Below are 55,798 nucleotides of genomic sequence, written 5' to 3'. Positions count from 1 at the left end.
CGTACGGCGTTTGACGGGCTGCGCAAGCACTACCCGATGCGCCGGGAAATCGACGGTTTGCAGGTCGACGTGAAGGGGCATGCGCCAGGGCTGGTGAGCCTGGTGCAGGCGTTGGGTGCGAGGTTGAATCAGCTTTAGCGAAGGGCAGCGAATGCTGCCCTGGCAGAAAACTTACTTACGTTTGGCGGCTTGCTTTTGAGCTTTTTCCAGCGCGTTGCAGGCCTGTTGGATCATCTCTTCGGTGATCGGGATTTCGCGGCCCTGGGCGTCGATGACAAAGCCGCCAATCGGCATGGTTGTGGCTTTTTGCGAATTCTGTTGTTGGCTATGCATGGCGGGTCTCCTCATCGGTTAGCGCGATTTTATGAGTGTTAGATGAAGGCGCTATGACAACTGCGACGGCAGAAAACCGCCGCAAGACACAGGGCAAGTCAGCCGTTGCAGGCACTGTGCCAGGCCCGGCAGGTATTGAGCGGGCAGGTATTGAATTAGAGGGTGTTATGGGGCTTTTCCATATTGGCTTAATCATCAACCCATTGGCCGGGCTGGGCGGCCCTGCGGGTTTCAAGGGCAGTGACGGCATGGCCGAGCAGGCCTTGGCTTTGGGGGTTGAAGCCAAAGCAGCAGTGCGCACGCAAACGGCGCTTGAGGTGCTGCTGCCGCTACGTGAGCGTCTGGAGTTCGTCACCTTTCCCGGCGCCATGGGCGCCGATTTGCTGGCCGAGATGGGCTTTGCCCACCGCGAGGTTGGCGAGCTGGGCGAGGGGCCGAGCAGCGCCGCCGATACCCGTTTGGCGGTTGGGTTGTTGCAGGATGCTGGCGTGGCGCTGATTCTGTTTGCTGGTGGCGATGGCACGGCGCGGGATATCTGCGCGGCGGTACGCGAAGGCCAGCCGGTGCTGGGGATTCCGGCTGGGGTGAAGATTCAGTCCGGGGTCTACGCCATCAGCCCGCGCGCCGCCGGCGAGTTGACCGCACGGCTGATCGAGGGCGGCCTGGTGCGCCTGAGCAGTGGCGAGGTGCGCGATATCGATGAAAGCGCTCTGCGCGACGGCCGCGTGACCGCGCGCTGGTACGGCGAGCTGACCGTACCGCAGGAAGGCGGCTATGTGCAGCAGGTCAAGCAGGGCGGGGTGGAGTCCGAAGAGCTGGTGCTGAATGATCTGGCCGACTGGCTGCAGGACAGCTGGGAAGCCGATGTGCGCTATGTCTTCGGTCCCGGCTCGACCCTGCATGGCCTGGCGCAGAACCTCGGCGTGCAGACCACGCTGCTGGGCGTTGATGTAATCGAGAATGGCCAGCTGCTGGCCAGCGATGTAAGCGAAGCGCAGCTGTTCGAGCTGATTGATGGCCATCCAGCGCGGCTGCTGGTCACTGCGATTGGCGGCCAGGGCCATATCATCGGCCGCGGCAATCAGCAGATCAGTCCGCGAGTGTTGCGCGCCATTGGCCTGGATAACCTGCGGGTGGTCGCCACCAAGCGCAAGCTCGGCACGCTGGAAGGCCGGCCGTTGCTGGTCGACAGCGGCGATATCGCGCTGGACGATGCCTTTCCCGATGCCGTGCGCGTGTGGGCCGGTTATAAGGAAGAGCTGCTGTATCCCGTGGGCAAGTAGCAGCTGGGCGATTAAGGAGGCGTTATGCGGGCGATTCTGCTGTTTGCATTGACTATTATGTTGCTAAGCGACCAGGCCTGGGCGCTGCAGGCCGACGCCCTGGTCTCGGCTGCCCGCGAGCAGGTCGGCGTGACCCTGAGTTATGACCCGGCCTACCGCCGCCTGAGTTACCCCAATGGCGATGTGCCCCTGAATACCGGCGTGTGTACCGATGTGGTGATCCGCGCGCTGCGCCAGCAGGGGCTGGATTTGCAGCAAGCGGTGCATCAGGACATGCGCGCGAATTTTCGCCTGTACCCGAAGAACTGGGGGCTAAACCGGCCCGACAGCAATATTGACCACCGCCGTGTGCCTAACTTGATGACCTGGTTTAAGCGTCAGGGCTGGGCGCTGCCGCTTGGCCAGGATGCTGAGCGCTATCGGCCTGGTGATATCGTCACCTGGGATCTGGGAGGCGGCCTGACCCATATCGGCATTATCAGCGACCGCCAGGCCGGTAGCGGCGTACCCCTGGTGCTGCACAATATTGGCCGCGGCACCCAGGAAGAGGACATTCTCTTCGGCTTTAAGATTACCGGCCATTACCGTATCCCGGCCGCCTAGCAGTGCGTTGAAAAACGTAGGCGAGGCAGGCAAAACAAGGCGCTACGTAGTAACAGCCGAAGGCTGGTCAAAGCGCCGAGGAAGCTGAGTTTACGGCTGTAAATGAGCATTCCGAGGCCGTTTTTAACGCAGTATTGCCAACGTAGGTAGTTTTTCAAAGGAGTTGGGCATGCAGGAGCAAACACAAACACCTCCACCCCTTATCCAGCCCGGCGAGCGCGTGGTGCTGTTTGATGGGGTGTGCAAGCTGTGTAACGGCTGGGCGAAGTTTCTGATTCGCCATGACCCTGAGCAGCGCTTTTGCCTGGCCTCGGTGCAATCGGCCGAGGGCCAGGCGCTATTGGAATGGGGCGGTTTGCCGACCGATCATTTCGACAGCATGGCGCTGATCGATAACGGTCAGATGCTGTTGCGCTCGGACGCGGTGCTGCGCATTGTCGCCCAGCTGCCGCAGCCATGGCGCTGGCTGGCCTGGCTGCGGCTGATTCCACGGCCCATACGTGACTGGTGCTATGACCGTATTGCGCTGAATCGCTACCGGCTATTTGGTCGCTACGACAGTTGCCTGATACCAAACGCCGATCATGCCCGGCGCTTCTTGCATGACTGATCCCCGTTTACAGCAGATCGCCTGGGTCGCGCGTATCGCCCTGGCGCTGATGTTTATCTGGCACGGCCTGGTGCCGAAGATTCTCTGGCTGAGCCCGGATGAGCTGGCGATGATCCAGGCCCATAACCTGCCGGCTCCCGAATGGGTAGCGCGTATCGCCGGGCTGGCGGAAATTACTCTGGGTTTGTTGCTGCTGTGGCGGCGTCAGCGCTGGCCTTTGCTATTGGCCGGTGTTCTGTTGATTGGCTTGCTGCTTGATGTGGCGTTATTCAGTCCCCATCTACTGCTGCAGGCGTTCAATCCGCTGTCGACCAATCTCGCTGCTTTGGCGCTGTGTTGGCTGGCCTGGCGGGCGGAAACGCCGCAATCGCCTCCTCATTAATGGGCGTCAGCGCCCCAGCGAGCCTGCATGCTTTCGATTCTGTCTTCCCGTCAGCGCAATGCCCTGCGTATGGCCTGGCGCTTTATCGCGCCGTATCGCGGTCGCGTGTTTGGGGCCTTGCTGGCGCTGATGTTTACCGCCGCCATCACCCTGTCGATGGGACAGGGTATCAAGCTGTTGGTCGATCAAGGCTTGGCGACTCAATCGCCGGCGGCCTTGCAGCAGTCTATCGGGCTGTTTTTTGTGCTGGTGCTGGCGCTGGCCATCGGCACCTTTACCCGTTTCTACTTGGTGTCGTGGATTGGCGAACGCTTTGTTGCCGATATCCGCAAGCGCGTATTCAACCACCTGATTGAACTGCATCCGGGCTTTTATGAGAGCAACCGCAGCTCGGAGATTCAGTCGCGGCTGACCGCCGATACCACGCTGCTGCAGTCGGTGATCGGCTCGTCACTGTCGATGGCGCTGCGCAACCTGATCATGCTGGTCGGCGGCAGCATGCTGCTGGTGGTGACCAACGGCAAGCTCAGCGGCATCGTGCTGATGGCGCTGCCACTGGTGGTGGTGCCGATTCTGATCTTCGGCCGCCGCGTACGCACGTTGTCGCGGCAGAGCCAGGACCGCGTCGCCGATGTCGGCAGCTATGTTGGTGAGGTGCTGGGGCAGATCAAGACCGTACAAGCCTACAACCACCAGAATGAGGACAAGCGCCGCTTTGGCCTGTCCGCCGAGGCGGCCTTCGACACCGCGCGCCAACGCATTGCCCAGCGTGCCTGGCTGATTACTGTGGTGATCGTGCTGGTGCTCGGTGCGGTGGGGGTGATGCTCTGGGTCGGCGGTATGGACGTGATCGCTGGGCGGATTTCCGGCGGTGAGCTGGCGGCGTTCGTGTTCTACAGCCTGATCGTAGGCTCGGCCTTTGGCACCCTGAGCGAGGTCATTGGTGAGCTGCAACGGGCTGCCGGTGCCGCCGAGCGCATCGCCGAGCTGTTGCAGGCGCGCAATGAAATTACCCCGCCGGCGTCAGCTGCGTTGTATCTGCCGCAGTCGGTGCAGGGCCGTATCGAGCTGCAAGGGCTGCGCTTCGCCTATCCGTCGCGCCCTGGCAGCTTTGCCGTGGACGGCATTGATCTGCAGGTTGCAGCAGGGGAAACCCTGGCGCTGGTCGGGCCGTCCGGCGCAGGTAAATCCACGCTGTTTGATCTGCTGCTGCGTTTTTTCGACCCGCAGCAGGGCCGTATCCTGATTGATGGCGTGCCGATTCAGCAGCTTGATCCGCGCGAGCTGCGCAGCAGCTTTGCCCTGGTATCGCAGAATCCGGCGCTGTTCTTCGGCTCGGTGGAGGACAACATTCGCTATGGGCGTACCGATGCCAGCCTGGCTGAGGTCGAAGTGGCAGCGAAGGCCGCGTATGCCCATGAATTCATCATGAAACTGCCGAATGGCTACCAGACTCACCTGGGGGATGCCGGGTTGGGGCTTTCCGGCGGGCAGCGTCAGCGCCTGGCAATCGCCCGCGCGCTGTTGGTGGATGCGCCGATTCTGCTGCTCGATGAGGCGACCAGTGCGCTGGACGCCGAGAGCGAGCACTTGATTCAGCAAGCCTTGCCGCCACTGATGGAAGGCCGAACCACCCTGGTGATCGCCCATCGCCTGGCCACGGTCAAAAGCGCTGATCGCATCGCCGTGATCGAGCACGGCAAGCTGGCGGCTATCGGCAGTCACAGCGAGTTGGTCAGCAGTAGTCCGCTGTATGCGCGCCTGGCCGAGTTGCAGTTCAATAGCGACAGCGTAGAAACCGCCTGAGAAAGGAAATCGCACAGTGTCAGATAAGAACTTCAAGGTTGTGGTGCTGGGCGGTTATGGCAATTTCGGCACGGTTATCGTCAATCGTCTGTGCAGCATCACTGGCATTAGTGTGTGGGTTGCCGGCCGCGATCAGGCCAAGGCCGAGCGGTTGGCGGCCCAGGCGGGTTGCCAAGCCGTGCGTCTGGATGGCAATCAGGCAGATCTGGCCGAGCGACTGAGCGAATTGGGTACCGATTTGCTGATTTCCACCGCTGGCCCGTTTCAGGGCCAGGATTATCGCGTGGCCCAGGCCGCCATTGCTGCCGGCGTGCATTACCTTGACCTAGCCGATGCCCGCAAATTCGCCTGCGGCATAGGCGAACTCGATCATGCGGCGCGCCAGGCCAATGTGCTGATCAGCAGCGGTGCCAGTTCGGTGCCGGCTCTGAGCGCTGCGGTGATCGATCACTTGCTGCCGCGCTTCAGTCGCCTGGACAGCATCTGGCACGGCATCAGCTCCTCGGAGAAAACCCCAGGGGTATCGACCCTGGCGGCGGTACTCAACTATTGCGGCAAGCCGTTTCGCCAGTGGCGCGAGGGTCAGTGGCGTGAGGTCTATGGCTGGCAGGAGCTGACGGCTCATGACTTTCCCGCACCGCTGGGCCGGCGCTGGCTGGGCAACTGCGATATTCCCGATCTGGAGCTGTTTCCCGCGCGCTATGCGGGCGTGCGCAATGTGCGTTTTTCGGCAGGGGTAGGTTTGCGCGTGACCCAGTTCGGCACCTGGTTGCTGTCTTGGTTGGTGCGCGGCGGCTTGTTGCGCAGCGGCGTGCCCTTGGCCGGCTTGCTGCATCGCGGCGCGGTGCTGGTGGAGCCCTTCGGCGACCGCCTGAGCGGCATGTTCGTCAAGCTGCAGGGGCAGGGCGCGGATGGCCAGCCCTTGGGCCTGTGCTGGGAACTGATCGCCCGTGACAACCATGGGCCGAATATCCCCTGCATGGCGGCGGTGGCGCTGGCGCGCAAACTGGCCGCCGGCAACCTCGAACAACGCGGCGCCATGCCCTGTATGGGATTGCTTAGCGTCGACGAATATCTGGCCGAACTGGAGGGTCTGCAGATCGAAGCAGGCCTACGCCCATGCTCTACCTAAGCCTTAAATGGCTACATATCCTCAGTGCCACCGTGCTGGTGGGCGTGGGGTTCGGTACTGCCTTCTACAAATGGATGATCGACCGCAGCGGAGATGTGCGGGCCATCGTCTATACCAGTCGACTGGTGGTGCTGGCCGATTGGCTGTTCACCACCCCGGCGATCATCCTGCAACCGCTGACTGGTTTGTGGATGCTGCATATCGCCGGCTATTCGCTGAGCAGCACCTGGATCGCCTGGACTCTGCTGCTATATGTTCTGGCCGGGGTCTGTTGGCTGCCGGTGGTCTGGCTGCAGTACCGCATGCGAGCCCTAGCAGCGGCGGCGCTGGCGACCGATCAGGCGCTACCGGCGAGCTATTGGCGCTGTGCGCGTATCTGGTTCTGGCTTGGTATCCCGGCTTTTTTCGCCATGTTGGCGATCTATGCACTTATGGTGTTCAAGCCACAGTAAGCACCGATTGCGGGTCTCACACCTGCCAGGCTACTGCTCGCCTGCATGTCACAGTAGCGACTCAGAAGGTCTTGGTTTTCGGCCTGATCGTTGCCGCCGCACCGGCCGAGGCAAGGATGATGGCGCTGATCGCCAGCCATTGACTGAGGGTCAAGCGCTCGCTGAGGAACAGTAGGCCGGAAAGCGCGGCAATCGCCGGCTCCATGCTCATCAGGATGCTGAAGGTGCGCGCGGGCAGGCGGGTCAGGGCGACCATTTCCAGGCTGTAGGGCAGGGCTGAGGACAGCACGGCGACACCGAGGGCGATAGGCAGCAGGTCCAGTGAAAACAGGCCGCTGCCGGCTTGCCACAGGCCAATCGGGAACACCAGCAGGGCTGCGACTATGGTGCCAAGGGTCACCGTTTGTTTGCCATGTTCAGCCCCGGCTTTCTGCCCGAAAATGATATACAGCGCCCAGCACAGCCCTGCTGCCAACGCCAGGCCCATGCCGACCGGGTCCAGCGGTACATCGCTTTGCCCGGTGGGTAACAGCAGCCAGAGGCCGAAAACCGCCAGGGCAATCCAGATGAAATCCACCAGACGGCGTGACGATAACAGCGCAAGGCCCAGTGGCCCGGTAAATTCCAGGGCTACGGCAATGCCCAGTGGAATGGTTTTCAACGAGAGGTAGAACAGCAGGTTCATACCGCCCAGCGACAACCCGTAGGCCAGCAGCGAACGGCAGGACTTCAGCGTCAGCTTGGCCTGCCAGGGCCGCATCAGGATGCACAGGATCAGCGCGCCAAGGCTCAGGCGCAGGGCCGTGGTGCCGCTGGCACCAATCTCCGGGAAAAGTCCTTTGGCCAGGGACGCGCCGCTCTGGATCGAGGTCATGGCGATCAATAGCAACAGGATCGGCAGGATCACCAGAGAGAATTGCGTTGAGCGCGGCATGGCTGTTCCTTTGAGTGATCTATCCAGTAATAAAAAAACCGGCCACTGAGGCCGGCTTTTATGCACCACGGCTAAGGCTTAGCGGTATTCACACAGGTAGGCAGTATCAGCTGCCACCTTGAGCTGAAACTTGCTGTCGGCCGGTACGGTGAACTTGCTGCCGCTGGTGAAGGTTTCCCAGTTGTCGCTGCCTGGCAGTTTCACGGTCAGGGCGCCGGCGACCACGTGCATGATTTCCAGCTGGTTGGTGCCGAATTCGTACTCGCCTGCAGCCATTACGCCAATGGTGGCCGGGCCTTCAGCCATGCCGAAGGCGATGGATTTGACGGTGCCGTCGAAGTATTCATTGACCTTGAACATCTGCAGTTCCTCGAGAAGGGGATTAATAAGGCTGACCGCCAGTAGCGGCTGGCCATGGAAAAAAGGCCCGCCAGTATGCCCAAGCGGTTTTTCTTCGTCATCTGCTTTGCGCAGGCAAAACCAGTGGCAGCAGCCGGGCGGTATTGCGCGCATCGGTGAGGGCGCGGTGTTGCTGGCCCTGGAACTGTAAACCCGCCAGATTCAGCGCCATTTTCAAGCCAATCGGGCTGGGCAGCTGGCGGGCTTCGGCAAAGCGTTTTTTCAGGTTGATATGCGGGATCTGGCTCAGGTAACTGTTCAGCCCATGGGCATGCCATTCCTGTTCAAACTGACGGCGGTCGTAGTCGCCCCAACTGGCCCAGCCCACCAGTTGCGCTTGATGGGCCAGTAGCCAGCGTTCGAATTGCGCCCACACCGTACTCAGCGGCGCCGCGGCATCGACATCGGCCTGGCTGATCTGCGTGAGCTGACGGCAGAAGTGGGTCAGGTGCGGGCGCCGAGTGGGCCGCACAAAGCGTTGGAAATGCTCAATTTCATGGCCGCCAGCATTGACCAGGCTGGCGCCGATTTCGATGATTTCCATATCTGTGACCGGCCAACCGCCTTCTTCGGTGGTGGCTTCCAGGTCGATTACCAGCCAATGCTGCATAGGCCCTCCTTAGCGTGCCGCGAGTATGGAAGCAGTTTTAACTCTGGGTAAAGCCTGTTGGTCGGGTGCATCCATACAGTTTTGCCCTATGGCTGTACTGGCGCTGACCCCATGTGGCGGGCATGCTTGCAGCCGGGTTCGTATCTGCCGGGCAATGCGGATATGAGGTTAAGCAAAAACGCGTTGTGAATGGCGCTAGAAGGTAGAGGTGGATATGGCAAAGCTGGCGTTTATCGGGCTGGGCGTAATGGGTTACCCGATGGCCGGGCATCTGGCGCGCGCTGGGCATCAGGTGTGTGTGTACAACCGCACTGCTGCCAAGGCTGTGCAGTGGGCCGCCGAGTATGCCGGTAGCCACGCGCCGACCCCGCGTGAAGCGGCTGCGGGCGCTGAGTTTGTGATGGTCTGCGTGGGCAATGATGATGATCTGCGTGGTGTGGTGTTGGGTGAGCAGGGCGCCTTTGCCGGCATGCAACCCGGTGCGGTGTTGGTCGATCACACCACCGCCTCGGCGCAGGTCGCGCGTGAGCTGGCCGAGCAGGCCGCTGCCCACCAACTGGGCTTTCTCGATGCGCCGGTATCCGGCGGTCAGGCCGGTGCGCAGAACGGTGCGCTGACCATCATGGTCGGTGGCGAGGCTGCGACCTACGCCAAGGCTGAGCCGATCATTCAGGCCTATGCACGCATGACCCGCTTGATGGGCGCAGCCGGTAGCGGTCAGCTGACCAAAATGGTCAACCAGATCTGCATCGCCGGCCTGGTGCAGGGTTTATCCGAGGCCCTGCATTTTGCGGAGTGCGCCGGGCTCGATGCACATGGCGCGATGGACGTGATCAGCAAGGGCGCGGCGCAGTCCTGGCAGCTGGAAAATCGCCACAAGACCATGTTGGCTGGCGAGTTCGAGCACGGCTTTGCCGTGGACTGGATGCGCAAGGACCTGTCGATTCTGCTGGCCGAGGCACGCAGCAATGGCGCGCAGTTGCCGGTAACCGCGTTGGTCGATCAGTTTTACGCCGATGTGCAGGGCATGGGCGGCGGCCGTTGGGACACGTCCAGTCTGTTTGCCCGCCTGAACAAGCGCTAGCTGGCAGCTGAGGACAGCCGTCTATACTGGGTTCAAAGCCAGTATGGATTCGGCGCTGTTCTCACTTTTCAGGCAGGCGGGCACTGTTCATGGATGATCAATTTGCATTCAGTGACGACCTTCCCAGCACCACCAACCAGCCCGTGTGGCGCGTGCTGGCAGTTGATGATGACGCCGACTTCCAGCGTGCCACCGCCTTTGCCCTGAGCGAGCTGGAGCTACTGGGCGGACGTATTGAGTTGATCCAGGCGTTCAGCTGCCGCGAAGCCTCGATGCTGCTGGCCAAGCACCATGACATTGCCCTGGTGTTGCTCGATGTGGTGATGGAAACCGAAGACGCCGGCTTGCGCCTGATCAAGGCGCTGCGTGAGGTGATCGGCAATCGCGAAACCCGCGTGGTGATGCTCACCGGTGAGCCAGGCCTGGCGCCGGCCCATGAAGTGATGCGCGATTACGACATCAATGACTATTGGACCAAGAGTGAACTCAGTGCCGAGCGCTTGCTGACGGTGCTCACCGCAGCGGTGCGCGGTTATGCCCAGCTCAGGGCTGTAGCCAGCGCGCGGCGCGGTTTGCAGATGATCGTCGAGTCGAGCAATGCACTGTTCTGTTCGAAGAATACCCGCGAGCTATCGGCCAAGATTCTGTCGGAGATCACCTCGCTGCTTGACCTGCAGACCGAGGGCATTGTCTGCGTGCGCGCCGATGAGGGGGACGCCACGACTGAACCCAATGCGCGAATTGTCAGCGCCAGCGGTCGTTTTTTCGACTGTGTCGACGCCAATCTGGACGTGTTGCAGCCACAGGTCGCAGCGGCGGTGCGCCAATGCCTGCAGGCGCAGCAGACCCTGTGTCTGAGCGATTGCACGGTGTTGTTCTTTCCGCGCTTTCAGGCTGGCTCGGATTACGTTTGCTATATCGACAGTGCGCGGACTCTGGATGACACCGAGTTGGAGCTGCTCAAGGTGTTCAGTGTCAGTATCAGTCGTGGCCTGTACAACGTCGCGCTGTTCAGCCGCCTGGAGGAGATGGCCTATCAGGACGACCTGCTGAAGATCCCCAACCGCAATGCGCTGATTCGCATGCTGGATATGACCCTGAAGTCCGAGGCCAAGGATCAGCGCGTGCTGGTGCTTATCGATATCGATAATTTCTCCGGTGCCAACACCGCCTTTGGCACCGGTTATGGAGACTTTATTCTCGGCCTGGTGGCGAAGAAACTACGTGACGCTTTCACCCATGAGGTGCTGATTGCCCGGGTACGTGATGACCTGTTTGCCATCCTCGGCCCGCAAACCCAGGTTAATGCCGCGGACGTGGTGGCACTGTTCCGCCGGCATAAACGCCCTTATGAGCTGGGCCAGGTGCACAGTCTGAGCAGCGTGACCATGCACCTGGCTGATTTTACCGGCAGCGCCAGTGTGGCCCTGCAAGATGCGTTGTTGACCCTGAAACAGGCCAAGCGCCTGGGTCACGACCAGCATGGTGTCTATGATCCGCGCCTGCAGAGTGCGCATGCCGAGTCATACCGCATGCTGCTGGCTTTGCGCGATGCGGTGGAGGCCGGGCAGATCAGTGTCGAGTTACAGCCGCAGATCGACCTGCAAACCCGTCGTATTACCGGTGTGGAAGCGCTGGCGCGCTGGCGCAAGGCCGACGGCAAGATGGTTCCGCCGCTGAGTTTTATCCCCCTGGCCGAGGCCACCGGTTACATCCTGCCGCTCGGTGATCTGTTGATGCGCTTGGCCCTGCAGGCGGCGAAACAGCTGGCTGATGCCGGTTATCCGCATATTCGCGTGGCCGTTAACGTCTCCGCGCCGCAGCTGCTGCAGCATGACTTTATCGAGCGGTTCAACTCGCATCTGCAGGCGGCGGGGGTAATGCCTGAGCAGATCGAGGTGGAAATTACCGAATCGGTAGCCATGCGCACCTTTGATACGGTCTGTGAAAAGCTCCGTGCGCTACGCGCCATGGGCGTAGAGGTGGCCATCGATGACTTTGGCACTGGTTTCTCATCACTCAGCTACCTGCGACTGTTGCCAGCCGATCGCTTGAAAATCGACCGCAGTTTTGTTCTGGAAATCGGTGAGGTCAGCGATCAGCAAATGATCGCCGAGGCGGTGATCCAGATTGCTGCGCGGGTTGGCATGCAGGTAATTGCCGAAGGCGTCGAGACCCAACAGCAGGCCGACTGGATTCTCAAGCATGGCTGCCGGCAGGCGCAGGGCTATCTGTTTGCCAAGCCGATGGCCTGCGCCGATTTACTCAGCTGGCTGAGTGACTGGCCAGGGCGCATGGCCTGATGCAGCAATCCAAGCGCGACAGGCTGTTGTCGCAACCGGTCAGGCGCAACCTATTGCTGTTATTTGTGCCGTGGACGCTGCTGATTCTGCTGCTGATGGCGCTGCTTTACGAGCGCCTGTTGGATGTGCGACTTGATCCGTTGTTGCGCGATCAGCAGGTCAGCCTGAACGAGGGTGTTGGTGTGCTCAATCGGCACCTGGCGACCTTGCGTGGCAATCTGCAGTTTCTCACTCAACAGCCGCTTTTGGCTGAAGTGCTACAGGACCCTAGTACGGATAACCGGCGTGCCCTGAGTCAACTGTTTGTCGAGTTCGCCCGTAGCAGTATGGTTTATGACCAGATTCGCTGGCTGGATGAGCGTGGTGTAGAGCAGGTGCGGGTTGATTGGCGTGATGGCGAGCCACTGGCGAGTGATCAGGCGCAATTGCACAACCAGGCGCAGCACTATTATTTCGTTGAAACCATGAACCTGCCTCCGGGCGCGTTCTACCTCTCACGTTTTGACCTGAACGCTGATTTGGGCCGCGTCGAACAACCACTCAAGCCTACGCTGCGGGGTGCCGAGCCGATTTTCGATGGTGAGGGCAAGCGACGCGGCATTCTGATCCTCAATTACCTGGGGCAAGTGCTACTGCAGCGTCTGGCCGAGGTGTCCAAGAGTTACGGCAACAACCTGACCCTGGTCGACCATGAAGGCTATTGGATGCTCGCCGCTGATGCGCAAGATGCTTGGGGCTTTGCTCTGGGCAGGCCTGAGGCAACGCTGGCCAGTCGCTTTCCGGGTAGCTGGCGGCGTATGCAGGCTGCCCGCAATGGCGTGTTTAGCGACAGTGGTGGTTATTGGGCCTTCAATAAGTTCGATCCCTACCAGGGTAACGGCCAAGACGCGGCAGCGGGTGAGTACTGGTTACTGGTTTCACACCTGCCTCAGGAGCAGATTCAGGGGCTGCGTGGGCAAGTACTCTGGCAGGTTTTACTGTTTGTCTGCGTGATGCTCTCTCTTGGGTTATTGGTGGTGTTGCGCCTCGGCTTGGCGGAGTTCGAGCGTGATCAGGTGCGTGAGGCTCTGGAAGTCAGCAGTCAGGCGTTGCAACAGAGCAATACTGAGCTGCGCGACACGGTGGAACAGTTGCAGCGCACGCGTGGAGCCTTGATTCAGGCGGAAAAACTATCCTCGCTGGGCACCTTGGTCGCCGGCGTGGCGCATGAGCTGAATACGCCGATTGGGGCCGCCAGCATGGCTGCCTCAACCCTGGATAAGGGTAATCAAGGGCTGCAGAAGAGTCTCAGTGAAGGGTTGCAGCGTTCGGCGCTGGAGCGCTTTGTGCAGCGCAATGATGAAGGACTGGCGATTATCCTCAATAGCCTGTCGCGCATGGCGCAGTTGACCCGGGCCTTCAAACAACTGGCCAGCGACCGCGCGAGTACCGAGCGGCGGCGCTTTGATCTGGTTGAGCTGGTGGGCGAGGTCATGCTGCTATTTACCCCCAAACTCAAGCAGTCAAACCACCGGGTACAGCTGGAGTTACCGCAGAGTTTGATGCTCGATAGTTATCCGGGGCCCTTGGGGCAGATTCTGCAGAACCTGATCGACAATGCATTGATCCATGCCTTCGACTCGGGCATGAACGGCGAGGTCACGGTGCGGGTTGAGCACGATGAAGTGCGCCACGAGTGCGTAATTGAAGTCAGCGATAACGGCGACGGCATGAGCGAGGAGGTGCTGGGGAAGATCTTCGATCCCTTCTTTACCACGCGACGCGGGCGTGGCGGCACCGGGCTTGGTCTGCATATCACCCATCAGTTGGCCGTGGATATTCTCGGCGCTGAGCTGCAGGTGTGCAGCGCGCCGGGGCAGGGCACGCAGTTTCGCCTGCGCCTACCGCTCGCCTGAATCTGCACTTGGCTGGCTGCGAAGTGGTCTGCGTCCACGTAGAATCGTCGGCCTGTGCCCCGTGCTGTTGTGTCTGAGGTTCTCCTGCCATGAATTGCCGTGCCGGCTGCGGCGCCTGCTGCATTGCCCCCTCGATAAGTTCTCCCATTCCTGGTATGCCCGATGGCAAGCCGGCGGGTGTGCGCTGCGTGCAGCTGGATGCGAATAACTACTGCCTGATTTTCGGCCAGCCTGAGCGGCCTGCGGTATGTTCGGCGTTTCATGCCGCCGAGTATGTGTGTGGCAGCAATACCGCAGAGGCCCTGCAGTTGATTGGTTGGCTGGAGCAGAGCACGGCAGTTGCAGTCTGATACTGTGGGGTAAGGTTATCGACTGCCGGAGGCATGATGGTGCGGTTTACACGGCTGTTCTTGGGGGTTGCTGCATTATTGGCGATGAGTGGCGCGCAGGCGGCACAATGGCGTCTGGTCAAGGATGAGGCGGGAATCCAGGTCTATTTGCAGCAGATTCCTGGTTCAAGTTTTCAGGCATTTCGTGGGGTTACGCGCATGCGGGTGACAATGCCTAGGCTTTTGGCCTTACAGGATGATGTCAGTGCGGCATGTGCCTGGATTCATGCCTGCAGCGAGCAGAAGCTGCTCAAACATGACGGCGATCTGAGTTGGGCCTACAGCCGTTTTCATACGCCTTGGCCGGTACAGGCGCGTGATTCGATCCTGCAGGTGACCACCACGCGTGATGCCGATGGTAGCGTAACCCGCACCTTGCATGGCGTTGCTGATTATTTGCCGTTGCAGCAAGGCTTTGTGCGGGTCAGTAAGGTGGAAGGCTTCTGGAGCCTTACGCCGCGCGAGGACGAAATCGAAGTGGTCTATCAGGTGCATTCCGAGCCTGGCGGCAGTGTGCCGGCCTGGTTGGCCAACAGCTTTGTCGTGGATGCACCGTTCAATACCTTACAAGGGCTGCGTCAGTTGGCTGAACAACCTTATTCAGCGCAATAAAAAAGGCTGCTCAAGAGCAGCCTTTTTGTGCGGCGATAACTGAATTACTTCTTCATGTCGCGCTGCGTGTAGCCGGTGTACAGCTGGCGTGGACGGCCAATTTTGTACGGGCTGGAGAGCATTTCTTTCCAGTGCGAGATCCAGCCGACGGTCCGCGCCAGGGCGAAGATCACGGTGAACATGCTGGTCGGAATGCCGATAGCCTTGAGGATGATGCCCGAGTAGAAGTCGACGTTCGGGTACAGATTGCGCTCTTTGAAGTACGGATCGGTCAGGGCGATCTCTTCCAATCGCATGGCCAGTGCCAGCTGCGGATCGTTGGTGATACCCAGTTCTTTCAGTACTTCGTCGCAGGTCTGCTTCATTACGGTGGCGCGCGGGTCACGATTTTTGTAAACGCGGTGACCGAAGCCCATGAGTTTGAACGGATCGTCCTTGTCTTTAGCCTTGGCGATAAAGGTGTCGATATTGTCGACACTGCCAATCTCGTCAAGCATGGCCAAAACAGCTTCGTTAGCGCCGCCATGCGCCGGGCCCCAGAGGGCAGCAATACCTGCCGCGATACAGGCAAACGGGTTGGCGCCCGAAGAGCCTGCCAGGCGGACGGTGGACGTCGAGGCATTTTGCTCATGGTCGGCGTGCAGGATAAAGATCTTATCCATGGCCTTGGCCAGCACCGGGCTGATCGGTTTGATCTCGCACGGGGTGTTGAACATCATGTGCAGGAAGTTTTCCGCGTAGTTCAGGTCGTTACGCGGATACATCATCGGCTGACCCATGGAGTACTTATAGGTCATGGCCGCGATGGTTGGCATCTTGGCGATCAGGCGCATGGCCGAAACTTCGCGGTGATGCGGGTTCTTGATGTCCAGGGAGTCGTGATAGAAGGCTGAAAGCGCGCCTACTACACCGCACATAATGGCCATCGGGTGAGCGTCACGGCGGAAGCCGTTGAAGAAAGTCTTCAGTTGCTCGTGAACCATGGTGTGGTTCTTGATGGTGCTGACGAACTTGGCTTTCTCTTCTGCGTTCGGCAGTTCGCCGTTCAGCAGCAGATAGCAGGTTTCCAGGTAATCGGATTGCTCTGCCAGCTGTTCAATGGGGTAGCCGCGGTGCAGCAGGATGCCCTGATCGCCGTCGATATAGGTGATCTTCGACTCGCACGAGGCGGTGGACATAAAGCCAGGATCAAATGTGAAACGGCCCGTGGCGGTTAAGCCCCGCACGTCAATTACATCGGGACCAACGGTGCCGGTTAAAATGGGCAGCTCGACGGGGGCTGCGCCCTCGATGATCAACTGCGCTTTTTTGTCAGCCATGTTTGGCCTCCTAGTTATGCTTGAAATCATCTGACTGCCCCCCACGCAGGGCCCGCACCACTATAGTGAGATAAATTCGAATGTCAATTTGCGAAAACCCAGGCGGCAGAAGGGTTTGCGGGTTTTTTTCGGGCTTTTAAAGCGGTTCTTTACGCCATTTATTAGAGGTGTGCAATGCGCTTTTAGGTAGGGGGCTTTGCGTTGTCATTAGTAACCTAACTGTCTATACTCTGCGCCCAGCTACCAAGGGCTTTAGCCTGTCTTTTGGTGGCTGTCACTCCTTGGGTGATGGGTACCTGACCAGTGCACTTCCCGACAACTTTGCCCTGATAGTTAGGGGCTCTCAGTGTGATAAAAAAGCCGTGAATAGCCAAAGACCTGTAAACCTCGACCTTAGGACGATCAAACTTCCTATCACTGGCGTTACGTCATTCCTTCACCGCGTTTCTGGAATCATTCTGTTTTTCGGCATTGCCGTGCTGCTGTACGGGCTCGACAAGTCGCTGACATCTGCAGAAGGTTTTGCCGAGGTGAAAGAGTGCTTGACCAGCCCGCTGGCCAAGTTTGTGATTTGGGGGCTGTTGTCCGCTCTGCTGTACCACCTGGTGGCCGGTATTCGCCACTTGATCATGGACATGGGCATCGGTGAGACGCTGGAAGGCGGCAAGCTGGGTTCGAAAATCGTTATCGTCGTTTCGACGATCGTGATCCTGCTGCTGGGGGTGTGGATATGGTAACCAACGTCACGAACTTCTCGCGTTCGGGTCTTTATGACTGGATGGCGCAGCGTGTATCTGCTGTCGTCCTCGCGGCTTATGTGCTTTTCCTGCTGGGCTATGTGGTGTGCAACCCGGGCCTGGGTTATGCCGAATGGCAGGCGCTGTTCTCCAATAACGCAATGCGTATCTTCAGTCTGTTGACCCTAGTGGCGCTCAGCGTTCACGCCTGGGTTGGCATGTGGACAATTTCCACCGACTACCTGACGCCAATGGCGCTGGGTAAGTGGGCGACTGTTGTGCGTTTTCTGTTCCAGGCTGCGTGTGGCGTTGCCATGTTCGCGATGTTCGTCTGGGGCGTGCAGATTTTTTGGGGTAACTGATCCATGACAAGCATTCGCACTCTTTCTTATGACGCCATTATTGTGGGTGGCGGTGGTGCAGGCATGCGTGCCGCGCTGCAACTGGCTCAGGGCGGCCACAAGACCGCTGTAGTCACAAAGGTTTTCCCGACTCGTTCGCACACTGTATCTGCTCAGGGTGGTATCACTTGCGCCATCGCTTCGGCCGATCCGAACGACGATTGGCGCTGGCACATGTACGACACCGTCAAGGGTTCCGACTATATCGGTGACCAGGACGCTATCGAATACATGTGTTCCGTGGGTCCAGAGGCCGTATTCGAACTGGAACACATGGGGCTGCCGTTTTCCCGTACCGAACAGGGCCGCATCTATCAGCGTCCGTTCGGTGGCCAGTCCAAAGGTCCGAATAACCCAACTCAGGCAGCGCGGACCTGTGCTGCTGCTGACCGTACCGGTCACGCCCTGCTGCACACCTTGTACCAGGCCAACCTCAAGGCTGGCACCTCGTTCCTTAACGAGTGGTACGCAGTTGACCTGGTGAAAAACCAGGACGGCGCGATTGTCGGTGTCATTGCCATCTGCATTGAAAACGGCGAGACCGTTTACATTCGCTCCAAGGCTGTGGTTCTGGCCACTGGCGGTGCGGGCCGTATCTACGCCTCCACTACCAACGCCCTGATCAATACCGGTGATGGCGTGGGCATGGCCCTGCGCGCTGGTGTGCCGGTGCAGGACATCGAGATGTGGCAGTTCCACCCGACCGGTATTGCCGGTGCTGGTGTACTGGTTACTGAAGGTTGTCGTGGCGAAGGTGGTTATCTGATCAACGCCCATGGCGAGCGTTTCATGGAGCGCTATGCGCCGAACGCTAAAGACCTGGCTGGTCGCGACGTGGTTGCCCGCTCGATGGTCAAGGAAGTCATCGCTGGCAACGGCTGTGGCCCGGACAAGGACCACGTACTGCTGAAGCTCGACCACCTTGGTGAAGACGTGCTGCACAGCCGTCTGCCAGGCATCTGTGAGCTGTCGAAGACTTTCGCTCACGTCGACCCGGTCGTTGCTCCGGTTCCGGTCATCCCGACCTGCCACTACATGATGGGCGGCGTGCCGACCAACATTCACGGTCAGGCCATCACCCAGGATGCCAACGGCAACGACAAGATCATCGAAGGCCTGTTCGCCGTGGGCGAAGTGGCGTGCGTATCGGTGCACGGTGCCAACCGTCTGGGTGGTAACTCGCTGCTCGACTTGGTTGTGTTTGGTCGCGCTGCCGGCCTGCACCTGGAAAAAGCGCTGAAAGAAGGCGTGGAAGTCCGTGGTGCCAGCGAAACCGACATCGAGCTGTCGCTCAAGCGTCTGGCGGGCGTCAACGAACGCACCACTGGCGAAGATGTCGCGCCGCTGCGTAAAGAGCTGCAACAGTGCATGCAAAACTACTTCGGTGTATTCCGCACCGGTGAGTACATGCAGAAGGGCATCGCCCAACTGGCCGACCTGCGTGAGCGGATCGCGACTGTCAAGATCGCGGACAAGAGCCAGGCATTTAACACTGCGCGTATCGAAGCATTGGAACTGCAAAACCTTCTCGAAGTGGCAGAAGCCACAGCGATCGCTGCCGAGGTTCGTAAAGAATCCCGTGGTGCTCACGCTCGTGAAGACTTCGAAGAACGTGACGACGAAAACTGGCTGTGCCATTCCCTGTATATCCCAGGTGAAAAGCGCGTGAGCAAGCGTTCGGTCAACTTCTCGCCGAAGACAGTTCCAGCGTTTGAACCCAAGGTCCGGACTTATTAAGGGTGCCTGATATGTCGCAAGCCAATCTGTTGCAAGTAAGCGTTTATCGTTACAACCCGGAAAAAGATGCTGCTCCGTTTATGCAGGATTTCCAGGTCGACACCGGCGGCAAGGACATCATGGTTCTTGACGTACTGGCGCTGATCAAGGAACAGGACGAGGGTTTCTCCTATCGTCGTTCCTGCCGTGAAGGCGTGTGCGGTTCCGATGGCATGAACATCAATGGCAAGAATGGCCTGGCCTGCATCACGCCGATCTCGGCGGCTGGCCTGAAAGGCGGCAAGCTGGTAATTCGTCCGCTGCCTGGCCTGCCGGTCATCCGTGACCTGGCTGTTGATATGAGCATCTTCTACAAGCAGTACGAGAAGGTGCAGCCATACCTGCAGAACAACACGCCGGCTCCGGCCATCGAGCGTCTGCAGTCGCCGGAAGAGCGTGAGAAGCTGGATGGTCTGTACGAGTGCATCCTGTGCGCGTGCTGCTCGACCAGCTGCCCGTCGTTCTGGTGGAATCCCGACAAGTTCCTCGGTCCAGCTGCGCTGCTGCAGGCGTATCGTTTCCTGGCGGACAGCCGTGATACCCAGACCGAACAGCGTCTGGCGTCGCTGGATGATCCGTTCAGTGTGTTCCGTTGCCGCGGCATCATGAACTGCGTGAACGTCTGCCCTAAGGGTCTCAACCCGACCAAGGCGATCGGCCACGTACGTAACATGTTGCTGCAAAGCGGTACCTGATTCACGGTTGTTTGCTAGACCTGTAACACCTGCGGCGCTGCTTTCAACCCAGCGCCGTAGTTTTAGCCAGGGCTGCTGCTCACAAAGCGGTGGTTCTTAATTTGAAAAATATGACGACCAGCAGGGGCATCCGGGCTGGTGCCCGGACTATCTGCGGGATCCGTAGTGGCTTACCAGTCGCTGCTTCAGGACTGACAGCCATGCGGTTTCTTCGCCGGTGGTGTCCCCTTACCGAGGGTGACCAAGCATGCAAGAAAGCGTGATGCAGCGCATGTGGGACAGTGCCCACCTATCCGGTGGTAACGCTGCCTATGTGGAAGAGCTCTATGAGCTTTACCTGCACGATCCCAACGCTGTGCCAGAAGAGTGGCGCACTTACTTCCAGAAGTTGCCGACCGACGGCAGCGCCGCCACAGACGTATCGCACTCAACGATTCGCGATCATTTCGTCCTGCTCGCTAAAAATCAGCGCCGCGCCCAACCGGTGTCCGCTGGCAGCGTCAGCAGTGAGCACGAGAAGAAGCAAGTCGAAGTGCTACGCCTGATTCAGGCTTATCGCATGCGCGGCCATCAGGCTGCCCAGCTCGATCCGCTTGGCCTCTGGAAGCGTCCTGTGCCGGCTGACCTGGCAATCAATCACTATGGTCTGACCGATGCCGACCTGGACACTACCTTCCGTACCGGTGGGCTGTTCATTGGCAAGGAAGAGGCTACTCTGCGCGAAATTCGCGATGCGTTGCAGCAGACATATTGCCGCACCATCGGCGCCGAGTTCACCCATATCGTTGATTCCGAGCAGCGCAGCTGGTTCCAGCAGCGTCTGGAAAGCGTGCGTGGTCGCCCACAATTTTCAGTTGAGGTGCAGAGCCACCTACTTGAACGCCTGACCGCAGCTGAAGGTCTGGAAAAGTACCTGGGCACCAAGTATCCAGGCACCAAGCGTTTCGGTCTGGAAGGCGGCGAGAGCCTGATTCCGCTGCTCGATGAGCTGATTCAGCGTTCCGGTTCCTACGGCACCAAGGAAATCGTGATCGGCATGGCCCACCGTGGCCGCCTCAACGTACTGGTCAACACCTTCGGCAAGAACCCGCGCGACCTGTTCGACGAGTTCGAAGGCAAGAAAACCGAAGGCCTGTCCTCCGGTGACGTGAAATACCACCAGGGTTTCTCCTCCAACGTGATGACCGCTGGCGGTGAAGTACACCTGGCGATGGCATTCAACCCGTCCCACCTGGAGATCGTTTCTCCAGTGGTCGAAGGTTCCGTACGCGCCCGTCAGGACCGTCGCAGCGATGCCAGTGGCGAAAAAGTGCTGCCGGTTTCCCTGCACGGTGATGCGGCCTTCGCCGGTCAGGGTGTGGTCATGGAAACCTTCCAGATGTCGCAGACCCGTGGCTTCAAGACGGGCGGCACCATCCATATCGTGATCAACAACCAGGTCGGCTTCACCATCAGCAACCCGCTGGACTCGCGTTCCACCGAGTACTGCACCGATGTGGCGAAGATGATTCAGGCGCCGATCCTGCACGTGAACGGCGATGATCCGGAAGCGGTGCTGTTCGTCACCCAGCTGGCTGTCGATTACCGCATGCAGTACAAGCGTGACGTGGTCATCGACCTGGTCTGCTACCGCCGTCGCGGTCACAACGAGGCCGACGAGCCGAGCGGCACCCAGCCGATCATGTATCAGCAAATTACCAAACAGCGCACCACCCGTGAGCTGTATGCTGAAGTGCTGACTGCTGCCGCGCGTCAGTCGGCCGATGAGGTGCAGGCCAAGATCGACGAGTACCGCACTGCGCTGGACAACGGTCAGCATGTGGTCAAGAGCCTGGTCAAAGAGCCGAACAAGGAGTTGTTCGTCGATTGGCGTCCGTACCTGGGGCACGCCTGGACCGCGCGTCACGACACGCGTTTCGAGCTGAAAACCCTGCAGGAACTGTCCAACAAGCTGCTGGAAATTCCGGAAGGCTTCGTGGTGCAGCGCCAGGTCGCGAAAATCCTCGAAGACCGCCAGAAGATGAGCGCAGGTGCACTGCCGATCAACTGGGGCTACGCCGAAACCATGGCCTACGCCACCCTGTTGTTCGAAGGCCATCCGATTCGCATGACCGGCCAGGACATCGGCCGCGGCACCTTCTCGCACCGTCACGCGGTGCTGCACAACCAGAAGGATGCCAGCACCCATCTGCCGCTGCAGAACCTCTACCAGGGGCAGCCGCGTTTCGACCTGTACGACTCTTTCCTTTCGGAAGAAGCCGTGCTGGCCTTCGAGTATGGCTACGCGACCACGCAGCCGCAGTCGCTGGTGATCTGGGAAGCACAGTTCGGCGACTTCGCCAACGGTGCCCAGGTGGTGTTCGATCAGTTCATTTCCAGTGGCGAGCACAAGTGGGGCCGTCTGTGCGGCCTGACCATGCTGCTGCCGCACGGTTATGAAGGGCAGGGGCCTGAGCACAGCTCGGCGCGTCTGGAGCGTTATCTGCAGCTGTGCGCCGAGCACAACATGCAGGTGGCGGTACCGACCACCCCAGCGCAGATCTACCACTTGCTGCGTCGTCAGGTGATTCGCCCGCTGCGCAAGCCATTGGTCGTATTGACGCCGAAGTCGCTGCTGCGCCACAAATTGGCCATCTCGACTCTGGAAGATCTGGCCGAAGGCTCGTTCCAGACCGTGATTCCGGAGATCGATGCCATCGATCCGAAGAAAGTCGAGCGTCTGATTCTGTGCAGCGGCAAGGTTTACTACGACTTGCTCGAGAAGCGCCGCAACGAAGGCCGCGAAGACATCGCCATCGTGCGTATCGAGCAGCTCTATCCGTTCCCGGAAGATGATCTGGCCGAGGCAATTGCCCCGTACAAGAACCTCAAGCACATCGTCTGGTGTCAGGAAGAGCCGATGAACCAGGGCGCCTGGTACTGCAGCCAGCATCACATGCGTCGCGTGGCGACAGCGCACAAGAAAGCGCTGTTCCTCGAGTACGCCGGTCGTGATGCGTCTGCTGCACCGGCCTGTGGTTATGCATCGATGCACGCCGAACAGCAGGAAAAACTCCTGCAAGACGCCTTTACTGTTTAACGCCTTCGCGCAACAGGCGGTCAACTGGGCCGCCTGCTAGAAGAAACCGAATTTAAGGAACCACACACAATGGCTATCGAGATCAAAGCCCCTACTTTCCCGGAATCGGTTGCCGACGGCACCGTGGCCACTTGGCACAAGAAGCCGGGCGATGCGGTCAAGCGCGACGAACTGATCGTCGACATCGAAACCGACAAGGTAGTGATCGAAGTGCTGGCCGAGGCCGATGGCGTCCTCGCGCAAATCATCAAGAATGAAGGCGACACCGTTCTGTCCAATGAACTGCTCGGTACCCTGGGTGAGGGCGGCGCTGCTGCTCCTGTGCCGGCTGTTGCCGCTCAGGCTGCTGCACCTGCCGCCGCTGCACCAGCTGCTGCCGCAGGCGACGACCAGATCCTCTCCCCAGCTGCGCGCAAGATCGCCGAAGAAAATGGCATTGACCCGAACAGCATTGCTGGCACCGGTAAAGGCGGTCGTGTAACCAAGGAAGATGTGGTTGCTGCCGTTGAAGCGAAGAAGAACGCGCCGGCTGCTGCACCTGCCGCCAAGCCTGCCGCGCCTGCTGCTGCTGCGCCGGTATTCGCCACTGGCGACCGCACCGAGAAGCGCGTGCCGATGACCCGTCTGCGTGCCAAGATCGCCGAGCGTCTGGTCGAAGCTCAGTCCTCCATGGCCATGCTGACCACCTTCAACGAAGTCGACATGACCGAAGTCATGGCGCTGCGTTCGAAGTACAAGGACCTGTTCGAGAAGAGCCACAATGGCGTGCGCCTGGGCTTTATGTCGTTCTTCGTCAAGGCCGCTACCGAGGCGCTGAAGCGTTTCCCGGCAGTCAACGCCTCGATCGACGGTAACGACATCGTTTACCACGGCTACGCCGACATTGGTGTTGCCGTGTCCAGCGACCGTGGCCTGGTAGTCCCGGTGCTGCGTAATGCCGAGCTGATGAGCTTGGCTGAAATCGAGAACGGCATCGCCACCTTCGGCAAAAAAGCCAAAGACGGCAAACTGTCGATCGAAGAAATGACCGGCGGCACCTTCACCATCACCAATGGTGGTACTTTCGGTTCGATGATGTCGACGCCGATCGTCAACCCACCGCAAGCCGCGATTCTGGGTATGCACAACATCATCCAGCGTCCGATGGCCGTGAATGGTCAGGTGGTTATCCGTCCGATGATGTACCTGGCGTTGTCCTACGACCACCGCCTGATCGATGGTAAGGAAGCCGTGACCTTCCTGGTGACCATCAAGAACTTGCTGGAAGACCCGGCGCGTCTGCTGCTGGACATCTAAAAGCCAGTTTCTCCCACGGCGGCCCTCTAATCAGGGCCGTCCGGTTTATTCGAGAAGGAATACGTTATGACCCAGAAATTCGACGTGGTAGTCATCGGTGCCGGCCCTGGTGGCTACGTAGCCGCCATCAAAGCAGCTCAGCTCGGCTTGAAGACTGCATGCATCGAGAAGTACCAGGATAAAGAGGGCAAGGTTGCGCTCGGTGGTACTTGCCTGAACGTCGGTTGCATTCCCTCCAAGGCGCTGCTGGACAGCTCCTGGAAGTACCACGAAGCGCACGAAGGCTTTGCCATTCACGGTATCGAAGCCAAAGGCGTAACCATCGACGTGCCAGCGATGATCGGTCGTAAGGCCAACATCGTGAAAAATCTCACTGGCGGCGTTGCCACGCTGTTCAAGGCCAATGGCGTGACCCTGCTCGAAGGTCACGGCAAGCTGCTGGCGAACAAGCAGGTTGAAGTCACCGGTTCCGATGGCAAGACGCAGATCGTCGAAGCCGAGAACGTGATTCTGGCCTCCGGTTCCAAACCAATCGACATTCCGCCAGCTCCGGTTGACCAGGACGTGATCGTTGATTCCACTGGTGCTTTGGAATTCCAGAGTGTGCCGAAGAAGCTGGGCGTGATCGGCGCTGGCGTAATCGGTCTGGAACTGGGTTCGGTCTGGGCTCGCCTGGGCGCTGAAGTGACTGTGCTGGAAGCGCTGGACAAGTTCCTCCCGGCTGCCGATGAGCAGATCGCCAAGGAAGCGCTGAAAACCTTCACCAAGCAAGGCCTGAAAATCCGCCTGGGCGCTCGCGTTACCGGTTCGGAAGTGAAGAAGAAGCAGGTTACCGTCAACTTCACCGACGCCGAAGGCGAGCAGAAGATCGTGTTCGACAAGCTGATTGTTGCAGTCGGCCGCCGTCCCGTGACCACCGACCTGCTGGCGGCCGACAGCGGCGTCGACATGGACGAGCGTGGCTTCATCTTCGTTGACGACCAGTGCGCCACCAGCGTACCGGGCGTTTACGCCATTGGTGACGTGGTGCGCGGCGCGATGCTGGCTCACAAAGCCTCGGAAGAGGGCATCATGGTTGCCGAGCGCATCGCCGGCCACAAAGCCCAGATGAACTACGACCTGATCCCGTCGGTTATCTACACCCATCCGGAAATCGCATGGGTCGGTAAAACCGAGCAGCAGCTGAAGACCGAAGGCGTTGCCGTTAACGTCGGCACCTTCCCGTTCGCTGCCAGCGGTCGCGCCATGGCGGCCAACGACACCGGCGGTATGGTCAAGGTGATCGCCGATGCCACCACCGACCGCGTTCTGGGTGTACACGTGATTGGCCCAAGCGCTGCCGAACTGGTTCAGCAGGGTGCAATCGGTATGGAGTTCGGCACCAGCGCCGAGGATCTGGGAATGATGGTGTTCTCCCACCCGACGCTGTCCGAAGCGCTGCATGAAGCTGCTCTGGCAGTGAATGGCCACGCCATCCACATCGCCAACCGCAAGAAGCGTTAAGACGTTGTTTGTTTGAGCGGATGCCTTCACCGGCGTTGTGTACCGGTGAAGGTGCAGCTCAACAGGAAGAACCACGGCCGACTGCCCGCGTACAGCTCAGGTTCTGCGCGGAACGTCAGCCGGATTGCTGCAGAAGCAGTCACAGGTGGTGCGGCATCACAAGTGCAGCACCGTATGCGCAATACCTAAACGAAGACGGTAGACAAGCATGAATCTCCACGAGTATCAGGGTAAGCAGCTGTTCGCTGAATACGGCCTGCCCGTATCCAAGGGCTTCGCGGTAGACACCCCGGAAGAAGCCGCAGCAGCCTGCGAAAAAATCGGTGGCAGCGAGTGGGTCGTCAAGGCTCAAGTCCACGCTGGTGGCCGCGGTAAAGCGGGCGGCGTGAAGCTGGTTAAGAACAAAGAAGACGCCAAAGCCTTCGCCGCCAACTGGCTGGGCAAGCGTCTGGTGACTTACCAGACAGATGCCAACGGTCAGCCAGTGACCAAGATCCTGGTCGAGTCCTGCACCGACATCGCCAAGGAGCTGTACCTGGGCGCGGTCGTTGACCGTTCCAGCCGTCGCATCGTGTTCATGGCTTCCACCGAAGGTGGCGTGGACATCGAGAAAGTGGCGCACGACACCCCTGAGAAGATCCTCAAGGCGACCATCGACCCGCTGGTCGGCGCTCAGCCGTTCCAGGGCCGCGAGCTGGCATTCCAGCTGGGCCTGGAAGGTGATCAGATCAAGCAGTTCACCCAGATCTTCGTTGGCCTGGCCAAGCTGTTCCAGGACTACGACCTGGCTCTGCTGGAAGTGAACCCGCTGGTAATCAAGGCTGACGGCAACCTGCATTGCCTCGACGCCAAGATCAACATCGACAGCAACGCCCTGTACCGTCAGCCGAAGCTGCGCGCCATGCACGATCCGTCCCAGGACGATCCGCGTGAAGCCCACGCTGCCAAGTTCGAACTGAACTATGTAGCGCTGGAAGGCAACATCGGTTGCATGGTCAACGGTGCTGGCCTGGCCATGGGCACCATGGACATCGTCAACCTGCACGGCGGCAAGCCAGCCAACTTCCTCGACGTAGGTGGCGGCGCAACCAAAGAGCGCGTGACCGAAGCCTTCAAGATCATCCTGTCCGACAGCAACGTGGCTGCCGTACTGGTAAACATCTTCGGCGGTATCGTTCGTTGCGACATGATTGCCGAAGGCATCATTGGTGCAGTGAAAGAAGTCGGCGTGAAAATCCCGGTTGTCGTCCGTCTGGAAGGCAACAACGCTGAACTGGGCGCTAAAGTCCTGGCAGAAAGCGGCCTGAACATCATCGCGGCAACCAGCCTGACCGACGCTGCTCAGCAAGTCGTCAAAGCTGCGGAGGGCAAGTAATGAGCGTCCTGATCAATAAAGACACCAAAGTTATCTGCCAGGGCTTCACCGGCTCGCAGGGTACTTTCCACTCCGAACAAGCCATCGCCTACGGCACCAAGATGGTTGGCGGCGTGACTCCGGGCAAAGGCGGCACCACTCACCTGAATCTGCCGGTGTTCAACACCGTGCGTGAAGCAGTCGAGCAGACTGGCGCCACCGCCAGCGTGATCTACGTTCCGGCTCCGTTCTGCAAGGACTCGATCCTTGAAGCGGCCATGGGCGGCATCAAGCTGATCGTTTGCATCACCGAAGGCATCGCGACCATCGACATGCTGGAAGCCAAGGTCAAGTGCGACGAGCTGGGCGTGGTCCTGATCGGCCCGAACTGTCCAGGCGTGATCACGCCGGGCGAGTGCAAGATCGGCATCATGCCAGGCCACATCCACCTGCCAGGCAAAGTCGGCATCGTCTCGCGTTCCGGCACCCTGACTTACGAAGCCGTCAAGCAGACCACTGACGCCGGTTTCGGTCAGTCCACCTGCGTCGGCATCGGTGGTGACCCGATCCCGGGCTCCAACTTCATCGACATCCTGAAGCTGTTCCAGGAAGACCCGAAGACCGAAGCGATCGTGATGATCGGTGAGATCGGCGGTTCGGCTGAAGAAGAAGCTGCTGCTTACATCAAGGCCAACGTGACCAAGCCAGTAGTGTCCTACATCGCTGGTGTAACCGCTCCGGCGGGCAAGCGTATGGGCCACGCCGGCGCAATCATCTCCGGCGGCAAGGGTACTGCAGACGAGAAGTTCGCAGCCCTGCAAGACGCCGGTGTGAAAACCGTGCGTTCCCTGGCTGACATCGGCAAGGCTCTGGCCGAGCTGACCGGTTGGGAAGTCAAAAACGCCTAAGCGTTGCTGACTGCTCATGAAAGGCCACCTTCGGGTGGCCTTTTTTATTGCGGCCAGGGATGAACTGTTGCTGATGCGACAGCTTTTTTCACCAGTCCGACAGCCTGACCTGTGCCAGTGCCGCTGTCGCGTCAATTTCGTTAGGCTTGCAACTATTAGCGCCTGCTCCGCCACAAGCGGTTCAGGGTGCTGCAGTGGCCCCGCTTAACCGGCTGGGTGACGTTTCCCCCGATCCATCGGGAAACCCTCGGAACCTTTAACTTTCTGCCTGTGGTATTCCCTTCTATGACTCGTTTGAAAGGCTCGGATCTCCTGGCCCTTGGTTTTATGACGTTTGCGCTGTTCCTGGGCGCCGGCAACATCATCTTTCCGCCTAGCGCCGGTATGGCGGCGGGCGAGAACATTGGCCTGGCGGCGTTGGGCTTTCTGCTCACCGGTGTCGGCTTGCCGCTGCTGACCATCGTTGCCCTGGCGCGTGTCGGCGGTGGTATGGCGTTGCTCACCGCACCGTTAGGCAAGCGCGCCGGCGTGCTGTTTGCCGTTGCGGTTTACCTGGCCATCGGCCCGTTGTTTGCCACGCCGCGCACGGCTGTGGTGTCGTTCGAGATGGGCGTCGCCCCGTTCAGCGGCAATAACAGCACAGCGTTGCTGCTCTATACCCTGGCCTACTTTGCTGCGGTGTTGTTCCTGTCCCTTAATCCCGGGCAACTGGTGGATCGCATCGGCAAGTACATCACCCCGGTGCTGCTGGCTGCGCTGTTGGTATTGGGCGGTGCGGCGTTGCTGGTTCCCGCAGGGGAGATCGGTCAGGTATCGCCTGATTATCAGAGTGCGCCCTTTGTGCAGGGTTTTCTGCAGGGTTACCTGACCATGGATACCCTCGGTGCGCTGGTGTTCGGCATCGTGATTGCCACCGCGATTCGTGACCATGGTGTGACCGACGGCAAGCTGATTACCCGTTACTCGGTGATTGCCGGCCTGATCGCTGCAGTCGGCCTGTCGCTGGTCTACCTGGCGCTGTTCTACCTCGGTGCGACTAGCCAAGGGATTGCCGGTGAGGCACAGAACGGCGTGCAGATTCTTACAGCCTATGTGCAGCACACCTTCGGCACGGCCGGCAGCCTGCTGTTGGCCGTGGTTATTACCCTGGCCTGCCTGACCACGGCTGTGGGGCTGTTGACGGCCTGTGGTGAGTTCTTCAGCGGCCTGTTGCCGGTTTCTTACCGTGCAGTTGTGATCACCTTCGGTCTGTTCAGTCTGTTGGTGGCCAATCAGGGCCTGACCCAACTGATCAGCTTCTCGATTCCGGTACTGGTTGGTTTGTACCCATTGGCCATCGTACTGGTGGCGCTGAGCCTGCTGGATGATCTGTGGTGCTCGTCGGCGCGGGTATTCCGCCCGGTTATGGCGGTTACTCTGGTGTTTGGTCTGGTTGACGGTATTGCTGCCGCGGGCGGCAAGACGCTGGTCCCAAGCTTCTTCAGCCAATTGCCGCTGGCTGACCAGAGCCTCGGCTGGCTGTTGCCGGTGCTGCTGACCCTGGCCGTGGCTGTTGTGGTGGACCGCGTACTGGGTATGCCGAAAACTGCGGCAGCTTAAGTTCGGCTGCTTAGCCTCTGCTGTTTACCCTAGGCCGCTCATTGAGCGGCCTTTTTGTTGGCCAGCTGAAAGCCAGGCCTGTCTATAATCGGCGCAGGTTAACAAGGAGTCTGCATGCCAATCAGTGACTACTACCTACCGCACCTGCTTGCCGTTCTCTGGTTTGTCGTCTGCTGGGCCGGTTACACCCGTTACGCCCAGGCCAAGGGTCGCACCACGCCATGCCTGGCCAGCGTGCTGCACCTGTACCGCGAAGACTGGATGCGTCGCATGCTGCTGCGCGACAACCGCATAGCCGATGCCAACGTGATCGGCAACCTGGAACGCAACGCCTCATTCTTTGCCTCGAGTACGCTGATCATCCTCGCCGGTATTCTGACCGTGCTTGGCGCCTCTGATCGCGCGGTATCACTGCTGGCCGATCTGCCGTTTGTCCAGGCGGCCAGTCGTGAGCTGTCCGAAGTCAAACTACTGTGCCTGGGGGTGGTATTTGTCTACGCCTTCTTTACCTTCAGCTGGTGCATGCGTCAGTACAACTTCGCCGCCGTGCTGGTGGGATCTGCGCCGATGGTGGGCGAGCGGCACGTGACGGAGCAGGAGCGCAAGGCCTTTGCCGAACGCACCGCGCGGGTGATCTCGATGGCTGCCAACCAGTTCAACCAGGGTTTGCGTGCCTATTACTTCGGCATGGCAACCCTGGCCTGGTTTATCAACCCATGGTTTTTCATGCTGGTCAGCGCAGGTGTGGTATTGGTGTTGTACCGCCGTGAGTTTCACTCCGATGTACTGGAAGTGATGGTCTACACCCAGACCCCGGCGTTCGAATCGCCCAAGGAGAAAAGCGAATGAGCATCCCATTCTGGTGCATCTTTACCAGTGCATTACTGATCTTTATCGCCAAGGCCCCGGTGGCCAAGGCCATGGCGAAGGAGGGTGACGGCCATTACGACAATCACCATCCACGCGCTCAGCAAGCACGTCTGACCGGCTTTGGCGCGCGAGCCCTGGCTGCGCACCTGAACAGTTTTGAAGCGTTTCCGCTGTTTGCCGTTGGCGTACTGATGGCCCATGTGACCAGTAGCCACGGCGTTCTAGTGGATGTCTTGGCCGTTACCTTCGTTGTGGCGCGGGTGCTCTATCTGTTCTTTTACTGGGCTGACTTGCACTGGCAGCGCAGTCTGGTCTGGGTGGTCGGGCTGCTGTGTAGCCTGCTGCTGATGCTTACCCCGGCGCTTTGATTGCGCCATAAACAAACAGGCCCGCATCAGCGGGCCTGTTTGATTCAGCTGGAAGGCTTATTGGCCATCGACAGCGTCTTTGACTTCATCGCCAGCGTCGTTGATGGCCTCAGCTGCATCATTGGCAGCGTCTTCGATTTTCTCGCCAGTGGTTGGCTCGGTGCCCATCACCTCATCAGCTTTCTGCTCGATGGCTTCGCCGGTTTCTTCAACGGCATCACCCAAGGATTCGATGGCTTCAGCAGCGGACTCCTTGGCCGACTCTACTTTGTCTTCCGGGGTTTTCTCGCAGGCTGCCAGGCCGAGCATGGCGGCGAGAAGCAGGGCATAGGTGAATGGCTTTTGCACGGTTAGTACTCCTTGTAATGTAGAAATCAATGCCGGGTCGCCCGGGCATAGCCATTAAACAGTGCAGTTTCGCCGAAGTTCCCTATTAATTTGCCGGCAGTTCTCGTCAGCAGGTCGGCTCCGTGGTGCCGGGCCTGGTGTCTGCGAGTATCATGCTCACCCTTTGTACAGTTGTCCTGAGTCTGAAGTCATGAGTGATTCTCCTATTGCTGCGCGGGCGCAGCGTTTTCTATCGGTCCTGCGTCATTGCCAGGTGCTCGGTATAAGTGTGCACCGCGCTGATGCGCAGGGGCTGATCCTGCGTTTGCCCTACAGCCCACAGATTGTTGGTAACCCGGAAACCGGTGTGATCCACGGTGGTGCGATCACCACACTGATGGACACCACCTGCGGCATTTCCACCGTGTGCGTGCTGCCTGAGTTCGAAATCTGCCCGACTCTCGATCTGCGCATCGATTACATGCGCCCGGCAGAGCCGAACAAGGATGTATTTGGTTTCGCTGAGTGCTACCGGGTGACCGAGAACATTATCTTTACCCGCGGCTATGCCTATCAGGACAATCCCGATGAGCCGATTGCCCATGTGGTCGGTGCCTTTATGCGCATGGGTAAACCTGCCGATCTGCAACGCACTGCCAAGGGAGCTGGCCAATGAGCACGCTGAACCTCAACCAGCTGGTGCGCGAAGCCCACGAGCAGAATAACTACGACTCGCTGATCAGTCTGATTCCCTACGCCAAATTGCTCGGTATCGAGTGCCTGCGCCTGGGCGATGACATGGTGTTTCGCCTGCCGGCCAACCAGGACAATATCGGTAACCCGACCTTACCCGCGCTGCATGGTGGGGTGATCGCCGGTTTTATGGAGCATTCGGCGATGCTTCACCTGCTGATGTTTATGGGCATTCCACATTTGCCGAAAATCATCGACTTCTCGATAGATTACCTTCGCGCCGGCCATTATCGTGACACCTTCGTGCAATGCCAGGTGTGGCGCCAGGGTCGCCGGGTCGCCAACGTGGCCATTACCGCCTGGCAAACCAACCAGACCGAGCCGATTGCCACGGCGCGGGCGCACTTTAAGGTCGATGAACCTTGAGGGCAGTTGGGTCTGCGGATAACCCCTTGTTTAACTATCACTAAGGATTACTGAATGGATGCGCTGCTGATTCTGGGTGGCTTGCTGCTGATACTCGCCGGGTTGGTCTGGCTGGTGATGCGCGCCTTTGCTACCAGCCTGCTGTGGGGCTGGGCCAGTTTCCTGCCGCCGTTCACCTTGCTGTATGTACTGCGTCATTGGCGCTCGGCGCGGCCAGCGCTAGCCTTGGCTAGTTTGGGGATTATTCCGCTGGTGGTCGGTCTGACGTTACTGGCCAATCATGATGCGCAACGTCTGGAGGCCATCCTCAGCCTCAAGTGGCTCAAGCCTGAGGTGCAGGCACCGGCCGAGCTGGCTATTGATCTGCGTGGTGAGTTGAATGGCCGGCCATTTGCGCCACAGCAGGCCGAGTTGCTCGACGGCGTATTGAGCTTGCGCGAGGGGCAGGATTTCTTCGCCCAGAGCGAACTGGTGATTCGTCTGCCGAAAGTCGACAGGGGCCCGGTACGGTTCGATGTGTTACCGGCCGATAAAGGCATACTGCCGGAGGTGGAAATCAGCTGGTTACTGCCTGAGCAGGAGTTGCCCGAAGCGCGGCGCTTGAGCCGCGGCTACACCTTGCATCTGGACCTGCAGCCGGTGCCGCCGAACAAGCTGGCCGGTGATTTCCACCTGGTACTGCCGCCGCAGTTCAAAACCACCCTGAGCGGCAAGCTTGAGCTGTTCCGCAATGGCCTGCGTTATCAGGGCGATACAGTCGATCGCCAGTTCGACTCGCTGGATACCGTCAGCCATGTGATTCAGGATTACTTGGAGCGCCGCTTTGCCACTCGCCGGGTGGAGTTGTTGCCGATCGGTAATTTGAACTTTCCACTGCAGAGGGTTGATCTAAACATCCAGGCACGGATCAACGGTGAGCTGCAGCAATTGCCGATTCTGTTGCAGAAGCAGGACAAGCGTGGCTGGCAGGTTGCTGCCGATAGTTTTCCGCCGTTACCTAGCGCCGTTGCGCCGCCTGTTGCCGAGGCCAAACCGGCTGCAGTGGCGGTAGTCGTTCCGGAGCGCGTCAGCCGGCCCCTGGATCGGCGCGTGCGCTTCAGCCTCGATGGCTTGCTGCGCAGTCCCAACCGTTATGAAAACCTCAGCATGCGTGCAACCACCGAGCGTGGTAACAGTGCCGAAGGGCGTTTCCATGGTATCGATCAGGACGGGCGGATCATTCTGCGTCAGCGCATGAGCGGGCAAGGTGAGGTCAGTTACAGCCTGCTGCCGGAAGAAATTACTCGCATCGAGTTGCTTGAGCCCTGAGCCAAGCACTTGAAATCTCACAACATGCCCCCACCTGTATGACATCCGCCGCACTGCGGCTTCGTCAACAACGTGGAGTAAGAGAGCATGAGTGTGGAAACTCAAAAAGAAACCCTGGGCTTCCAGACCGAGGTGAAGCAACTGCTTCACCTGATGATCCATTCGCTGTATTCGAACAAGGAAATCTTCCTTCGCGAACTGATTTCCAACGCATCGGATGCCACCGACAAGCTGCGTTTCGAAGCGCTGGCCAAGCCTGAGCTGCTCGAAGGCGGCGCTGAACTGAAAATTCGCGTCAGCTTCGACAAGGACGCCAAGACCGTTACCCTCGAAGACAACGGCATCGGCATGAGTCGCGAAGATGCGATCACTCATCTGGGCACCATCGCCAAATCCGGCACCGCTGATTTCATGAAGCACCTGACCGGCGATCAGAAGAAGGATTCGCATCTGATCGGTCAGTTCGGTGTGGGCTTCTACTCGGCCTTTATCGTTGCCGACAAGGTTGATGTGTACAGCCGCCGCGCCGGTAGCCCGGCCAGCGAAGGCGTGCACTGGTCGAGTAAAGGCGAGGGCGAGTTCGAAGTTGCCACCGTTGAAAAAGCCGAGCGCGGTACCCGTATCGTCCTGCACCTGAAAGCCGGCGAAGACGAGTTCGCCGATGGCTGGCGTCTGCGCAACATCATCAAGAAATACTCCGACCATATCGCCTTGCCGATCGAGCTGCCGAAAGAGTTCCATGGTGAGGAGAAGGACAAGCCAGCCGAAGTTGAGTGGGAAACCGTCAACCGTGCCAGCGCCCTGTGGACCCGTCCGCGTACCGAGATCAAGGACGAGGAATACCAGGAGTTCTACAAGCACATCGGCCACGATTTCGAGAACCCGCTGAGCTGGAGCCACAACAAGGTCGAAGGCAAGCTGGAGTACACCTCGCTGCTCTACACCCCAGCCCGTGCGCCGTTCGATCTGTATCAGCGTGAAGCGCCGCGTGGCCTGAAACTTTATGTGCAGCGCGTATTCGTCATGGATCAGGCCGAGTCGTTCCTGCCGCTGTACCTGCGCTTTATCAAAGGCGTGGTCGACTCCAACGACCTGTCGCTGAACGTATCCCGCGAAATCCTGCAGAAAGACCCGATCATCGACTCGATGAAGTCGGCGCTGACCAAGCGCGTGCTGGATATGCTGGAAAAACTGGCGAAGAACGAGCCTGAGCAATACAAGAGCTTCTGGAAGAACTTCGGCCAGGTGCTCAAGGAAGGTCCGGCAGAAGACTTCGCCAACAAGGAGAAGATCGCCGGCCTGCTGCGCTTTGCCTCCACCCGTACTGAAGATGGCGAGCAGAGCGTGGGCCTGGGCGAGTACATCGCGCGCATGGCCGAAGGTCAGGACAAGGTCTACTACCTGACTGGCGAATCCTATGCCCAGGTGAAGAACAGCCCGCACCTGGAAGTGTTCCGCAAGAAAGGCATCGAAGTGCTGCTGCTCACCGACCGTATCGATGAGTGGCTGATGAGCTACCTGACCGAGTTCGACGGCAAACATTTCGTCGACGTGGCCCGTGGCGATCTGGACCTCGGCAAGCTGGATTCGGAAGAAGACAAGAAGGCCCAGGAGGAAGTCGCCAAGGCCAAAGAAGGTCTGGTCGAGCGTCTGAAAACTGCGCTGGGTGAGCAGGTTGCCGATGTACGCGTTTCGCACCGCCTGACCGATTCGCCAGCCATCCTGGCCATTGGTGAGCAGGACCTGGGCCTGCAGATGCGCCAGATCCTCGAAGCCAGCGGGCAGAAGGTGCCGGATTCCAAGCCGATCTTCGAATTCAACCCAAGCCACCCACTGATCGAGAAGCTGGATGCCGAGGCCGATGAAGATCGCTTTGCCGACCTCAGTCATATCCTCTTCGACCAGGCTGCCCTGGCCGCCGGCGACAACCTGAAAGACCCGGCCGCTTATGTGCAGCGGCTGAACAAGCTGCTGGTCGAGCTGTCTGCCTGATCTGCGTAAACCCGAAAAAGCCCGCGAAAGCGGGCTTTTTTGTCGGTGTTTGATTGACACACCGGACAGCCTCGTTTGTCATGCTGTCATTGCGCCACTGGTGCGCATGCACAACCGATGCAGTCTTGGGGTGGTATGCAGTTTCTTGATCAGTTGTTTATTGCCGGTGCCGATCCCAGCGTACTGGTACTCAGCAATTACGACCCGTTACTGGTGCTGATGTCGCTGTGCATTGCCGTATTCACCTCAGGCATGGCCCTGCAGCTGGCAGGCGTGGCCCGCGACAGTGAAACCGCCTGGTGGCGACAGATCACCATTCTGACTGGCTCGCTGGCCCTGGGTGCTGGAGTCTGGGCTATGCACTTTCTCGGCATGCTGGCGTTTCAGCTGTGCGCCGAGGTGCGTTTTGATCTCGACGTCACCTTGCTTTCAATGTTGCCGAGCCTGGCGGCTTCATGGGTGGCGTTGACGGTGTTGGCGCGGCGCAACCTGAGCCTGCTGCAGTTGTGTATCGGCGGCGGGCTGGTCGGCGCTGGGATTGGCGCAATGCATTACAGCGGCATGGCCGCGATGCAGATGGCGCCGCTGCTGCGCTACGACCCCTGGATGTTTGCCCTGTCGATTCTGGTGGCGGTCGGCCTGGCCATTCTCGCCCTGTGGGTGCGCTTTGGTCTGGAAGGCCGTTTGCCGGCGCTCTGGGCCTTGCTGATTAGCGCGTTGGTGATGGGCCTGGCGATCAGTGGCATGCATTACACCGGTATGGAGGCGGCCCGCTTTGTTGGTGCGGCCGAGTCCGAGCAGCCGATTGCCGTGGTTGACAGCCTGTACCTGGGCAGTGCGATTTCGCTGATTACCGTTGCCCTGACGGTCTTTGTCGTGGCGGCTAATGCGCTGCTGCGCTATCGCCGCCTGAGCCTGCAGCTGCAGGCCAGCGAGCAGCATTTACGTTCAATCTTCGACACCGCACTCGACTCGATCCTGACGGTCGACCACCACGGCATTATTCGCTCGGCCAACCGAGCCGCTATCCGTCTGCTGGGCTGGAAGCCCGATGAGCTGGTCGGTTTGCCGATCCGCCGTCTGCTCAACGAGCATGATGGCAACGTCTATGCGGCGCACCTGCGCAACTACCTGGAGAACGGCACTCTGGCATTGTCGGGTGCCGAGCAGGAATTGCACTGCATTGCCAGCGATGGTCAGGCCAAGCCGGTACGCATCAGCGTCGGTGTGACTCGCTCGGGAAATCACCCGCTGTTTGTGGTGTTCGTCAACGACATCAGCGGGCGTATCCAGATGGAGCAGGCGCTGCGTGAGAGTGAACAGCAGTACCGTTCGCTGATCAGCAATATCCCTGGGGTTTCCTTCCGCTGCCTGCTGGATAGCGACTGGACCATGCTGTTTGTCAGCGATGCGGTACAGACTCTCACGGGTTGGAGTGCCGATGACTTCATCAGCAAACGCCAGTCGATTGCTGCGCTCTATCATCCTGACGACTATCAACCGGTGGCCGATCAAGTGCTGGCCGCCATTGAGCAGCGGCGCAATTACACCGTCGAATATCGTCTGTTCGACCGCGATGGCAAGGAACACTGGATCTGGGAAAGCGGCAGTGCTGTATGCGATGAGCAGGGCATACCGCGCTGGATCGACGGGGTGCTGCTTGATCAGACCGAAACCAAGCTGCGTAACGCCGAGTACGAAGGCAAGGTCAATGCCATCAGCAAGGCCATGGCACTGGTTGAATTTGATCTGCAAGGCCGTGTGCTGGAGATCAATGACAACGCGCTGGATCTGTTTGGTTACACGCGTGCCGAGGTGACCGGCCAGAATCACAGTCTGTTCTGCGATCCGCTGTATGCCGACAGTGACGACTACCGCCAGTTCTGGGCGGCCTTAGGCAATGGGCAGTTCTCTGCCGGGGAGTACCGGCGTATCGCCCGTGGCGGCCGTGAGGTGTGGATTCAGGCGACCTACAACCCGATTCTCGATACCGACGGCAAACCTTTCAAGGTGGTCAAACTGGCCACTGACCTGACGCCGCGCCGGCTTATGGAGCAGGAAACCCGTGCCGCGCGTGACCGTGCCGAAGCCGCGGCTGCGGCGCGCAGCAGTTTCCTGGCGAATATGAGCCATGAAATTCGCACGCCGATGAACGCCATCATCGGTTTTACCGAGCTGCTGATCGGCACGCCATTGGCCGATGATCAGCGCCGCCATCTGCAGACCGTGCAACAGGCCTCACGCTCGTTGCTCGGCTTGCTCAACGACATCCTCGATACTGCCAAGCTCGACCGCGGTGCGATTGAGCTGGAAGACCTGGACTTCTCCCTGCGCGAACTGTGCGAGCAGGTCTGCGCCACCCAGCGTCTGGCCGCAGAGAACAAGGGCCTGGCGTTGCAGCTGGAGTACTCGGCGCAGCTGCTGGAGTTCTACCGAGGCGACGCCCTGCGTCTGCAACAGGTGTTGACCAATCTGCTGGGCAATGCGGTGAAATTCACTGCCCAGGGCCGGGTCTGCCTGCGCGTGCAGGGCGAAGCCGGGGCGATCCGCCTGATTGTCGAAGACAGTGGCATCGGTATTGCCGCCGACCGTCTGGAGAAAATCTTCGAGCCCTTTGCTCAAGCCGATGCCTCGATGAGTCGGCGATTCGGCGGTACAGGCTTGGGCACCACCATCTCGCGGCAGCTGGTCGAGCTTATGGGTGGGCGCTTGCGGGTGGAAAGTACTTTGGGCGAGGGCAGCCGTTTTATCGTCGAGCTGCCTTTGCGCGCCGGCCAGCAGCTGGCTCCGCAGGTACGTCAGGCGCTGCCGCAACTGGCGGCATTGCATATTCTGGCCGCCGACGATGTACCGCAGAACCTGGAGCTGTTGCAGCTCAACCTGCAGCGTCTGGGCCACCAGGTTACCTGCGTTGCCGATGGGCAGGCGGCAGTCGAGGCCTTTATCAGCGGTCGTTTTGATCTGGTGCTGATGGATGTACAGATGCCCCTGGTCGATGGCCTGGAGGCCTCCCGGCGTATCCGTGCGCTGGAAGCCACTCAGCAGCGTGTGCAACTCCCGATCATTGCCTTGACCGCCAGCGTGCTGGATCAGGATCGTCAGGCCGCGCTGGATGCCGGGATGAACGGCTTTGCCTCCAAGCCCCTCGATTTGCCTGCCTTGCTGGCGGAAATGGCGCGCCTGCTGGGTACGACTCAGGAACCAGGCGCTGTCGAGCGTACTACCGCAGCAACGAGCGGGCTGTTTGACTGGCAACGCGGGGCCAGTCTCTGGGGTGGGCCGGTACAGATGAGCCAGGCGATTCAGCGCTTTCTGGCCGAGCAGGACGCGCTGGTCGAGCAACTGGGCAGCATGCTGGAGAAGAATGACTGGGATACCGGGCGCAGTCTGGCACACCGTTTCCGTGGTGCGGCGGCCAATCTGGCGCTGACCCACCTGTCCGGTCTGGGGCAGGCTATCGAGCAGGCGTTCAACCGGCGCGAGGGGCTGCATTTGCGCAGCCTGCTACAGGAGTTGTCGCGCGCCCTGGGGGCTGTTGTCGAAGCCTTGCCGCAGGTGCCAGAGACGACTACTGAGACGCAGACGCTGGACCTTGAGCAACTGCGTGCAGCGCTGCTGCGTTTGCAACACGCCGTCAGCCGTGGCGGGCTGGATGATCAGGCATTGGACTGTTTGAGCCTGGGGCTGCAGGGCGCGCAGCAGAAAAAGGTCTTGGCGCGTATCCGCCAGGCACTGGATGATTTTGACTTTGAGCAGGCGCAGCAAGCACTTAGCGAACTGCAGCAGCAGTTGCATGACGAGGAAAGCCAGACACCATGATTACCCCAGTCGATGCCCGCCCGTTGCTCCTGCTGGTTGACGATGAGGCCACCAACCTGCAGGTGCTGCGGCATATCCTGCAGGAGGACTATCGCCTGCTGTTTGCCAAGGACGGCGGCAAAGCCCTGGAGATGGCTGAGCGTGAGCGACCGGATCTGATCCTGCTGGATGTGATGATGCCGGGTATGACCGGCTATGAGGTGTGTCAGGCACTCAAGGCTCAGGCGCATCTGGAAGCGGTTCCGGTGATCTTTGTCACCGCCCTGGCCGATGTTGAGGATGAAGCACGCGGCTTTGCCGTGGGCGCAGTCGATTACATCACCAAGCCGGTCAGCCCGCCGATCGTGCGTGCCCGGGTGCGTACACACCTGTCACTGGTGCGCATGGATGAGTTGCGCCAGACCCGCCTACAGATCGTTCAGCGCCTCGGTATGGCGGCCGAATACAAGGACAACGAAACCGGCTTGCACGTGATTCGCATGAGCCATTTCTCCAAGGTGCTGGCCCTGGCCGCAGGCTTCAGCGAAGCGGCCGCCGAAGAACTGCTCAATGCCGCGCCGATGCACGATGTTGGCAAGATCGGCATTCCCGATGCGGTGTTGCGTAAGCCGGGCAAGCTCGATGAGCAGGAGTGGGTAGTGATGCGCCAACACGTCGAGATCGGCGCACGGATTATTGGCGAGCATGCCTCGGGCCTGTTGCGTACCGCGCAGCGCATTGCCCTGTCGCACCACGAGAAGTGGGATGGTACGGGCTACCCCAATGGCCTGAGCGGCGAGGACATCCCGCTGGAGGGGCGCATCGTGGCGATTGCTGATGTGTTCGATGCGCTGACCAGCGTACGTCCCTACAAGACCGCCTGGTCGGTTGAAGAAGCCGTCGGCCTGCTGTGCGAAGAGAGCGGCAAACACTTCGATCCGCAGCTGGTCGAGCTGTTTATTCAGCAGCTGCCGGCGATTCTGGAAATCAAGGAACGCTGGGCCGAGCAGGGTTGAGACGGTAACAGGCTGAAACCTTTGCAGCTGATCCAGGCAGCGTCCACGCTTGGTCATCACCCGGCTGCGGTCTATGGTTGTGCTGCGCTTAATCCATCCCGAGGAGCCTCGCCATGTCCACGAAAACCCTGTTGCCCCTGCTGTGTGCCGGCATGATCGGCTTTGCTGACGCCGCTGTGGTGGTAAAACCGGTGCCTTATGAGATCGATGGTGAAGCCTTCGAAGGTTTGCTGATCTACGACGATGCGGTGACCACGCCGCGGCCCGGACTGCTGATGGTGCCCAACTGGCTGGGCGTTACCGAGGATTCGGCGAAGAAGGCCGCCCGCGCGGCCAGCGATAAATACGTGGTGTTTATGGCTGACATGTACGGCAAGGCCGTACGCCCGAAAAATGCCGATGAAGCCAAGGCCGCCGCGACGCTGGTGCGTAGCGACCGGCCGCTGATGCGTAAACGTGCGCAAGCTGCGGTGGAGGTGCTCAAGGCGCAAACTGCGCAGGTGGCGCTGGATGTCAGCAAGCTGGGGGCGATCGGTTTCTGTTTTGGCGGCGGTGCGGTGCTGGAGCTGGCGCGTTCCGGCGCCGATCTGAAAGGCTTTGTCTCGTTCCACGGCAATCTGGATACCCCCAATCCGAATGACGCACAGAACATCAAGGCACCGGTTCTGGTGCTGCATGGCGCGGACGATCCGGCAGTGCCGCAGGCGCAGGTCGATGGCTTTATTGCGGAAATGAAAGCGGCGAAAGCCGATTGGCAGTTGGTCAGCTACGGCGGTGCGGTGCATTCCTTCACCAATCCGGTGGCCAATGTGCCGGGGCGCAATGAGTACCACCCGGTGGTGGCAGCGCGTGCCTTCAAGGCCATGGATGATCTGTTTGCGGAAACTTTCGCCCAGTAAGGCGTGAACGGGAAGGCCAGGCGGCCTTCCCGCATGTGGATTTACATACCTGGCAACACGGCGATATCGATGATATTGCCCGGCAGGTCGGCAACCTCTCCCAGAGTGGTCGGCTTACCCGTGGCCAGATCCAGGGTGTGCAACGTGGTGCCGGCCAGCAGGTAGGCAGTGTTGCCACCCTTACCGTCGCTGACGATGTCCATTGCCGCGCTCTTCAGGCCATCGGCGACCATGCCAACCACTTGCTGAATGCCATCGTTTGGCGGGTTCTGCAGCATCAGGCTGCTGCTGGCGATATCAAAGTTGTACAACGAGGTGGCCTGGGTACCGGCATAGGAGTTGGTATAGGCACCTGCCACCACCTGTGCACTTTTACCTGCAAAGGCGCCGTCAGCCGCGTAGGCCACTGAACCGTCGACTACCACTTCACCCGTTTCGACATTCACGCGGAAGTTAGTGCCGTCGGCGGCGAGCATGCGCAGTTTGTCGGCGACCGGATTGAAGTCGATCACCGCCTGACCGCTGCCTGGTAGCTGCTTGTTCAGGCTGGCGACCTTGCTGGCGGCGCCAGTAGCCTGGTCCAGGGTGTAGAGCTGATTGTCACCGCCCAGCGCATAGAGCATGCCGTTGGCCGGACGTACATCGATGCCGCGCAGTGGGCTTGGGCTGTTGGTAGCCATCGTGGCAGTGACTTTCTGACTGGCGCTGTCGACCTTGAACAGCTGGCCGTCGGCGCTAAGGGCCAGCAGCGTTGCCGCGCTGGCAGTGCCGGCGGCGAGGCTGAGGGTGGCAGTGGCAACGGCTGTTGTCAGCAGGGTATTGAGCCTGTTCATAAGCGTCCTCTCATCTGTGGTTATCCAGCATCGATACAAGGCCGAACATTGCCGGCCTTGCAGGTGCCTCGATGAAACACCTGATAGCTATACCCACGAGAGAACGTCTGGATGTCGCTGCCTGAAAATAAATTCAGTTATTTGCAAATGGCCTCAGTTGACCGAAGCCATCACCGCGCGGCCGATATACAGCACCTTGCCGGTTGGCCGATCCTTCGGCGAGCCGCCGGCCGGTTCCAGCGTCAGTTCGAACAGCTGGCCGGCTTGTACCGCGCCAATCTGTTCGGCTGACAGTTGTAGCGGCTTACCCGGTTCGACCAGGCCCAATGAGCGCGGACCGATGGCGGGGTCGATCAACGTCCAGAACTGCACGGAGCGATCGGCTGGAATCTGATCGTCCAGCAACGGCTGCAAACGCAGGCTGCCTGTGCCGTCCACATGCACCACCCAGCCGGGTTTGGCCGCTTCCCCGGGGGCTTGCAGCACCACGGTGTAGCTGTTGCCAGGCATATCCGTACGCCACAGATCAGGCATCAGCGCGACGATCAGGGCGAGTGCCAGAGCGGCGCTGGTCAGACGCCAGGTGGTCAGGCTCTGCCACCAGGCCAGCCAGGTACTCACCCGGCTAACGGCCGGCGTCAGGCCGAGGCTGTCCTGCAGGCGTTGCCACAGTTGTGCTGAGGGTGTTTGCGGCGGCAGCTGATCGCTCAGTTCGAGAAAGTGCTGTTGCCACTGCAGGGCCATTTGTGCGGCTTCGCTGTCGTGCTCGATCAGCTCGCGCACCTCAGCGGCTTCGGCCTCATCGAGCAGGCCCAGGACATATTCGCCGATCAAGGCGCGGCGTTCGGCAGGTTGCTGCGGAATCATGCTTGCAAACACTCCTGCAGTGCGCGCAGGCCAGCGCGAATACGGCCCTTGATGGTGCCCAGCGGGGTGGTCAGGCGGTTGGCGATCTGCTCATGGGTCAGGCCACGGTAGAAAGCCAGAAGAATCGGGTGGCGGCGGTTGCGTTCGATACTTTGCAGGCAACGACGCAGTTGCTGCTGTTCGCCCTGTTGTTCAAGCAGTTCGGCGGCCTGTGGGCTGTCATCGGCGGCGCGCTCGATAAAGTCGTCATCCACCTCCAGCGTACGGCCACGGCTGCGCAACTGATTCAGCGCGCGGTAGCGCAGGATGCTGTAGATCCACGCACGGCCGCTGCCAAGCGCCCGCTGAAAGCGCTGGGCGTTGCGCCAGATCTGCACAAAGGCATCGTGCACGCAGTCTTCGGCTTGATCACGGCGGCCGAGCAGGGTGATGGCCAACCCGAGCATCTGCGCGGCCTCCTGTTGGTAAAGCGCCTGGAATGCACGATCGTCCTGCCGGGCGCAGGCTTCCAGATGGCTTTCGTAATCAAACAGCGGCTGCGCCATGCACAGGGTTCCTGAATGTGTGAGCGTGCCAAGGGTTATACCCGAGCACCTGCGCTTTGGATGTCGTGCGAGTGCAACAAATCTTCTCCGTCAGCGCGGCAGCTCGATGCGTGCGGTTTCGCCAGGCACGCTTGGCCAGTCCTGTGCGGCCCAGCGCTGGCGGGCTTGCTCGATCAGCGCCGGATCGCTGGCGACAAAGTTCCAGTTGATTCGGCGTGGACCAATCGGTGCCCCACCAATCAACATCAGGTGGCTCTCGCTGCAGGCGCTGAGGGTGTAGGTCTCGCCGTCAGGCAGCACCAGCAGGCCACGCAATGGCAGTTGCTGGTCATCCAGGGTGGCCTCGCCATCAATCAGGTACAGCGCGCGTTCGGCATGCTCGGCAGGGATTTGCAGTGCGCTGCCTGCGGCCAGCTTGATCTCGGCGTAGATAGTGGGCGACAGCACCGGGACCGGTGATTGCAGGCAGAAACCGGTGCCGGCAATCAGGCAGATGTCCACGCCCATACTGCTACTGCGCGGCAGGCTGTCGGCTGCGTGATGGCTGTAGCGGGGTTCGCCTTGCTCCTCGGCGGTGGGCATGGCCAGCCAGACCTGCAGGCCATGCATGTGCGAGCCGCTTTCCCACAGCGTCTGCGGTGTGCGCTCGACATGCGCGACGGCACGGCCTGCGGTCATCCAGCTGACTTCGCCGGGGCTGACCAGCTGATTCGAGCCGAGGCTGTCCTTGTGCTGTAGTTGCCCCTCGAACAGGTAGGTGAGGGTAGACAGGCCGATATGCGGGTGCTGGTTGATATTCATGCCGCTGCCGGCCGGGTAGGTGTTTTCCAGAATATGGTCAAAGAACACGAACGGCCCAACGCTGCGGCACTTGGCCGAGGGCAGGGGGCGCAGGATAGGTTGCCCGCCGAGGTTTTCCGTGCGTGGCTGGATCAGCAGAAAGTTGTTCATCAGACGCCCTCGCTCAGCTGAGTGCTGACCTCGACCGTGCTGCTGGTCATCAGTTTGTGGATCGGGCATTTGTCGGCGATGCGCAGCAGCTGCTGGCGCTGTGCGTCGTCCAGCGCGCCGTGCAGGGTCAGTTCTACGTCCAGGTGGTAGATGCCCTGACGCTCCTGGCTGTCATCGCGGTTTAGCTTTACGTCGAGGCCTTCCAGCGGCAAACCACGTTGCTTGGCATACAGCGCCAGGGTCAGCGCCTTGCACGCGCCCAGCGCAGCATCGAACAGGTCATGGGGTTCGGGGGCCGACCCTTCACCACCCAGCTCCACCGACACGTCGCTATGCAAGGTGTGCGGGCCGATGCTGATGCGCTGCAGCAGGCCTTTTTCGTTGCTGATGCTGATCATTTGAGCTCCTTGGGCTGAAACCATAATTCTTTGCGGGCAAATGGCGTTGCTGGGGGCAGGTCGGGGTTGTGCAGTTCGATAATGCGTCGCTGATGCAAGTTGGCCTGGCGCAGGGTATCGCCGTGGTATTGCTCGAACAGGCGCTGAAAGCTGCCATCGGCAATCATCGCTTCCAGCCCGCGTTCGATATCGGCGGCCAGGTCCGCACGGTTGCGCGAGGTAAAAAAGTAGAACGCGGTTGGGTAATGCAGCAACAGGTGGTTGTCGATACTCAGCGCCAGCCCGTCTTCTACGGCTCGCGCCTGTTCCTGCCAGGCCACCACCACTTCGCGGGGAAACAGATCGAAGCGTCCGGCGGCGAGCATCTGGAACAAACCGCGGTAGTGCTGGCTGGTGACTACTTTCAGGCCATTGGCACGCAGAATCGCGGTGTCCGGCCAGTCGTGGCGTTGGCCGAAGTTGAAGCGCTTGAGCTCATCGAGGTTTTCTACCGAAGCCAGCTGCTCGGCCGCATTACCGCGCTGCATCAGCACACGCCAGCCGATCAGGCCACGGTAGATCGGGATACGGATTGGCAGCAGGCGGGCTTCACGCTCCCGGGTGGTCATGGTCCACATCACCTGCACGCTTTTGCTGTCGTGCTCGATGGCCAGCAGCGCGCGGCTTTGTGCCATGGGTACCGGTGTGGGTTGCAGCTGGTAGCGTCCGGGCGTGCGCTCCAGCGCTGCGCTCAGCAGCGCCAGGGCATAGGCTTCGGGATCAATGCCGTCTGAGTGCAATGGGTAGTTCAGGCGCTCTGTCGCATGGCTTGTGGGCAGCAAGAGAAAGGCAAGAACCAGCAGTGTCGGCAGGGAGTTTGGCCAGGTGCATGGTCGGTGTGTCGAAGCTGAAGCCATTGCTGCAATCCTGGTTTCTGAACTAGAGCTCAGTGTAGTGAGTCAATTGTGCTCACGTCTTCCGGAGGGTTGGGGTTTGAAGCGACTTGCGTTGAGTCTGGCTGTTCTCGTCACTGTCTGTAGTCCGTTGGTGCTGGCGCGCGATTACCGCTTTAGCGATGCTCATCTGCACTATGTCGACTTCTTTCAGGAAAGCGCGGGAATGACCGAACTGTTCGAGCAGATGGCCGCCGGCAATATCGAGCATGTGATGCTCTCGGGCATTCCGGTGGCGAAGAAGTGGCATGAAGACGAACCCAAGCGGCCACGTTACTACGCCGGCGACGATGCCAACGCCTATTGGTACAGCGCCACCGATGTACTGGTGGCGCATGCCTATAAGCAGGTGCCCGCCGAGCAGCGCAAGCGTCTGCATCCATTTCTCTCCGGCTTCAACCCGAATGACAAGAATGCCGATGCACATATCCGCCGCATGCTTGAGCTTGATCCTGGCCTGTGGCAAGGCATCGGCGAGATTTTCACCCGGCATGACGACCTCACCGCGCTGATTCATGGTGATGCGCCGCGGGCTAACAACGAGGCTTTGGCGCGGGTCTTCCATCTGGCTGCTGAGTATGACCTGCCGGTGATGCTGCACTCCAATATCACGTCCAAGCGCGAGCGCAATCCGCTCTACCTGCAGGAAATCGAGGACCCGCTGCGCAACCATCCGCATGTGCGATTTATCTGGGCGCATGCTGGTACCAGCATGGAAATTCATCGGCACCAGAAAAAGCTGGAATTCTTGTTGCCTACGCTTGAACGGATGCTCAAGCAGTATCCCAATCTGTATATCGATCTGTCCTGGACTGTGCTGCAGCCCTATCTGCTGGATGCTGACGGCAAGCCTGATCCTGCCTGGGTGAAGCTGGTCAGCAGCTATCCGGCGCGCTTTATGCTCGGCTCCGATGTGGTCGGACGCTTCACCAGCCTGGAGGACTATATGAGCGGTTTTAAGCCGTTTCTCGATGCCTTGCCTGAGGATGTCGCGCAGCAGGTGGCACGCGATAACTTTCTCGCGGTGCTGCCGCGCCGGGTTCAGACCGATATGGCAGAGTAGGGCTGTCATTGCTCTGTCATACGGGTGTCATAGGCTCGCGCCATCTAAAAAAGGAGCGCGACATGCAATACACCCGTTTTAGTGCCCTGGCCGCACTTGTGTTGATCAGCAGCCTGGTGCAGGCCGAAGTCCGGGTAGACGGCCCGGTCGAGTACGGCGTTTTCGCCAGCGATTATCAGGACTTTCAGGAAGGTGAGCGGGTGTTGACCCGCAGTAACCAGCAGATTGAGCAAGGCGAAGTAATTCCTGCCAAGCTCGGCACCAAGTTCGGCATGCGTTACACATTGGTTGGCAAAGTGGCAGAAGACTCGCCGCTGACGTTGCTGTACCTCACCCCTGGCGTGGTCACTCCGCAAGGCACCCGTCACGACAAATTCGTTGTGACGCAAAAGCTGGTTCCCGGGGCGCCGCAGGATGTCATGGCCTTTGAGTTCACCGAACGGCATGAAGTGGTGCCCGGTGAGTGGCACTTTATGGTGTTCCAGGATGATCGCAAGTTGCTGGAGCAGCGCTTTATCGTGCGTTGAAGTTAGCTGAAGTTTTCACGCTGAACCCGAGCCCAGGCTCGGGTTTTTTATGATCGATAGGTCAAGAAGGCTAAGAGTGAGTCGATAGCTGTATCTGTAGATATTGGCTGAAGGTCTTAAGGCATTCATAAGGATAATGGCCATACGCTATCGAATAAGCTGCTTCAGAACTGTAAAGGACTGCCGTGATGACCCTAAGAAATCTCAATATTGCGCCCAGAGCATCGCTTGGCTTTGGCCTGGTGGCGCTGCTGGTTCTGCTGCTCGGTAGCTTTTCGTTGCTGCAGATGAGCGAAATGAACAAGCAGTCGGAGCAGATAAATGGAAACTGGTTGCCCAGTATCCTGAGTCTGGCAGAGATGAATCAGGATCTGCTGCGGCTACGGGCACTGACCCTGCGCTCAATGCTCAACAGCGATGAGTCATCGACCAAGCAGAACATCGCCAGAATGGAAGAGTTCCGAGGCCTCTTACACAAAGCCCAACGTGAATATGAAAAGCTGATTTCCAGTGCAGAGGAAAAGACTCTTTACGGGCGCTTCAAGCAGGCTGAGAGCAGTTATCTGCAGGAGCAAAACAGGATCGTTGATGCGTTAAAGAAAAATGACTTGGACGCTGCACTAGCGGTCGCCCACGGCTCGCTCAACGGCCACGCCGACAGCATGGCCAAGGCCCTGGCTGAGCTGTCTGAGTTGAACCGGGTTGGCGCCACCGCCGCTGCCAAAAATGCCGATGAGGTATTTGAAAGCTCGCGTTGGTGGGTAATCGTGATGATTGCTCTGGCACTTGGCCTGACGGTGATCCTGGCACTGCTGCTGACCCGCAGTATCGTTGCGCCGCTGAGCGAGGCGGTACGGGTGGCCGAAGTGGTAGCAAGCGGCAACCTGACCCAACCCATCGAGGTGCAGGGCAGTGATGAGCCGGCGCGTTTGCTGAGTGCCTTGAAAAGCATGCAGCAGAGCCTGCGCAGCACCATCAGGAATATTTCCGACTCCTCCACGCAGCTGGCCTCGGCGTCAGAAGAGCTCAGTGCGGTGACCGAGGACTCGACCCGCGGCTTACACCAGCAGAACAATGAAATCGAGCAGGCGGCTACAGCGGTCAATCAAATGACCAGTGCCGTGGAAGAGGTCGCGCGTAATGCCGTCAGCACCTCTGAGGCTTCCAGTGAGTCCAACCGCACGGCCCAGCATGGCCGCGAGCAGGTGCGCCAGACTGTCGAATCGATCAGTAACCTGGCTGATGACGTGACCCATACCGCCTCCGAAGTTGAGCAGCTGGCCGGGCAGGTGCGCGATATCAGCAAGGTACTGGATGTGATCCGTTCGATTGCCGAGCAGACCAATCTGCTGGCGCTGAACGCCGCGATTGAAGCCGCGCGGGCAGGTGAAGCCGGGCGCGGTTTTGCCGTGGTAGCCGATGAGGTGCGGGCCCTGGCGCATCGCACCCAGCAGTCGACCCGTGAAATCGAGCAAATGGTCAGCGGCATTCAGCAGGGCACCGACAAAGCGGTGAGCTCCATGCAGAACAGCAACAGCCGGGCGCGCTCAACTCTGGATGTAGCCAAGGCTGCAGGCCTGGCGCTGGATGAGATTGCGGCTGCGATTTCGCAGATCAACGAGCGTAACCTGGTGATTGCCAGCGCTTCGGAAGAGCAGGCTCAGGTGGCCCGCGAAGTGGATCGCAATCTGGTGAATATCCGTGATCTGTCGATGCAGTCTTCGGCCGGGGCCAACCAGACCAGTGCAGCCAGCCAGGAGTTGTCACGTCTGGCGGTGGACCTCAATGCACTGGTAGCGCGCTTCTCTATCTGAGTGAGCTCCGCGTAAAGCACAATAAAAAAGGCCATCCCGAGGGATGGCCTTTTTATGCTGCAAACACAGGGCGAGGCTTATTGGCCTGCCCAGCGCTTGAGCACCAGAGTGGCGTTGGTACCACCGAAGCCAAAGCTGTTGCTCATCACGGTGTCGAGCTTGGCATTCTCGACGGTACTGCGCTGGATCGGCAGGTCGGCGATTTCCGGGTCGACTTCGTCGATGTTGACCGAGCCAGCGATAAAGTTGCCTTCCATCATCAGCATGCAGTAGATCGCTTCCTGCACGCCGGCGGCGCCCAGGCTGTGGCCGGACAGGCTCTTGGTCGAGCTGATGGCTGGTGCCTTGGCGCCGAACACTTCGCGTACTGCGCGGCTTTCCGCGACGTCGCCGACTGGAGTCGAGGTGCCGTGGGTGTTCAGGTAATCGATAGGGGTATCGACGGTGGCCAGGGCTTGCTGCATGCAGCGCACTGCGCCTTCGCCGCTTGGGGCAACCATGTCATAGCCGTCGCTGGTGGCGCCGTAGCCGACGATTTCGGCGTAGATCTTGGCGCCGCGCTTGAGGGCGTGCTCCAGCTCTTCGACCACCACCATGCCGCCACCGCCGGCGATAACGAAACCGTCACGCTTGGAGTCGTAGGCACGCGAGGCTTTTTCCGGGGTTTCGTTGTACTGGGTGGAGAGGGCGCCCATGGCGTCGAACAGGAAGCTCTGGCTCCAATGTTCTTCTTCACCGCCGCCGGCAAACACTACATCCTGTTTGCCCAGCTGGATCTGCTCCATGGCATTACCGATGCAATGGGCGCTGGTGGCGCAGGCCGAAGAGATCGAGTAGTTGACGCCCTTGATCTTGAACGGTGTGGCCAGGCAGGCGGAAACGGTGCTGCCCATGGTGCGCGGCACGCGGTACGGGCCAACGCGCTTGACGCCCTTTTCGCGCAGGATGTCCATGGCCTCCATCTGGTTGAAGGTCGACGCGCCGCCGGAGCCTGCAATCAGGCCCACCCGTGGGTTGGAAATTTCTTCCGCACTGAGGCCCGAATCTTTGATCGCCTGTTCCATGGACAGGTAGGCAAATGCCGCAGCATCACCCATAAAGCGATAGACCTTGCGATCAATCAGCTCTTCCAGGTTCAGGTCAACGGAACCGGATACCTGGCTGCGCAGGCCCATTTCGGCATAGGCAGGGTTGAAGCGGATGCCTGACTTGCCAGCACGCAGGTTGGCAGAGACGGTGGCTTTGTCATTGCCCAGGCAGGAAACGATGCCCAGGCCGGTAATCACGACGCGACGCATGCGATAAGTCCTTTAGAAATTGTCGGTAGAAGTGAACAGGCCAACCCGCAGGCCTTCAGCGCTGTAGATTTCGCGGCCATCAACGCTGACGGTACCGTCGGCGATAGCCAGGACCAGGGAGCGGGCGATGGTGCGTTTGATCTGAATGTTGTAGGTGACTTTCTTGGCGGTCGGCAGGACCTGGCCGAAGAATTTCACTTCACCCGAACCGAGGGCGCGGCCGCGGCCGGGATTGCCCTGCCAGCCGAGGTGGAAACCCACCAGCTGCCACATGGCATCCAGGCCCAGGCAGCCTGGCATTACCGGATCGCCTTCAAAGTGGCAGGCGAAGAACCACAGGTCAGGAGTGATATCGAGCTCGGCGACAATTTCGCCCTTGCCGTACTTGCCGCCGGTGTCGCTGATGTGAGTGATGCGATCGATCATCAGCATGTTCGGCGCGGGCAGTTGCGCATTACCTGGGCCGAATAGTTCGCCGCGACTGCAAGCGAGCAGTTCTTCCCGGGTGAAGGCGTTTTGTTTGGTCATGCGAGCTCCTCAATTTGTCCCATGCGCCAAGGCTGGGCGAATCATCCTGGCTGGCGACGCAGCCTCTGCGCCTGCCAACAGCCTAGTCATAGACTGTTGCGTTGTGGTGAAAGTCACAGCCTTGTGAGTACAGTTGTACTCCGCTCTTGTTGGCCTGTCATAGCCCATGGCTCTAGCCTGCAGCAGTTGAGCCTTCTTGACTACCCGTCGAAGGTCGAGAGGGCAGCCAGCGCTGCAGGATTCGCTGCAAATCTGCCCGTTTAAAGGGTTTTGCCAGGTAGTCATTCATGCCCGATTGCAGGCAGGCCTCACGGTCGCCCTGCAGGGCATTGGCGGTCAGGGCGATGATCGGCAATTCGGCGCAGCCCGGCAGGCGGCGGATCTGCCGCGTGGCCTCGTAGCCATCCATGATCGGCAGGCGGCAATCCATCAGAATTGCTGCATATCTCTGCTGGCTGACCTGATGCACGGCCTGGGCGCCATCGCCGACCAGGCTTACCTGATAGCCCAGGCTGCGCAGCATCGCCTCAATTACGGTCTGGTTGACCGGGTTGTCTTCGACCAGCAGCACTGGCTGGCCGTTACCCTGGTCTGCTGGCAGTGGTGCGTCGCTGACAGCAGGTGTGACCTGCTGGGAAAAGGGCAGTGGCACTTCCAGGGTAAATACCGAGCCCTGGCCTTCCTGGCTGACCGCGCGCAGGGTGCCGCCCATTCGCTCGGCAAGGGTGCGGGCAATGGGTAAACCCAGCCCTGTGCCGCCGTAACGTCTTGAAATAGAAGTGTCGGCCTGCTGGAAGGCATCGAACATATGTTCCAGGCGCTCGGGGGAGATACCGATGCCGCTGTCGTGTACCGAGCAGCTGAACCACAGTACCTGGTTGTCCAGCGCCTGCCAGGTGCTGTGTACGCGGATACTGCCGGTTTCGGTGAATTTCAGGGCGTTGCCGATCAGGTTGACCAGAATTTGCCGAATCCGCGTTGGGTCGCCCTGCACCTGCAGCTGCTCCAGCCCGCTCTGCGTGTCCAAGAGCAATTGCAGGCCTCGCTGCTGGGCGCTGTGTTGGAATACCTGAATTGAGCTTTGCAGCAGGTCGAGCAGGCTGAAAGGGATGCGTTCCAGTTCCAGCGCGCCGCGTTCGATGCGCGAGAAATCGAGAATATCGTTGATGACTTTCAACAGGTGTTCGGTGGACTCGGTGGCCAGGGCAGCGTATTCCGCCTGCTCCTGGGTCATCTCCGTGGTTTCCAGCAACTGCAGCATGCCCAGTACGCCATTCATCGGTGTGCGCAACTCGTGGCTCATCATCGCCAGGAAATCGGATTTGGCACGGTTGGCTAGCTCCGACTGTTCGCGTGCTTGAATCAGCAGGGCCATGGCCCGTTGTTGTTCTTCACTGGCGCTGGCCAGGCCGTGGGCGAGGTTGTTGATATGCCGCGCCAGCGCCTGCAATTCTCCTTCACCGACTTCGGGCAGAGTGGTCTGGTAGTTGCCGGCCTGAATCGCGCTAACCGCTTCGCCCATGGCGCTAAGCGGTTGTGACAGATGGCGGGCCAGGCGGCGAGCGAGAAGAAAGGTCAGTACCAGGGCAAACAGGGCGATCAGGGTGGCCTTGAAGAGGATTTCCTGTTGGCGGGTGTTGAAGGCATCGTTGGACATGCCCACGACGACATAACCCAGGTAGTCATCGGTCAGTGCTTGCTGAGTGGGACTGTTTAATGCCGCGCGTTGCAGATTAATCGGCGCCTGGAACACCTCGACCTGACTACTGGCGTGGCCGCTGCCAGGTGTCTGTTCGACGTAGACGAGAATCTTGCCAGTGTGGTCGCGTACTTCTAGAAAGCGCACATGGGGGGTCTTCAGTGTGGCTTGCAGCAGGGCATCGAGCACATCGAGGTTGCCGGAGATCACCCCGTAGGTACTGGCCGGGGCTAACTGGCTGGCGATCAGCTGTCCGTAGTGATTGAGTTCCTGGCGCAGGTCCTGCAGGCGGGCAAAGGTGAAGAACCCGGTGAGCAGTAGGGTCAGCAGCAGGGCGGGGCCAACACTGATCAATTGCGTGCGGGTATGGATATTCCAGCCACGGCGCAAGATCATCGGGCCACTCCGCTGTTGCGCAGACCTTGCGAGCGCTGGAGAGCTGGCCGATTTTTCACGACCTTAGGGTGAAGCCGGGCTTGGGTGCTATAGATCACGCCACAACCTTGTTTGCGTTTGAAAGGCTGCATGTTAACTGAGCTGCCTGGCTTTGCCAGTGCCAGGCAACCTGCTAAAAGCTGGCTGCATACAGGTGTCGCCGTATAATGCGAGCGATTCGCCACTTTCAATGGTTTACCACGGATGCGTTATGACTGATCAGCACCCCATCGCAGTGCTTGGCGGCGGTAGCTTCGGCACTGCGATTGCTAATTTGCTGGCCGAGAATGGCCAGCACGTCCTGCACTGGATGCGCGACCCACAACAGGCCCAGGCGATTCGGCTGACCCGTGAAAATCCGCGTTACCTCAAAGGCATCAAGATTCACTCAGGCGTTGACCCGGTAACTGACCTGAGCGGAACCCTGAAGGCTTGTCAGCTTATTTTCGTGGCCTTGCCCTCCAGTGCCTTGCGCCAGGCCTTGCAGCCGGTGGCCGAGCTGCTGAGCGGCAAGTTGCTGGTGAGCACCACCAAGGGCATTGAGGCGCAGAGTTTTCTGCTGATGAGCCAGATTCTCGAAGACATTGCTCCGCAGGCGCGCATTGGCGTGCTGTCTGGACCGAATCTGGCGCGTGAAGTGGCCGAGCATGCGCTGACTGCTTCGGTCGTCGCCAGCGAGGACGAAGATCTCTGCCAGCAAGTGCAGGCCGCGTTGCACGGCCGTACCTTCCGCGTGTACGCCAGTGGCGACCGTTTTGGCGTCGAACTGGGCGGGGCGCTGAAGAACGTCTACGCGATCATTGCCGGTATGGCGGCGGCCATGGACATGGGCGAAAACACCAAAAGCATGCTGATTACTCGCGCATTGGCGGAAATGACCCGCTTTGCGGTCAAACTGGGCGCCAATCCCATGACTTTCCTCGGGCTGGCCGGGGTGGGCGATCTGATCGTCACCTGCTCCTCGGCGAAAAGCCGCAACTATCAGGTCGGTTTCGCCCTCGGTGAGGGGCTGAGCCTGGAGGATGCTGTAACGCGTCTGGGTGAAGTGGCGGAAGGGGTAAACACCCTCAAGGTGCTGAAAGCCAAGGCTGAAGAGTTGCAGGTCTACATGCCGTTAGTCGCAGGTCTGCATGCCATTCTGTTCGAGGGGCGCACGCTAAATCAGGTGATCGGCGCACTGATGAGCGGTGAGCCGAAGACCGACGTCGACTTTATTCCCACCACCGGTTTCTAAGATTTAGCTTTCTAAACCCTGCAAGGAGATGAGCATGAGTGATGACAATCAGGAACTGCAGCGCGAATCGATTCTGCTGCGCATCCTCTGGATGGTGATCTTCACCATTGTCTGGCAACTGGCGGAAATCCTCCTGGGCGCCGTGGTGTTGCTGCAGCTGGGTTATCGCCTGTTTTACGGTGCGCCGAATGCCGGTCTGCTGAGCTTTGGTGACAGCTTGAGCCAGTACCTGGCGCAGATCGGTCGCTTTGGCACCTTCAATAGCGATGAAAAACCCTGGCCTTTTGCCGACTGGCCTACCCCGCAAGCACCACAAGGTGAGACTCCGCACAGCATTCCGCCGGCGGCCCACCCAGTGCGTGACGAAGAACCGAAGCTTTGACTGGTCGGTTGATGGGGGCAGGGCGGTGAAGCTGTGGCTGCTGCGCCACGGTGAAGCCGAATCGACTGCACGCACTGATGCCGAGCGCAACCTGACTGCCCATGGTCGGCAGCAGGTGCGTGAGGCAGCTGCGCACTTGCTGGACCGGCCATTGCAGGCCGTTCTGGTCAGCCACTATGTCCGGGCGCAGCAGACGGCCGATCTGGCCTGCGACGTTTTGGCCTTTAGCGGTATCCGGCAGACTGTGCCCTGGCTAACGCCGGAGAGTGACCTGCGCCAGACGCTGCGCGAGCTGGACGGCTATGCGTTCGACGAGCTGTTGCTGGTTACCCATCAACCGCTGGTTGGCGCCTTGGCGGGCTTGCTGATTCATGGCCATCGCCAGCAACCGCTGCCCATGAATACCGCCAGCCTGGCGTTGCTGGAAGGTGATGATCTGCTGGTCGGGTTAATGAAATTGTCGCTCCACAAGCACCCGACGCAGCGCTGACGGCTTACTACACGCCGAAACATTTCTCCTCTTGCGGGCCGCCTTTGTGCGTGGAATAGTCCGACCAAGCAATTGCTTGGTTGGCTCCACAAAAACAACAAAGGAGGAAGCCCTGTGGCTGATGCAATCCGTTTGCCGCTTGAGGTGTTTTATGAGCGCGAGGCTCGGCACCCGAATAAATGCTACATGGTGCAGCCGCTGCCGGGTGGCCAGCTGCAGGAACTGAGCTGGGCCGACGTCGGTGAGCAGGCGCGCCGTGCGGCCAACTGGCTGCGCAGCCGCGAACTGCCACAGGGCAGCCGCATCGCGATCATTTCAAAGAACTGTGCGCACTGGATTGTCACCGACCTGGCGATCTGGATGGCCGGTCACGTTTCGGTGCCGTTGTATCCCAACCTCACCGCCGAATCGGTTGGTCAGGTGCTGCGCCACTCCGAGGCGGCGCTGGTGTTCGTCGGCAAGCTGGATGATTGGCCATCCATGTTGGCGGGTGTGCCTGAGAGCGTGCCTACTGTCGGCCTGCCGCTGCGCCCGCAGGGCGAATTCAGCTTTACCTGGGATGACCTGCAGGGCTGTACGCCGATTCAGGACAACCCCAAGGCGGCTGCCGA

The 55,798-nt window shown here is 59.7% G+C and carries 54 protein-coding genes (2 of these 54 running past the window's edge); 39 read left to right on the top strand and 15 right to left on the bottom strand.

What is annotated here, in order from left to right; genetic code table 11:
* Positions 1-138, top strand: partial view of a 4-phosphoerythronate dehydrogenase PdxB gene (pdxB, locus tag ACIN8IBEIGE_RS09830; protein WP_160014472.1) — the 3' end only. 1,011 nt of this gene lie to the left of the window's left edge; 138 of the gene's 1,149 nt are visible here — the last part of the coding sequence; its start codon lies beyond the left edge, outside the window; the stop codon is at positions 136-138.
* 33 nt (positions 139-171) lie between these two features.
* On the opposite strand, the gene ACIN8IBEIGE_RS09825 is transcribed toward pdxB, so the two are convergent.
* Complete coding sequence (locus tag ACIN8IBEIGE_RS09825) at positions 172-348, bottom strand: PA1571 family protein (protein ID WP_372239983.1); 177 nt, start codon at positions 346-348, stop codon at positions 172-174.
* 152 nt (positions 349-500) lie between these two features.
* Between ACIN8IBEIGE_RS09825 and ACIN8IBEIGE_RS09820 the strand changes: the two genes are divergently transcribed.
* The 7 genes from ACIN8IBEIGE_RS09820 to ACIN8IBEIGE_RS09790 all read left to right on the top strand — a co-directional run bounded on the left by ACIN8IBEIGE_RS09820 (position 501) and on the right by ACIN8IBEIGE_RS09790 (position 6,601).
* Positions 501-1,616 (top strand): ATP-NAD kinase family protein, encoded by a 1,116-nt coding sequence (locus tag ACIN8IBEIGE_RS09820; RefSeq protein WP_160014471.1) that lies wholly within the window; start codon positions 501-503, stop codon positions 1,614-1,616.
* 24 nt (positions 1,617-1,640) lie between these two features.
* On the top strand, positions 1,641-2,219 hold the full coding sequence (locus ACIN8IBEIGE_RS09815) for a DUF1287 domain-containing protein (protein ID WP_160014470.1): 579 nt from the start codon (positions 1,641-1,643) through the stop codon (positions 2,217-2,219).
* A gap of 169 nt (positions 2,220-2,388) precedes the next feature.
* Entirely contained in the window at positions 2,389-2,829 is a 441-nt protein-coding gene (locus tag ACIN8IBEIGE_RS09810) for a thiol-disulfide oxidoreductase DCC family protein (protein ID WP_160014469.1), read from the top strand.
* Positions 2,822-3,211: a DoxX-like family protein gene (locus ACIN8IBEIGE_RS09805; RefSeq protein ID WP_160014468.1), complete on the top strand. Its 390-nt coding sequence runs from the start codon at positions 2,822-2,824 to the stop codon at positions 3,209-3,211. The genes ACIN8IBEIGE_RS09810 and ACIN8IBEIGE_RS09805 overlap by 8 nt, the downstream gene beginning before the upstream one ends.
* Before the next feature lie 27 nt (positions 3,212-3,238).
* Positions 3,239-5,017 (top strand): ABC transporter transmembrane domain-containing protein, encoded by a 1,779-nt coding sequence (locus ACIN8IBEIGE_RS09800; RefSeq protein ID WP_160014467.1) that lies wholly within the window; start codon positions 3,239-3,241, stop codon positions 5,015-5,017.
* Positions 5,018-5,033: 16 nt separating this feature from the next.
* Complete coding sequence (locus ACIN8IBEIGE_RS09795) at positions 5,034-6,149, top strand: saccharopine dehydrogenase family protein (protein ID WP_160014466.1); 1,116 nt, start codon at positions 5,034-5,036, stop codon at positions 6,147-6,149.
* Positions 6,137-6,601, top strand: a complete 465-nt coding sequence (locus tag ACIN8IBEIGE_RS09790; protein ID WP_090386093.1) for a DUF2269 domain-containing protein — start codon at positions 6,137-6,139, stop codon at positions 6,599-6,601. Before ACIN8IBEIGE_RS09795 ends, ACIN8IBEIGE_RS09790 begins: the two co-directional genes overlap by 13 nt.
* A 61-nt stretch (positions 6,602-6,662) precedes the next feature.
* Here ACIN8IBEIGE_RS09790 and rhtA read toward each other — a convergent pair whose 3' ends face one another.
* The 3 genes from rhtA to ACIN8IBEIGE_RS09775 form a co-directional block, all read right to left on the bottom strand.
* The gene (rhtA, locus tag ACIN8IBEIGE_RS09785) at positions 6,663-7,535 is read right to left on the bottom strand and encodes a threonine/homoserine exporter RhtA (RefSeq protein ID WP_160014465.1); all 873 of its coding nucleotides are present in this window, start codon (positions 7,533-7,535) and stop codon (positions 6,663-6,665) included.
* A gap of 78 nt (positions 7,536-7,613) precedes the next feature.
* Positions 7,614-7,895, bottom strand: coding sequence for a pyrimidine/purine nucleoside phosphorylase (locus ACIN8IBEIGE_RS09780; RefSeq protein ID WP_090253248.1), 282 nt, complete (start codon positions 7,893-7,895; stop codon positions 7,614-7,616).
* Positions 7,896-7,992: 97 nt separating this feature from the next.
* Positions 7,993-8,544, bottom strand: a complete 552-nt coding sequence (locus ACIN8IBEIGE_RS09775; protein ID WP_090386103.1) for an exonuclease domain-containing protein — start codon at positions 8,542-8,544, stop codon at positions 7,993-7,995.
* A gap of 214 nt (positions 8,545-8,758) precedes the next feature.
* Here ACIN8IBEIGE_RS09775 and ACIN8IBEIGE_RS09770 point away from each other — a divergent pair, with 214 nt between their 5' ends.
* From ACIN8IBEIGE_RS09770 to ACIN8IBEIGE_RS09750, 5 genes are all read left to right on the top strand, one after another.
* Positions 8,759-9,628: an NAD(P)-dependent oxidoreductase gene (locus tag ACIN8IBEIGE_RS09770; RefSeq protein WP_160014464.1), complete on the top strand. Its 870-nt coding sequence runs from the start codon at positions 8,759-8,761 to the stop codon at positions 9,626-9,628.
* An 89-nt stretch (positions 9,629-9,717) separates the two neighbouring features.
* A complete protein-coding gene (locus tag ACIN8IBEIGE_RS09765; RefSeq protein WP_160014463.1) occupies positions 9,718-11,931 on the top strand; it encodes an EAL domain-containing protein in 2,214 nt (737 codons plus the stop codon).
* Positions 11,931-13,826, top strand: a complete 1,896-nt coding sequence (locus tag ACIN8IBEIGE_RS09760) for a sensor histidine kinase (RefSeq protein WP_160014462.1) — start codon at positions 11,931-11,933, stop codon at positions 13,824-13,826. Before ACIN8IBEIGE_RS09765 ends, ACIN8IBEIGE_RS09760 begins: the two co-directional genes overlap by 1 nt.
* A gap of 89 nt (positions 13,827-13,915) precedes the next feature.
* Positions 13,916-14,176 (top strand): YkgJ family cysteine cluster protein, encoded by a 261-nt coding sequence (locus ACIN8IBEIGE_RS09755; protein WP_160014461.1) that lies wholly within the window; start codon positions 13,916-13,918, stop codon positions 14,174-14,176.
* Between the two features lie 36 nt (positions 14,177-14,212).
* Complete coding sequence (locus ACIN8IBEIGE_RS09750) at positions 14,213-14,827, top strand: START domain-containing protein (protein ID WP_160014460.1); 615 nt, start codon at positions 14,213-14,215, stop codon at positions 14,825-14,827.
* A 44-nt stretch (positions 14,828-14,871) separates the two neighbouring features.
* On the opposite strand, the gene gltA is transcribed toward ACIN8IBEIGE_RS09750, so the two are convergent.
* The gene (gene gltA, locus ACIN8IBEIGE_RS09745; RefSeq protein ID WP_160014459.1) at positions 14,872-16,146 is read right to left on the bottom strand and encodes a citrate synthase; all 1,275 of its coding nucleotides are present in this window, start codon (positions 16,144-16,146) and stop codon (positions 14,872-14,874) included.
* Between the two features lie 362 nt (positions 16,147-16,508).
* Between gltA and sdhC the strand changes: the two genes are divergently transcribed.
* From sdhC to ACIN8IBEIGE_RS09685, 12 genes are all read left to right on the top strand, one after another.
* A complete protein-coding gene (sdhC, locus tag ACIN8IBEIGE_RS09740) occupies positions 16,509-16,883 on the top strand; it encodes a succinate dehydrogenase, cytochrome b556 subunit (protein WP_160014458.1) in 375 nt (124 codons plus the stop codon).
* Positions 16,877-17,245 (top strand): succinate dehydrogenase, hydrophobic membrane anchor protein, encoded by a 369-nt coding sequence (gene sdhD / locus ACIN8IBEIGE_RS09735; RefSeq protein ID WP_090386123.1) that lies wholly within the window; start codon positions 16,877-16,879, stop codon positions 17,243-17,245. The genes sdhC and sdhD overlap by 7 nt, the downstream gene beginning before the upstream one ends.
* A gap of 3 nt (positions 17,246-17,248) precedes the next feature.
* On the top strand, positions 17,249-19,021 hold the full coding sequence (sdhA, locus tag ACIN8IBEIGE_RS09730; protein WP_160014457.1) for a succinate dehydrogenase flavoprotein subunit: 1,773 nt from the start codon (positions 17,249-17,251) through the stop codon (positions 19,019-19,021).
* A gap of 26 nt (positions 19,022-19,047) precedes the next feature.
* Positions 19,048-19,755: a succinate dehydrogenase iron-sulfur subunit gene (locus ACIN8IBEIGE_RS09725; protein ID WP_160016353.1), complete on the top strand. Its 708-nt coding sequence runs from the start codon at positions 19,048-19,050 to the stop codon at positions 19,753-19,755.
* Positions 19,756-20,002: 247 nt separating this feature from the next.
* The gene (locus ACIN8IBEIGE_RS09720; RefSeq protein ID WP_160014456.1) at positions 20,003-22,834 is read left to right on the top strand and encodes a 2-oxoglutarate dehydrogenase E1 component; all 2,832 of its coding nucleotides are present in this window, start codon (positions 20,003-20,005) and stop codon (positions 22,832-22,834) included.
* Between the two features lie 69 nt (positions 22,835-22,903).
* Entirely contained in the window at positions 22,904-24,130 is a 1,227-nt protein-coding gene (gene odhB, locus ACIN8IBEIGE_RS09715; protein ID WP_160014455.1) for a 2-oxoglutarate dehydrogenase complex dihydrolipoyllysine-residue succinyltransferase, read from the top strand.
* A 66-nt stretch (positions 24,131-24,196) separates the two neighbouring features.
* Positions 24,197-25,633 carry a dihydrolipoyl dehydrogenase gene (gene lpdA, locus ACIN8IBEIGE_RS09710; RefSeq protein ID WP_090386137.1) on the top strand — a complete coding sequence of 479 codons (1,437 nt, stop codon included), beginning with the start codon at positions 24,197-24,199 and terminating at the stop codon, positions 25,631-25,633.
* A 208-nt stretch (positions 25,634-25,841) separates the two neighbouring features.
* Entirely contained in the window at positions 25,842-27,008 is a 1,167-nt protein-coding gene (sucC, locus tag ACIN8IBEIGE_RS09705; protein ID WP_090386140.1) for an ADP-forming succinate--CoA ligase subunit beta, read from the top strand.
* Complete coding sequence (gene sucD, locus ACIN8IBEIGE_RS09700) at positions 27,008-27,895, top strand: succinate--CoA ligase subunit alpha (protein ID WP_090386142.1); 888 nt, start codon at positions 27,008-27,010, stop codon at positions 27,893-27,895. The genes sucC and sucD overlap by 1 nt, the downstream gene beginning before the upstream one ends.
* A 285-nt stretch (positions 27,896-28,180) precedes the next feature.
* Entirely contained in the window at positions 28,181-29,494 is a 1,314-nt protein-coding gene (gene brnQ, locus ACIN8IBEIGE_RS09695; RefSeq protein ID WP_160014454.1) for a branched-chain amino acid transport system II carrier protein, read from the top strand.
* 114 nt (positions 29,495-29,608) lie between these two features.
* Positions 29,609-30,343 (top strand): DUF599 domain-containing protein, encoded by a 735-nt coding sequence (locus tag ACIN8IBEIGE_RS09690; protein ID WP_090253295.1) that lies wholly within the window; start codon positions 29,609-29,611, stop codon positions 30,341-30,343.
* Positions 30,340-30,732, top strand: coding sequence for an MAPEG family protein (locus ACIN8IBEIGE_RS09685; protein WP_160014453.1), 393 nt, complete (start codon positions 30,340-30,342; stop codon positions 30,730-30,732). The genes ACIN8IBEIGE_RS09690 and ACIN8IBEIGE_RS09685 overlap by 4 nt, the downstream gene beginning before the upstream one ends.
* Before the next feature lie 57 nt (positions 30,733-30,789).
* On the opposite strand, the gene ACIN8IBEIGE_RS09680 is transcribed toward ACIN8IBEIGE_RS09685, so the two are convergent.
* Positions 30,790-31,080, bottom strand: coding sequence for a hypothetical protein (locus ACIN8IBEIGE_RS09680; protein WP_160014452.1), 291 nt, complete (start codon positions 31,078-31,080; stop codon positions 30,790-30,792).
* Between the two features lie 190 nt (positions 31,081-31,270).
* Between ACIN8IBEIGE_RS09680 and ACIN8IBEIGE_RS09675 the strand changes: the two genes are divergently transcribed.
* From ACIN8IBEIGE_RS09675 to ACIN8IBEIGE_RS09645, 7 genes are all read left to right on the top strand, one after another.
* Positions 31,271-31,735: a PaaI family thioesterase gene (locus tag ACIN8IBEIGE_RS09675; RefSeq protein ID WP_160014451.1), complete on the top strand. Its 465-nt coding sequence runs from the start codon at positions 31,271-31,273 to the stop codon at positions 31,733-31,735.
* A complete protein-coding gene (locus ACIN8IBEIGE_RS09670; protein WP_090253305.1) occupies positions 31,732-32,178 on the top strand; it encodes a PaaI family thioesterase in 447 nt (148 codons plus the stop codon). Before ACIN8IBEIGE_RS09675 ends, ACIN8IBEIGE_RS09670 begins: the two co-directional genes overlap by 4 nt.
* A gap of 54 nt (positions 32,179-32,232) precedes the next feature.
* Positions 32,233-33,486, top strand: coding sequence for an MFS transporter (locus ACIN8IBEIGE_RS09665; protein WP_160014450.1), 1,254 nt, complete (start codon positions 32,233-32,235; stop codon positions 33,484-33,486).
* A gap of 87 nt (positions 33,487-33,573) precedes the next feature.
* Positions 33,574-35,478 carry a molecular chaperone HtpG gene (gene htpG / locus ACIN8IBEIGE_RS09660; protein WP_160014449.1) on the top strand — a complete coding sequence of 635 codons (1,905 nt, stop codon included), beginning with the start codon at positions 33,574-33,576 and terminating at the stop codon, positions 35,476-35,478.
* Between the two features lie 117 nt (positions 35,479-35,595).
* On the top strand, positions 35,596-39,297 hold the full coding sequence (locus ACIN8IBEIGE_RS09655; protein ID WP_256665082.1) for a PAS domain S-box protein: 3,702 nt from the start codon (positions 35,596-35,598) through the stop codon (positions 39,295-39,297).
* Complete coding sequence (locus ACIN8IBEIGE_RS09650) at positions 39,294-40,292, top strand: two-component system response regulator (protein ID WP_160014448.1); 999 nt, start codon at positions 39,294-39,296, stop codon at positions 40,290-40,292. The genes ACIN8IBEIGE_RS09655 and ACIN8IBEIGE_RS09650 overlap by 4 nt, the downstream gene beginning before the upstream one ends.
* Positions 40,293-40,405: 113 nt before the next feature.
* Positions 40,406-41,191 (top strand): dienelactone hydrolase family protein, encoded by a 786-nt coding sequence (locus ACIN8IBEIGE_RS09645; protein WP_160014447.1) that lies wholly within the window; start codon positions 40,406-40,408, stop codon positions 41,189-41,191.
* Positions 41,192-41,232: 41 nt separating this feature from the next.
* Here ACIN8IBEIGE_RS09645 and ACIN8IBEIGE_RS09640 read toward each other — a convergent pair whose 3' ends face one another.
* The 6 genes from ACIN8IBEIGE_RS09640 to ACIN8IBEIGE_RS09615 all read right to left on the bottom strand — a co-directional run bounded on the left by ACIN8IBEIGE_RS09640 (position 41,233) and on the right by ACIN8IBEIGE_RS09615 (position 45,681).
* Positions 41,233-42,024 (bottom strand): DUF4394 domain-containing protein, encoded by a 792-nt coding sequence (locus tag ACIN8IBEIGE_RS09640; protein WP_160014446.1) that lies wholly within the window; start codon positions 42,022-42,024, stop codon positions 41,233-41,235.
* Positions 42,025-42,177: 153 nt separating this feature from the next.
* Complete coding sequence (locus ACIN8IBEIGE_RS09635; protein ID WP_160014445.1) at positions 42,178-42,891, bottom strand: anti-sigma factor domain-containing protein; 714 nt, start codon at positions 42,889-42,891, stop codon at positions 42,178-42,180.
* The gene (locus tag ACIN8IBEIGE_RS09630; RefSeq protein ID WP_160014444.1) at positions 42,888-43,436 is read right to left on the bottom strand and encodes a sigma-70 family RNA polymerase sigma factor; all 549 of its coding nucleotides are present in this window, start codon (positions 43,434-43,436) and stop codon (positions 42,888-42,890) included. Before ACIN8IBEIGE_RS09630 ends, ACIN8IBEIGE_RS09635 begins: the two co-directional genes overlap by 4 nt.
* A gap of 90 nt (positions 43,437-43,526) precedes the next feature.
* Positions 43,527-44,387 carry a pirin family protein gene (locus ACIN8IBEIGE_RS09625; RefSeq protein WP_160014443.1) on the bottom strand — a complete coding sequence of 287 codons (861 nt, stop codon included), beginning with the start codon at positions 44,385-44,387 and terminating at the stop codon, positions 43,527-43,529.
* On the bottom strand, positions 44,387-44,785 hold the full coding sequence (locus tag ACIN8IBEIGE_RS09620) for an OsmC family protein (RefSeq protein WP_160014442.1): 399 nt from the start codon (positions 44,783-44,785) through the stop codon (positions 44,387-44,389). Before ACIN8IBEIGE_RS09620 ends, ACIN8IBEIGE_RS09625 begins: the two co-directional genes overlap by 1 nt.
* Positions 44,782-45,681, bottom strand: coding sequence for an ABC transporter substrate-binding protein (locus ACIN8IBEIGE_RS09615; protein WP_160014441.1), 900 nt, complete (start codon positions 45,679-45,681; stop codon positions 44,782-44,784). The genes ACIN8IBEIGE_RS09620 and ACIN8IBEIGE_RS09615 overlap by 4 nt, the downstream gene beginning before the upstream one ends.
* Positions 45,682-45,757: 76 nt before the next feature.
* On the opposite strand from ACIN8IBEIGE_RS09615, the gene ACIN8IBEIGE_RS09610 reads away from it, so the two are divergent.
* The 3 genes from ACIN8IBEIGE_RS09610 (at position 45,758) to ACIN8IBEIGE_RS09600 (ending at position 49,121) form a co-directional block, all read left to right on the top strand.
* On the top strand, positions 45,758-46,780 hold the full coding sequence (locus ACIN8IBEIGE_RS09610; RefSeq protein ID WP_160014440.1) for an amidohydrolase family protein: 1,023 nt from the start codon (positions 45,758-45,760) through the stop codon (positions 46,778-46,780).
* 62 nt (positions 46,781-46,842) lie between these two features.
* Complete coding sequence (locus ACIN8IBEIGE_RS09605) at positions 46,843-47,307, top strand: DUF3859 domain-containing protein (protein ID WP_160014439.1); 465 nt, start codon at positions 46,843-46,845, stop codon at positions 47,305-47,307.
* Positions 47,308-47,495: 188 nt separating this feature from the next.
* Positions 47,496-49,121 carry a methyl-accepting chemotaxis protein gene (locus tag ACIN8IBEIGE_RS09600; protein WP_160014438.1) on the top strand — a complete coding sequence of 542 codons (1,626 nt, stop codon included), beginning with the start codon at positions 47,496-47,498 and terminating at the stop codon, positions 49,119-49,121.
* 77 nt (positions 49,122-49,198) lie between these two features.
* Here ACIN8IBEIGE_RS09600 and fabB read toward each other — a convergent pair whose 3' ends face one another.
* From fabB to ACIN8IBEIGE_RS09585, 3 genes are all read right to left on the bottom strand, one after another.
* Complete coding sequence (gene fabB / locus ACIN8IBEIGE_RS09595; protein ID WP_160014437.1) at positions 49,199-50,419, bottom strand: beta-ketoacyl-ACP synthase I; 1,221 nt, start codon at positions 50,417-50,419, stop codon at positions 49,199-49,201.
* Between the two features lie 12 nt (positions 50,420-50,431).
* Positions 50,432-50,947, bottom strand: coding sequence for a 3-hydroxyacyl-[acyl-carrier-protein] dehydratase FabA (gene fabA, locus ACIN8IBEIGE_RS09590; protein ID WP_090386203.1), 516 nt, complete (start codon positions 50,945-50,947; stop codon positions 50,432-50,434).
* A 172-nt stretch (positions 50,948-51,119) separates the two neighbouring features.
* Positions 51,120-53,042 carry an ATP-binding protein gene (locus tag ACIN8IBEIGE_RS09585; protein ID WP_160014436.1) on the bottom strand — a complete coding sequence of 641 codons (1,923 nt, stop codon included), beginning with the start codon at positions 53,040-53,042 and terminating at the stop codon, positions 51,120-51,122.
* 250 nt (positions 53,043-53,292) lie between these two features.
* Between ACIN8IBEIGE_RS09585 and ACIN8IBEIGE_RS09580 the strand changes: the two genes are divergently transcribed.
* The 4 genes from ACIN8IBEIGE_RS09580 to ACIN8IBEIGE_RS09565 form a co-directional block, all read left to right on the top strand.
* Positions 53,293-54,315: an NAD(P)H-dependent glycerol-3-phosphate dehydrogenase gene (locus ACIN8IBEIGE_RS09580; protein ID WP_160014435.1), complete on the top strand. Its 1,023-nt coding sequence runs from the start codon at positions 53,293-53,295 to the stop codon at positions 54,313-54,315.
* 34 nt (positions 54,316-54,349) lie between these two features.
* Positions 54,350-54,697, top strand: a complete 348-nt coding sequence (locus ACIN8IBEIGE_RS09575; protein ID WP_160014434.1) for a DUF4389 domain-containing protein — start codon at positions 54,350-54,352, stop codon at positions 54,695-54,697.
* 25 nt (positions 54,698-54,722) lie between these two features.
* The gene (sixA, locus tag ACIN8IBEIGE_RS09570; RefSeq protein ID WP_160014433.1) at positions 54,723-55,187 is read left to right on the top strand and encodes a phosphohistidine phosphatase SixA; all 465 of its coding nucleotides are present in this window, start codon (positions 54,723-54,725) and stop codon (positions 55,185-55,187) included.
* A gap of 114 nt (positions 55,188-55,301) precedes the next feature.
* Positions 55,302-55,798 carry the 5' end (the start) of an AMP-binding protein gene (locus ACIN8IBEIGE_RS09565; protein WP_160014432.1) on the top strand. 1,171 nt of this gene lie beyond the right edge of the window, so 497 of the gene's 1,668 nt are visible here — the first part of the coding sequence; the start codon lies at positions 55,302-55,304; its stop codon lies beyond the right edge, outside the window.

Source organism: Pseudomonas sp. 8BK, from assembly GCF_902506475.1.
Taxonomy (GTDB): Bacteria; Pseudomonadota; Gammaproteobacteria; order Pseudomonadales; family Pseudomonadaceae; genus Aquipseudomonas; species Aquipseudomonas anguilliseptica.
Note: the sequence above shows the minus strand (reverse complement) of the source record. Positions and strands in the feature narration are given on the sequence as shown.

Coding starts and splice junctions, on each gene's coding strand:
- ACIN8IBEIGE_RS09800 (WP_160014467.1), top strand. CDS start 3,239: ATGCTTTCGATTCTGTCTTCCCGTCAGCGCAATGCCCTGCGTATGGCC.
- ACIN8IBEIGE_RS09575 (WP_160014434.1), top strand. CDS start 54,350: ATGAGTGATGACAATCAGGAACTGCAGCGCGAATCGATTCTGCTGCGC.
- lpdA (WP_090386137.1), top strand. CDS start 24,197: ATGACCCAGAAATTCGACGTGGTAGTCATCGGTGCCGGCCCTGGTGGC.
- ACIN8IBEIGE_RS09645 (WP_160014447.1), top strand. CDS start 40,406: ATGTCCACGAAAACCCTGTTGCCCCTGCTGTGTGCCGGCATGATCGGC.
- ACIN8IBEIGE_RS09755 (WP_160014461.1), top strand. CDS start 13,916: ATGAATTGCCGTGCCGGCTGCGGCGCCTGCTGCATTGCCCCCTCGATA.
- ACIN8IBEIGE_RS09640 (WP_160014446.1), bottom strand. CDS start 42,024: ATGAACAGGCTCAATACCCTGCTGACAACAGCCGTTGCCACTGCCACC.
- ACIN8IBEIGE_RS09655 (WP_256665082.1), top strand. CDS start 35,596: ATGCAGTCTTGGGGTGGTATGCAGTTTCTTGATCAGTTGTTTATTGCC.
- ACIN8IBEIGE_RS09665 (WP_160014450.1), top strand. CDS start 32,233: ATGGATGCGCTGCTGATTCTGGGTGGCTTGCTGCTGATACTCGCCGGG.
- ACIN8IBEIGE_RS09675 (WP_160014451.1), top strand. CDS start 31,271: ATGAGTGATTCTCCTATTGCTGCGCGGGCGCAGCGTTTTCTATCGGTC.
- gltA (WP_160014459.1), bottom strand. CDS start 16,146: ATGGCTGACAAAAAAGCGCAGTTGATCATCGAGGGCGCAGCCCCCGTC.
- sdhD (WP_090386123.1), top strand. CDS start 16,877: ATGGTAACCAACGTCACGAACTTCTCGCGTTCGGGTCTTTATGACTGG.
- ACIN8IBEIGE_RS09685 (WP_160014453.1), top strand. CDS start 30,340: ATGAGCATCCCATTCTGGTGCATCTTTACCAGTGCATTACTGATCTTT.
- ACIN8IBEIGE_RS09605 (WP_160014439.1), top strand. CDS start 46,843: ATGCAATACACCCGTTTTAGTGCCCTGGCCGCACTTGTGTTGATCAGC.
- htpG (WP_160014449.1), top strand. CDS start 33,574: ATGAGTGTGGAAACTCAAAAAGAAACCCTGGGCTTCCAGACCGAGGTG.
- brnQ (WP_160014454.1), top strand. CDS start 28,181: ATGACTCGTTTGAAAGGCTCGGATCTCCTGGCCCTTGGTTTTATGACG.
- sucC (WP_090386140.1), top strand. CDS start 25,842: ATGAATCTCCACGAGTATCAGGGTAAGCAGCTGTTCGCTGAATACGGC.
- fabA (WP_090386203.1), bottom strand. CDS start 50,947: ATGACCAAACAAAACGCCTTCACCCGGGAAGAACTGCTCGCTTGCAGT.
- fabB (WP_160014437.1), bottom strand. CDS start 50,419: ATGCGTCGCGTCGTGATTACCGGCCTGGGCATCGTTTCCTGCCTGGGC.
- ACIN8IBEIGE_RS09625 (WP_160014443.1), bottom strand. CDS start 44,387: ATGAACAACTTTCTGCTGATCCAGCCACGCACGGAAAACCTCGGCGGG.
- ACIN8IBEIGE_RS09815 (WP_160014470.1), top strand. CDS start 1,641: ATGCGGGCGATTCTGCTGTTTGCATTGACTATTATGTTGCTAAGCGAC.
- rhtA (WP_160014465.1), bottom strand. CDS start 7,535: ATGCCGCGCTCAACGCAATTCTCTCTGGTGATCCTGCCGATCCTGTTG.
- ACIN8IBEIGE_RS09750 (WP_160014460.1), top strand. CDS start 14,213: ATGGTGCGGTTTACACGGCTGTTCTTGGGGGTTGCTGCATTATTGGCG.
- ACIN8IBEIGE_RS09585 (WP_160014436.1), bottom strand. CDS start 53,042: ATGATCTTGCGCCGTGGCTGGAATATCCATACCCGCACGCAATTGATC.
- ACIN8IBEIGE_RS09805 (WP_160014468.1), top strand. CDS start 2,822: ATGACTGATCCCCGTTTACAGCAGATCGCCTGGGTCGCGCGTATCGCC.
- ACIN8IBEIGE_RS09820 (WP_160014471.1), top strand. CDS start 501: ATGGGGCTTTTCCATATTGGCTTAATCATCAACCCATTGGCCGGGCTG.
- ACIN8IBEIGE_RS09635 (WP_160014445.1), bottom strand. CDS start 42,891: ATGATTCCGCAGCAACCTGCCGAACGCCGCGCCTTGATCGGCGAATAT.
- sdhA (WP_160014457.1), top strand. CDS start 17,249: ATGACAAGCATTCGCACTCTTTCTTATGACGCCATTATTGTGGGTGGC.
- ACIN8IBEIGE_RS09690 (WP_090253295.1), top strand. CDS start 29,609: ATGCCAATCAGTGACTACTACCTACCGCACCTGCTTGCCGTTCTCTGG.
- ACIN8IBEIGE_RS09765 (WP_160014463.1), top strand. CDS start 9,718: ATGGATGATCAATTTGCATTCAGTGACGACCTTCCCAGCACCACCAAC.
- ACIN8IBEIGE_RS09825 (WP_372239983.1), bottom strand. CDS start 348: ATGAGGAGACCCGCCATGCATAGCCAACAACAGAATTCGCAAAAAGCC.
- ACIN8IBEIGE_RS09760 (WP_160014462.1), top strand. CDS start 11,931: ATGCAGCAATCCAAGCGCGACAGGCTGTTGTCGCAACCGGTCAGGCGC.
- ACIN8IBEIGE_RS09775 (WP_090386103.1), bottom strand. CDS start 8,544: ATGCAGCATTGGCTGGTAATCGACCTGGAAGCCACCACCGAAGAAGGC.
- ACIN8IBEIGE_RS09620 (WP_160014442.1), bottom strand. CDS start 44,785: ATGATCAGCATCAGCAACGAAAAAGGCCTGCTGCAGCGCATCAGCATC.
- ACIN8IBEIGE_RS09790 (WP_090386093.1), top strand. CDS start 6,137: ATGCTCTACCTAAGCCTTAAATGGCTACATATCCTCAGTGCCACCGTG.
- ACIN8IBEIGE_RS09770 (WP_160014464.1), top strand. CDS start 8,759: ATGGCAAAGCTGGCGTTTATCGGGCTGGGCGTAATGGGTTACCCGATG.
- ACIN8IBEIGE_RS09650 (WP_160014448.1), top strand. CDS start 39,294: ATGATTACCCCAGTCGATGCCCGCCCGTTGCTCCTGCTGGTTGACGAT.
- odhB (WP_160014455.1), top strand. CDS start 22,904: ATGGCTATCGAGATCAAAGCCCCTACTTTCCCGGAATCGGTTGCCGAC.
- ACIN8IBEIGE_RS09615 (WP_160014441.1), bottom strand. CDS start 45,681: ATGGCTTCAGCTTCGACACACCGACCATGCACCTGGCCAAACTCCCTG.
- ACIN8IBEIGE_RS09670 (WP_090253305.1), top strand. CDS start 31,732: ATGAGCACGCTGAACCTCAACCAGCTGGTGCGCGAAGCCCACGAGCAG.
- ACIN8IBEIGE_RS09630 (WP_160014444.1), bottom strand. CDS start 43,436: ATGGCGCAGCCGCTGTTTGATTACGAAAGCCATCTGGAAGCCTGCGCC.
- ACIN8IBEIGE_RS09580 (WP_160014435.1), top strand. CDS start 53,293: ATGACTGATCAGCACCCCATCGCAGTGCTTGGCGGCGGTAGCTTCGGC.
- ACIN8IBEIGE_RS09600 (WP_160014438.1), top strand. CDS start 47,496: ATGACCCTAAGAAATCTCAATATTGCGCCCAGAGCATCGCTTGGCTTT.
- sucD (WP_090386142.1), top strand. CDS start 27,008: ATGAGCGTCCTGATCAATAAAGACACCAAAGTTATCTGCCAGGGCTTC.
- ACIN8IBEIGE_RS09810 (WP_160014469.1), top strand. CDS start 2,389: ATGCAGGAGCAAACACAAACACCTCCACCCCTTATCCAGCCCGGCGAG.
- ACIN8IBEIGE_RS09780 (WP_090253248.1), bottom strand. CDS start 7,895: ATGTTCAAGGTCAATGAATACTTCGACGGCACCGTCAAATCCATCGCC.
- ACIN8IBEIGE_RS09720 (WP_160014456.1), top strand. CDS start 20,003: ATGCAAGAAAGCGTGATGCAGCGCATGTGGGACAGTGCCCACCTATCC.